The 57,437-nt window shown below is 31.6% G+C and carries 62 protein-coding genes and 1 tRNA gene (1 of these 63 only partly in view); 35 read left to right on the forward strand and 28 right to left on the reverse strand.

Going from position 1 to position 57,437, the window contains the following annotated elements; translation table 11 throughout:
• Positions 1-161: the 5' portion of a PA0069 family radical SAM protein gene (locus DFQ07_RS11225; RefSeq protein ID WP_133536904.1), read on the reverse strand. 904 nt of this gene lie to the left of the window's left edge; only the first 161 of its 1,065 coding nucleotides appear in the window; it begins with the start codon at positions 159-161; the stop codon falls past the left edge of the window.
• Between the two features lie 174 nt (positions 162-335).
• On the reverse strand, positions 336-2,942 hold the full coding sequence (locus DFQ07_RS11230) for a S8 family peptidase (protein ID WP_208107695.1): 2,607 nt from the start codon (positions 2,940-2,942) through the stop codon (positions 336-338).
• 292 nt (positions 2,943-3,234) lie between these two features.
• Here DFQ07_RS11230 and DFQ07_RS11235 point away from each other — a divergent pair, with 292 nt between their 5' ends.
• Positions 3,235-4,074 (forward strand): M57 family metalloprotease, encoded by an 840-nt coding sequence (locus tag DFQ07_RS11235; RefSeq protein WP_208107696.1) that lies wholly within the window; start codon positions 3,235-3,237, stop codon positions 4,072-4,074.
• Between the two features lie 57 nt (positions 4,075-4,131).
• Here the strand turns inward: DFQ07_RS11235 and aroC are convergent, their stop codons facing one another.
• Positions 4,132-5,193, reverse strand: a complete 1,062-nt coding sequence (gene aroC / locus DFQ07_RS11240; protein WP_133536908.1) for a chorismate synthase — start codon at positions 5,191-5,193, stop codon at positions 4,132-4,134.
• A 294-nt stretch (positions 5,194-5,487) separates the two neighbouring features.
• Here aroC and DFQ07_RS11245 point away from each other — a divergent pair.
• Positions 5,488-5,572: transfer RNA gene (locus DFQ07_RS11245), tRNA-Ser, on the forward strand.
• 107 nt (positions 5,573-5,679) lie between these two features.
• Here the strand turns inward: DFQ07_RS11245 and DFQ07_RS11250 are convergent.
• The 5 genes from DFQ07_RS11250 to DFQ07_RS11270 form a co-directional block, all read right to left on the reverse strand.
• Positions 5,680-6,252, reverse strand: coding sequence for a phosphatase PAP2 family protein (locus tag DFQ07_RS11250; protein ID WP_243743971.1), 573 nt, complete (start codon positions 6,250-6,252; stop codon positions 5,680-5,682).
• Positions 6,253-6,254: 2 nt separating this feature from the next.
• Entirely contained in the window at positions 6,255-7,304 is a 1,050-nt protein-coding gene (locus tag DFQ07_RS11255) for a peptidylprolyl isomerase (RefSeq protein WP_133536910.1), read from the reverse strand.
• 89 nt (positions 7,305-7,393) lie between these two features.
• Positions 7,394-8,119: an FKBP-type peptidyl-prolyl cis-trans isomerase gene (locus DFQ07_RS11260; RefSeq protein ID WP_133536912.1), complete on the reverse strand. Its 726-nt coding sequence runs from the start codon at positions 8,117-8,119 to the stop codon at positions 7,394-7,396.
• On the reverse strand, positions 8,116-8,655 hold the full coding sequence (gene gldI, locus DFQ07_RS11265) for a gliding motility-associated peptidyl-prolyl isomerase GldI (RefSeq protein WP_133536914.1): 540 nt from the start codon (positions 8,653-8,655) through the stop codon (positions 8,116-8,118). The genes DFQ07_RS11260 and gldI overlap by 4 nt, the downstream gene beginning before the upstream one ends.
• Positions 8,645-9,673: a DHH family phosphoesterase gene (locus DFQ07_RS11270; protein ID WP_133536917.1), complete on the reverse strand. Its 1,029-nt coding sequence runs from the start codon at positions 9,671-9,673 to the stop codon at positions 8,645-8,647. Before DFQ07_RS11270 ends, gldI begins: the two co-directional genes overlap by 11 nt.
• Before the next feature lie 280 nt (positions 9,674-9,953).
• Here DFQ07_RS11270 and DFQ07_RS15610 point away from each other — a divergent pair, with 280 nt between their 5' ends.
• Together DFQ07_RS15610 and DFQ07_RS11275 are read left to right on the forward strand one after the other, a co-directional pair.
• Positions 9,954-10,112 (forward strand): hypothetical protein, encoded by a 159-nt coding sequence (locus DFQ07_RS15610; RefSeq protein WP_166627775.1) that lies wholly within the window; start codon positions 9,954-9,956, stop codon positions 10,110-10,112.
• A 249-nt stretch (positions 10,113-10,361) separates the two neighbouring features.
• On the forward strand, positions 10,362-10,781 hold the full coding sequence (locus tag DFQ07_RS11275) for a nucleoside-diphosphate kinase (protein WP_028892988.1): 420 nt from the start codon (positions 10,362-10,364) through the stop codon (positions 10,779-10,781).
• An 88-nt stretch (positions 10,782-10,869) separates the two neighbouring features.
• Here DFQ07_RS11275 and DFQ07_RS11280 read toward each other — a convergent pair whose 3' ends face one another.
• Positions 10,870-11,244, reverse strand: coding sequence for a Fur family transcriptional regulator (locus DFQ07_RS11280; RefSeq protein ID WP_133536918.1), 375 nt, complete (start codon positions 11,242-11,244; stop codon positions 10,870-10,872).
• Between the two features lie 65 nt (positions 11,245-11,309).
• Here DFQ07_RS11280 and DFQ07_RS11285 point away from each other — a divergent pair, with 65 nt between their 5' ends.
• Both DFQ07_RS11285 and DFQ07_RS11290 read left to right on the forward strand, forming a co-directional pair.
• Complete coding sequence (locus DFQ07_RS11285) at positions 11,310-11,780, forward strand: DUF2938 domain-containing protein (protein WP_133536920.1); 471 nt, start codon at positions 11,310-11,312, stop codon at positions 11,778-11,780.
• A gap of 79 nt (positions 11,781-11,859) precedes the next feature.
• Positions 11,860-12,597, forward strand: coding sequence for a hypothetical protein (locus tag DFQ07_RS11290; RefSeq protein ID WP_133536922.1), 738 nt, complete (start codon positions 11,860-11,862; stop codon positions 12,595-12,597).
• 32 nt (positions 12,598-12,629) lie between these two features.
• On the opposite strand, the gene DFQ07_RS11295 is transcribed toward DFQ07_RS11290, so the two are convergent.
• Both DFQ07_RS11295 and recF read right to left on the reverse strand, forming a co-directional pair.
• Positions 12,630-12,929: a DUF721 domain-containing protein gene (locus DFQ07_RS11295; RefSeq protein ID WP_133536924.1), complete on the reverse strand. Its 300-nt coding sequence runs from the start codon at positions 12,927-12,929 to the stop codon at positions 12,630-12,632.
• An 82-nt stretch (positions 12,930-13,011) separates the two neighbouring features.
• Positions 13,012-14,091 (reverse strand): DNA replication/repair protein RecF, encoded by a 1,080-nt coding sequence (gene recF / locus DFQ07_RS11300; RefSeq protein WP_133536926.1) that lies wholly within the window; start codon positions 14,089-14,091, stop codon positions 13,012-13,014.
• A gap of 114 nt (positions 14,092-14,205) precedes the next feature.
• On the opposite strand from recF, the gene DFQ07_RS11305 reads away from it, so the two are divergent.
• Complete coding sequence (locus DFQ07_RS11305; RefSeq protein ID WP_133536928.1) at positions 14,206-14,988, forward strand: tetratricopeptide repeat protein; 783 nt, start codon at positions 14,206-14,208, stop codon at positions 14,986-14,988.
• Positions 14,988-15,494 (forward strand): 6,7-dimethyl-8-ribityllumazine synthase, encoded by a 507-nt coding sequence (ribH, locus tag DFQ07_RS11310; RefSeq protein WP_133536930.1) that lies wholly within the window; start codon positions 14,988-14,990, stop codon positions 15,492-15,494. The genes DFQ07_RS11305 and ribH overlap by 1 nt, the downstream gene beginning before the upstream one ends.
• Before the next feature lie 101 nt (positions 15,495-15,595).
• On the opposite strand, the gene DFQ07_RS11315 is transcribed toward ribH, so the two are convergent.
• Entirely contained in the window at positions 15,596-16,054 is a 459-nt protein-coding gene (locus tag DFQ07_RS11315) for a protease complex subunit PrcB family protein (RefSeq protein ID WP_133536932.1), read from the reverse strand.
• A 250-nt stretch (positions 16,055-16,304) separates the two neighbouring features.
• Here DFQ07_RS11315 and DFQ07_RS11320 point away from each other — a divergent pair, with 250 nt between their 5' ends.
• The 8 genes from DFQ07_RS11320 (at position 16,305) to DFQ07_RS11355 (ending at position 24,190) form a co-directional block, all read left to right on the forward strand.
• Entirely contained in the window at positions 16,305-16,583 is a 279-nt protein-coding gene (locus DFQ07_RS11320; RefSeq protein WP_133536934.1) for a riboflavin synthase subunit beta, read from the forward strand.
• Between the two features lie 4 nt (positions 16,584-16,587).
• Entirely contained in the window at positions 16,588-18,429 is a 1,842-nt protein-coding gene (gene mutL / locus DFQ07_RS11325) for a DNA mismatch repair endonuclease MutL (protein WP_133536936.1), read from the forward strand.
• A gap of 9 nt (positions 18,430-18,438) precedes the next feature.
• A complete protein-coding gene (locus DFQ07_RS11330) occupies positions 18,439-19,164 on the forward strand; it encodes a rhomboid family intramembrane serine protease (protein ID WP_133536938.1) in 726 nt (241 codons plus the stop codon).
• Between the two features lie 42 nt (positions 19,165-19,206).
• Positions 19,207-20,067, forward strand: coding sequence for a rhomboid family intramembrane serine protease (locus DFQ07_RS11335; protein WP_133536940.1), 861 nt, complete (start codon positions 19,207-19,209; stop codon positions 20,065-20,067).
• Between the two features lie 9 nt (positions 20,068-20,076).
• Positions 20,077-21,090: an endonuclease/exonuclease/phosphatase family protein gene (locus DFQ07_RS11340; RefSeq protein WP_133536942.1), complete on the forward strand. Its 1,014-nt coding sequence runs from the start codon at positions 20,077-20,079 to the stop codon at positions 21,088-21,090.
• Between the two features lie 52 nt (positions 21,091-21,142).
• Complete coding sequence (locus tag DFQ07_RS11345; RefSeq protein WP_243743972.1) at positions 21,143-22,285, forward strand: geranylgeranyl reductase family protein; 1,143 nt, start codon at positions 21,143-21,145, stop codon at positions 22,283-22,285.
• A 177-nt stretch (positions 22,286-22,462) separates the two neighbouring features.
• Positions 22,463-23,182 (forward strand): aspartyl/asparaginyl beta-hydroxylase domain-containing protein, encoded by a 720-nt coding sequence (locus DFQ07_RS11350; protein ID WP_133536944.1) that lies wholly within the window; start codon positions 22,463-22,465, stop codon positions 23,180-23,182.
• Positions 23,183-23,191: 9 nt separating this feature from the next.
• On the forward strand, positions 23,192-24,190 hold the full coding sequence (locus DFQ07_RS11355) for an SAM-dependent methyltransferase (RefSeq protein ID WP_133536946.1): 999 nt from the start codon (positions 23,192-23,194) through the stop codon (positions 24,188-24,190).
• A 121-nt stretch (positions 24,191-24,311) separates the two neighbouring features.
• On the opposite strand, the gene DFQ07_RS11360 is transcribed toward DFQ07_RS11355, so the two are convergent.
• The 4 genes from DFQ07_RS11360 to DFQ07_RS11375 all read right to left on the reverse strand — a co-directional run bounded on the left by DFQ07_RS11360 (position 24,312) and on the right by DFQ07_RS11375 (position 27,763).
• On the reverse strand, positions 24,312-24,731 hold the full coding sequence (locus tag DFQ07_RS11360; protein WP_133536948.1) for a hypothetical protein: 420 nt from the start codon (positions 24,729-24,731) through the stop codon (positions 24,312-24,314).
• Between the two features lie 41 nt (positions 24,732-24,772).
• Entirely contained in the window at positions 24,773-25,114 is a 342-nt protein-coding gene (locus DFQ07_RS11365; RefSeq protein WP_133536950.1) for a zinc-ribbon domain-containing protein, read from the reverse strand.
• 108 nt (positions 25,115-25,222) lie between these two features.
• Positions 25,223-25,864 carry a response regulator gene (locus DFQ07_RS11370; RefSeq protein WP_133536952.1) on the reverse strand — a complete coding sequence of 214 codons (642 nt, stop codon included), beginning with the start codon at positions 25,862-25,864 and terminating at the stop codon, positions 25,223-25,225.
• A gap of 6 nt (positions 25,865-25,870) precedes the next feature.
• The gene (locus DFQ07_RS11375) at positions 25,871-27,763 is read right to left on the reverse strand and encodes a tetratricopeptide repeat-containing sensor histidine kinase (protein ID WP_133536954.1); all 1,893 of its coding nucleotides are present in this window, start codon (positions 27,761-27,763) and stop codon (positions 25,871-25,873) included.
• Between the two features lie 162 nt (positions 27,764-27,925).
• Here DFQ07_RS11375 and DFQ07_RS11380 point away from each other — a divergent pair, with 162 nt between their 5' ends.
• Entirely contained in the window at positions 27,926-28,651 is a 726-nt protein-coding gene (locus DFQ07_RS11380; protein WP_133536956.1) for an AAA family ATPase, read from the forward strand.
• Complete coding sequence (locus DFQ07_RS11385) at positions 28,644-29,378, forward strand: YggS family pyridoxal phosphate-dependent enzyme (RefSeq protein WP_133536958.1); 735 nt, start codon at positions 28,644-28,646, stop codon at positions 29,376-29,378. The genes DFQ07_RS11380 and DFQ07_RS11385 overlap by 8 nt, the downstream gene beginning before the upstream one ends.
• Here DFQ07_RS11385 and DFQ07_RS11390 read toward each other — a convergent pair.
• From DFQ07_RS11390 to DFQ07_RS11400, 3 genes are all read right to left on the reverse strand, one after another.
• Positions 29,375-31,006 (reverse strand): ABC transporter substrate-binding protein, encoded by a 1,632-nt coding sequence (locus DFQ07_RS11390; RefSeq protein ID WP_394346867.1) that lies wholly within the window; start codon positions 31,004-31,006, stop codon positions 29,375-29,377. The two genes, DFQ07_RS11385 and DFQ07_RS11390, sit on opposite strands and share 4 nt — an antisense overlap.
• The gene (locus DFQ07_RS11395; protein ID WP_133536962.1) at positions 30,963-31,475 is read right to left on the reverse strand and encodes a DUF4442 domain-containing protein; all 513 of its coding nucleotides are present in this window, start codon (positions 31,473-31,475) and stop codon (positions 30,963-30,965) included. The genes DFQ07_RS11390 and DFQ07_RS11395 overlap by 44 nt, the downstream gene beginning before the upstream one ends.
• Positions 31,476-31,567: 92 nt before the next feature.
• Complete coding sequence (locus DFQ07_RS11400; protein WP_133536963.1) at positions 31,568-32,071, reverse strand: GNAT family N-acetyltransferase; 504 nt, start codon at positions 32,069-32,071, stop codon at positions 31,568-31,570.
• A gap of 127 nt (positions 32,072-32,198) precedes the next feature.
• Between DFQ07_RS11400 and mtaB the strand changes: the two genes are divergently transcribed.
• From mtaB to DFQ07_RS11420, 4 genes are read left to right on the forward strand one after another with little or no spacing between them, the layout of a single operon-like run.
• Positions 32,199-33,533 (forward strand): tRNA (N(6)-L-threonylcarbamoyladenosine(37)-C(2))-methylthiotransferase MtaB, encoded by a 1,335-nt coding sequence (gene mtaB / locus DFQ07_RS11405; RefSeq protein WP_133536965.1) that lies wholly within the window; start codon positions 32,199-32,201, stop codon positions 33,531-33,533.
• A 37-nt stretch (positions 33,534-33,570) separates the two neighbouring features.
• On the forward strand, positions 33,571-34,320 hold the full coding sequence (locus DFQ07_RS11410; protein WP_133536967.1) for a DUF6438 domain-containing protein: 750 nt from the start codon (positions 33,571-33,573) through the stop codon (positions 34,318-34,320).
• Complete coding sequence (locus DFQ07_RS11415) at positions 34,320-34,985, forward strand: alpha/beta hydrolase family protein (protein WP_133536969.1); 666 nt, start codon at positions 34,320-34,322, stop codon at positions 34,983-34,985. The genes DFQ07_RS11410 and DFQ07_RS11415 overlap by 1 nt, the downstream gene beginning before the upstream one ends.
• A gap of 35 nt (positions 34,986-35,020) precedes the next feature.
• A complete protein-coding gene (locus tag DFQ07_RS11420; RefSeq protein ID WP_133536971.1) occupies positions 35,021-35,923 on the forward strand; it encodes a lytic transglycosylase domain-containing protein in 903 nt (300 codons plus the stop codon).
• Positions 35,924-35,984: 61 nt separating this feature from the next.
• Here DFQ07_RS11420 and folE read toward each other — a convergent pair whose 3' ends face one another.
• The 8 genes from folE to nadC all read right to left on the reverse strand — a co-directional run bounded on the left by folE (position 35,985) and on the right by nadC (position 43,746).
• On the reverse strand, positions 35,985-36,677 hold the full coding sequence (gene folE / locus DFQ07_RS11425; RefSeq protein WP_133536973.1) for a GTP cyclohydrolase I FolE: 693 nt from the start codon (positions 36,675-36,677) through the stop codon (positions 35,985-35,987).
• A gap of 46 nt (positions 36,678-36,723) precedes the next feature.
• Positions 36,724-38,088 carry a histidine--tRNA ligase gene (gene hisS / locus DFQ07_RS11430; RefSeq protein ID WP_133536975.1) on the reverse strand — a complete coding sequence of 455 codons (1,365 nt, stop codon included), beginning with the start codon at positions 38,086-38,088 and terminating at the stop codon, positions 36,724-36,726.
• Between the two features lie 104 nt (positions 38,089-38,192).
• The gene (locus DFQ07_RS11435; RefSeq protein WP_133536977.1) at positions 38,193-39,128 is read right to left on the reverse strand and encodes a YihY/virulence factor BrkB family protein; all 936 of its coding nucleotides are present in this window, start codon (positions 39,126-39,128) and stop codon (positions 38,193-38,195) included.
• A 29-nt stretch (positions 39,129-39,157) separates the two neighbouring features.
• A complete protein-coding gene (locus DFQ07_RS11440) occupies positions 39,158-39,556 on the reverse strand; it encodes a four helix bundle protein (RefSeq protein WP_243743974.1) in 399 nt (132 codons plus the stop codon).
• A 60-nt stretch (positions 39,557-39,616) separates the two neighbouring features.
• On the reverse strand, positions 39,617-40,186 hold the full coding sequence (locus DFQ07_RS11445; RefSeq protein WP_133536979.1) for a pentapeptide repeat-containing protein: 570 nt from the start codon (positions 40,184-40,186) through the stop codon (positions 39,617-39,619).
• Complete coding sequence (locus tag DFQ07_RS11450) at positions 40,187-42,289, reverse strand: M3 family metallopeptidase (RefSeq protein ID WP_133536981.1); 2,103 nt, start codon at positions 42,287-42,289, stop codon at positions 40,187-40,189.
• A 17-nt stretch (positions 42,290-42,306) separates the two neighbouring features.
• A complete protein-coding gene (locus DFQ07_RS11455) occupies positions 42,307-42,879 on the reverse strand; it encodes a DUF3841 domain-containing protein (protein WP_133536983.1) in 573 nt (190 codons plus the stop codon).
• 6 nt (positions 42,880-42,885) lie between these two features.
• Complete coding sequence (gene nadC / locus DFQ07_RS11460; RefSeq protein ID WP_133536985.1) at positions 42,886-43,746, reverse strand: carboxylating nicotinate-nucleotide diphosphorylase; 861 nt, start codon at positions 43,744-43,746, stop codon at positions 42,886-42,888.
• 214 nt (positions 43,747-43,960) lie between these two features.
• On the opposite strand from nadC, the gene DFQ07_RS11465 reads away from it, so the two are divergent.
• From DFQ07_RS11465 to DFQ07_RS11480, 4 genes are all read left to right on the forward strand, one after another.
• Complete coding sequence (locus DFQ07_RS11465; protein ID WP_133536987.1) at positions 43,961-44,548, forward strand: 2OG-Fe(II) oxygenase; 588 nt, start codon at positions 43,961-43,963, stop codon at positions 44,546-44,548.
• A gap of 267 nt (positions 44,549-44,815) precedes the next feature.
• A complete protein-coding gene (locus DFQ07_RS11470; RefSeq protein WP_133536989.1) occupies positions 44,816-45,376 on the forward strand; it encodes a hypothetical protein in 561 nt (186 codons plus the stop codon).
• Positions 45,377-45,682: 306 nt separating this feature from the next.
• Positions 45,683-46,138, forward strand: coding sequence for a hypothetical protein (locus DFQ07_RS11475; RefSeq protein WP_133536991.1), 456 nt, complete (start codon positions 45,683-45,685; stop codon positions 46,136-46,138).
• Positions 46,139-46,287: 149 nt separating this feature from the next.
• A complete protein-coding gene (locus DFQ07_RS11480; RefSeq protein ID WP_133536993.1) occupies positions 46,288-46,827 on the forward strand; it encodes a DinB family protein in 540 nt (179 codons plus the stop codon).
• 324 nt (positions 46,828-47,151) lie between these two features.
• On the opposite strand, the gene DFQ07_RS11485 is transcribed toward DFQ07_RS11480, so the two are convergent.
• Complete coding sequence (locus DFQ07_RS11485; protein ID WP_133536995.1) at positions 47,152-48,207, reverse strand: IS110 family RNA-guided transposase; 1,056 nt, start codon at positions 48,205-48,207, stop codon at positions 47,152-47,154.
• A 320-nt stretch (positions 48,208-48,527) separates the two neighbouring features.
• On the opposite strand from DFQ07_RS11485, the gene DFQ07_RS11490 reads away from it, so the two are divergent.
• The 9 genes from DFQ07_RS11490 to DFQ07_RS11530 all read left to right on the forward strand — a co-directional run bounded on the left by DFQ07_RS11490 (position 48,528) and on the right by DFQ07_RS11530 (position 57,414).
• A complete protein-coding gene (locus DFQ07_RS11490; RefSeq protein WP_133536997.1) occupies positions 48,528-49,067 on the forward strand; it encodes a helix-turn-helix domain-containing protein in 540 nt (179 codons plus the stop codon).
• Between the two features lie 98 nt (positions 49,068-49,165).
• Positions 49,166-50,623 carry a serine hydrolase gene (locus DFQ07_RS11495; protein WP_133536999.1) on the forward strand — a complete coding sequence of 486 codons (1,458 nt, stop codon included), beginning with the start codon at positions 49,166-49,168 and terminating at the stop codon, positions 50,621-50,623.
• 251 nt (positions 50,624-50,874) lie between these two features.
• Positions 50,875-51,348: a 23S rRNA (pseudouridine(1915)-N(3))-methyltransferase RlmH gene (rlmH, locus tag DFQ07_RS11500; protein WP_133537001.1), complete on the forward strand. Its 474-nt coding sequence runs from the start codon at positions 50,875-50,877 to the stop codon at positions 51,346-51,348.
• A 154-nt stretch (positions 51,349-51,502) separates the two neighbouring features.
• Positions 51,503-52,348: a coiled-coil domain-containing protein gene (locus DFQ07_RS11505; protein ID WP_133537003.1), complete on the forward strand. Its 846-nt coding sequence runs from the start codon at positions 51,503-51,505 to the stop codon at positions 52,346-52,348.
• Positions 52,349-52,484: 136 nt separating this feature from the next.
• On the forward strand, positions 52,485-53,063 hold the full coding sequence (locus tag DFQ07_RS11510; RefSeq protein ID WP_133537005.1) for a non-canonical purine NTP diphosphatase: 579 nt from the start codon (positions 52,485-52,487) through the stop codon (positions 53,061-53,063).
• Positions 53,064-54,095, forward strand: coding sequence for a FecCD family ABC transporter permease (locus DFQ07_RS11515; protein WP_133537007.1), 1,032 nt, complete (start codon positions 53,064-53,066; stop codon positions 54,093-54,095).
• 1 nt (position 54,096) lies between these two features.
• On the forward strand, positions 54,097-54,894 hold the full coding sequence (locus tag DFQ07_RS11520; RefSeq protein WP_133537009.1) for an ABC transporter ATP-binding protein: 798 nt from the start codon (positions 54,097-54,099) through the stop codon (positions 54,892-54,894).
• Positions 54,895-54,964: 70 nt separating this feature from the next.
• Entirely contained in the window at positions 54,965-56,005 is a 1,041-nt protein-coding gene (locus tag DFQ07_RS11525; RefSeq protein WP_208107697.1) for a M28 family metallopeptidase, read from the forward strand.
• 239 nt (positions 56,006-56,244) lie between these two features.
• Complete coding sequence (locus DFQ07_RS11530; protein ID WP_133537013.1) at positions 56,245-57,414, forward strand: histidine decarboxylase; 1,170 nt, start codon at positions 56,245-56,247, stop codon at positions 57,412-57,414.
• Positions 57,415-57,437 lie beyond the last annotated feature (23 nt).

A 57,437-nucleotide genomic window follows, 5' to 3' on the forward strand; every position in this document is an offset into this window, starting at 1 on the left:
ATTGTTTTGGGATAAATTTCTAAATAAGATGTTTTGTTATTGTCTGCCGATTCATTTTCAGCATCACAATAATTCAAGAAATCATCCAATACCTCACGTTGATGTTGTAAAAACTTGTTATGTGTATTATGTTGTGCACCACGCCCTTTAATGTAGTCCATAATATCTAAATAAAACGTTACTAAAATTGTCTTTAGAATGATGCTATCGAGAACACGTTAAAACAACCTCTCAATACAATTTCGACAGAGAATCGAAATCATCCGAAGTGACGTTATAAAATTACAAGAAAAGAAAACACAAAAGTGTTAATATTGACAAATTTATCAACCCTCCTAAGGTTTCACTAGTATTTTTTTAACAGCTATTTGACGCCCCTCTTTTAGTAAACGAACAAATAACAAGCCTGTTTTAAAATTTGGTATCGGAATAGTTTGCCTAATTTTTTGAAGCTTGTTTGTATAAATTACTCTTCCTGTAACATCAACTATTTCTATATCTAAATCATTTCCTCTAGAATATAAAAACATTCCTTCTGAAGCTGTTACTGGGTTTGGATATATTTTTAAGGTATTATCAAAAGGGAAACTTATATCTATAACATCTGTATAAATTTCTGAACCATCATTTAAAATAATCCGAGCTCTGTATTCATTTTCACCTCCTAAAACACCACTATCATCTACTTGAAGTTCTTGAGTATTGGGATTTGTAAAAGTTTTTATTATTTCAGTATCTCCATTTAGAGTCTTTTCAAAAACAACAGACGCCACATTTTTCAAGGTACTTAAACTTAATCGTATATCAACAACATTTTCATCTTTTATAAAAGCTAAGAAACTCTTATAGTAGCAGTAAATAGATTGCAAATCATAATTTATCGTTTGCCCCTTAACTCCTTTTTCCACATCAAAAACAGGGGTTATAGATATATATGGCGTTTTAAATGTATTTTTTGGTATAACTACACTCGTTTCATTTAATGTTGTATTAGTATGCATATGAGTTTCCTCTAAAAGCTGCACATCATAAGCAATTGCATTAGAAACAGCCTCCCAACTAAATTGAATATTTTCATCACAGTTATAGTCTATAGTAGGAGTGATAATATCAGATACTACAAACTCATCGGAGGCATAATAAACTCCATTAATTAAAGCTCTTAATTGCACTACACCGTTAGTTTCAGGAGTATTCCAAAGCAAAAAAGGACTCGAAACATTTGTTGAATTCACAACTTCTACCCAACCTCCGTTGTTTATCGAATATTCTATTTTACTTATAGGGTTCCCTAAATTGTTTGTCCATCTTATATACTTATCTGTTTTGGTAGGTAGCTGATCGTTTTTTGTTGGATAATTCCAGGTAAATACATTTTTAGGTTGAATAAAATACGAGATAGAAAATGATTGTGAATAAGTTGCTAGTGAGTTTGCTTTTACCTTCAATTTATACGTTCCTTCTTCAGGATTATCAATTGTAATTAATTCTACATTGTTTATATGGTCTTCTCCTTGTACCGCTTCTTTTTCCAAAGAATCTAAAGATGGTGTAGCATCTAAAACCCATGGAAACCACGTATTAGAATCTTTACTCATTTCTAAATCAAGATCGTTAACCAACGCTATATTATCGTAAACATTTGCTGGAACATCATTCCAAACTAAGGCTATTCTTACTTCTTGAGTTGTTGCATTAATAGGTATCAAGTACTCTTTAACTTCATTACTTGAAATTACATCATTAATATAACTACCATCGTCTAAAACCTTCATACTTTGAGATGCGTCTACATTTCCATAACCGCTTTTAAAATCAATTCCTTTAACACCTACATCATCAGCTCCAGCTATCAATAATGATTTCACTAATGATGAGGGAGGAAATGTATTCGTGCTCTCTTTATATTTTTGCTGAAGTAAAGCTGCCACTCCCGAAACTACAGCAGCTGCATCAGAAGTCCCTTCTGGTCCATGAGCGACTAGCTCGGGTTTTATTCTTCCATCGTAAGTAGGTCCTTTAGAACTTCTCGAGTTTATGACCAACTCTTCATTTACTCCGCCAACAACTAGTATATTTTTAGCCATTTTAAAATTTCCAGTCATATTTGCATACCCAACTATTCCTTTATAGTTTCCTTCTGTAGAAGTTGCTTCTCCAGTATTACCTGAAGAAAACACATGAAGTAATTCAGGTATATCAATCGTGCTTTGATCATATGCATTGGCTTCGACTCCGTAAAAATTTTCAATCTCTGTTCCGTAAGAATGATTTTGAATAAAAATATCATTATCAATATAATAAGCATCGTTATCGGGTAGTAATGTGCTAAAATCAGAAGACGATAAATAGCCATGATAAGCAACTCCTTTAGAATCATAAGTACTATTCCCTGCTCCTCCTATTGTAGTAGCCATTAAAGTTGCATGACTAGAGGTACTTTCAGACTCATTTCCATACAACTTTATTCTATTTCTTAAATCTATATCTTCTACATCAAATAGTAACTCCTTGACAGAAACTGTAATTCCTTCTCCATTAATCGTGTTATAATCGTTATGAACATCGTATACATTATTGACACTTAAATCTACTTTTTCTATTGAAATCGCTTCTGGTTTTGGAGTAAGTTGTGTATCTATATAAATACTTTGATATAGTGAAGCTATTTTAACTATCTCATTTGAAGACACTTCTAAGGTTAAAAGGTCTTTATATCTATGTAATATTTTAATATTTAGGTTTTTCCCAGCTACTTCTTTCAAAAAACTTTTTGAATTAATTGTTTTTACTACAATTTTTACCCTTTTATTTTTTTTCTTAGATAACTCTGTACTTCTGTTTGACAGTTTCCAATTATTATTTATATCAAACAAATCTCCTTTAAAAGTAAAACCGTTAACTTCCTCTTTTTTAGTTACTATAAAAAAATTATCATCCAATTTTCTTATAATATTTATCGATTTTTTGTTTAATATTAAGTCTTTTTTACTAATCAGATAATATTTTTTTTTCAATATCTTTTTCTCTAATTTCTTTGGCTCAATTTTTTTAACATTAAGAGGAAAATCAACTTGGGAGTATGCCTTGAAGGTAAAAAACACACCACAAAAAAAAAGAAAAAAAAGCCTCATAAAATATATTTTATTCATACAAATAAAATGCTTTTTTTGCATATTTCATTACAAAAACATACATTTACTAACGAATTTTAAAAAACTAACCCTTCAAAAAATGAAAAAACTAAAATTATCGCTATTACTAAGTGTAGTAGCTTTCGCAGTTATTTTCTTTGCTGCGTGTAACTCTGAGGACAACACTCCTACTAATGAAATTAGTGAAATTACTCCTGAAATAGCTTCAAAATTGCAAGCTGCTTATTTCGAAACTTCTTCTGCTAAAGTAACAACCTTCATGGGAGAAAAAGGGGTGGCTGTTGAAGACATGTTCTTTACTCTTGCTCAAATTGATGAGTTGGGTGAAGGCTCTCAAATTCCAAACACCGAACATTACAGAACAACTAATTTAGTAACTGGTTTACCTAGAGTTATTACTGTAAGTGTTTCGCCTGATTTAGGAACTTTAGGTTCTAATGCCTTAGATAAAACAATCAGCATGCTAAACAACTTAGGGGCTCAATTAACATATCAAAGAGTTTCTTTTGGTGGTAAAGGAAAATCTAAAGCCGATATAGAAGTTACAGAATTTTATGAACTTGAAAGTGGAGGATACATTACGTTAGGTAGAGCAGCTGGTTTCCCTACTAGAAGAGGAGATCCTGCTAAAGGTTTTGGTATAAACAGTAGATGGTTCGAATTATCAATCGCACCGACTGCTAATGAACTTGCTGGTACGATGGCACATGAAATAGGACATTGTATCGGGTTCCGTCATACAGACTATCAAACACGTGAAAGCTGTGGGCAAAATGTTAACGAAGGTAGTGCCGGAGTTGGAGCTATTCATATTGATGGTACTCCTACTGGTTCTGACAACACTTCAATTATGCAATCTTGCGGACCAGCTATTACTTTTAATAATAATGACAAAAATGCGATGCTAACTCTTTACTAGAAAGCCGTATTCTTAAAAATGTAAAAACCCAGATAAATAATATCTGGGTTTTATTTTTTATTTTTTTCTAGTTTTATCTAACAACCAAAAATCTGCTAACACCAAAGCTGTTAAAGCTTCTACAATTGGTACAGCTCTAGGCACAACACAAGGATCATGGCGTCCTTTTCCATGTATATCAGTAGCTTCTCCTTTTGAATTAATCGTTGCTTGATTTTGCATTATAGTAGCCACCGGTTTAAACGCTACTCGAAAATATATATCCATTCCATTTGAAATTCCGCCTTGAATTCCTCCTGATAAATTAGATTGTGTGGTTCCGTCTGTGTTAAAAATATCATTATGCTCAGATCCTTGCATTTTTGCTCCACAGAAGCCACTTCCAAACTCAAACCCCTTCACGGCATTGATTGATAACATTGCTTTTCCTAACTCTGCATGTAACTTATGAAAAATAGGTTCTCCTAAACCAACAGGCACATTTTGAGCAACACAAGTAATTGTCCCTCCAATAGTATCTCCAGCTTTACGTATTTCGTTGATTTTATCAATCATAACCTCTGCAGACTTTTCATCTGGACAACGAACAATATTACTTTCTGTCTTAGAAAAATCTAACTCTTGATACGGCTTCATTATAAAAATATCTCCAACCGACGATGTAAACGCATTAATATTGATATGCTGAATTAATTGCTTTGCTAATGCCCCTGCCACTACCCAATTAGCTGTTTCACGAGCTGAAGTTCTACCACCACCTCTATGATCTCTGATTCCATACTTTTTATCATACGTATAATCAGCATGTGAAGGACGATATACGTCTGTATTATGATTATAATCTTTACTTTTTTGATTTGTATTTTTTATAACAAATCCAATAGAGGCTCCTGTAGTAATACCTTCAAAAATTCCAGATAAAAATTCGACTGTGTCTGGCTCTTTACGTTGCGTTACTATTTTAGACTGACCAGGTTTACGACGATCCAATTCAAATTGAATCGCTTCAAAGTCAACTTTCATTCCTGCTGGGAATCCATCTATTACACCTCCAATAGCTACTCCGTGAGATTCACCGAAAGTAGTCAGTTTTAAAATATTTCCGAACGAATTAAACATACTTAAGAATTTGAGAACGAAGGTAGAATTAATTTACAAGAAAAACTACAACTTAAATATCATAATTACCATTAAAATTCACCTTCAAATGCCATTTACAAAAGTAATTTATAAAAAAACACTACTTCATTTTCCTTATAATTTACACCAAACTTATTGATAGCAAAAGCGTTACATTTACTAGGTTTTTCTACCCCAAAAAAAACTCAAAAAAAGTAGAGAAAAACTTTTTTAGAATTGAAAAAAGGTCATATATTTGCATCCGCAATCAGGAACTACCTGATAAGGCAGTCAGGAGAAATGGCAGAGTGGTCGAATGCGGCGGTCTTGAAAACCGTTGTCTGTAACAGGACCGGGGGTTCGAATCCCTCTTTCTCCGCAAGTCCGAAGCGAAAGCTTCGGACTTTTTTTTAGGGGATTAAAGAAAAAAAGCTTACTGGGGTAAGCTTTTTTCATTTCTAATTATTTTTTCTATTCTTTTCTAAATTACGCTTCTTTAAAACCTATTTTATTTTGTAAAAACACATATCCTTTATAAAATAGTATTCCGAATATTATTCCTGAAATATATCCACTAGTAACATCTACTGGAAAATGTACTCCTAAATAAAGCCTGCTGTAACCAAATATTAAAGGAAATAAAACCATAAAATAAATTACTTTATAATGCTTCCTTAACAACAAAATCATAAATGTGGTTATCGTTGTAGATAACGATGCATGCCCTGACCAAAAACTATATCCTCTAGGCTTATAAGAAAACTCTCTTAAATAACCTTTTAAACTTTCAGTATTACAAGGTCTTATTCTTTCTGTTGTATTCTTAATTAAGTTAGTGAACTGATCTGAAAAAGCCACAATTACAGCTATAAACAATAGAGTAAATACTCCTTTTTTCCACCCGAATTGCTTAAATACTAAAAACAACACCAAAACAAACAAAGGTGTCCATGTAAATTGATTAGTAATAGTTAACCAAAAACCATCCCACTGCTCGCTACCTAAATTATTAAGATAAATTAACAGCTCTTTATCTTTCTGTAATATATTTTCTATCAAAACTATTTCCCTACTTTTAATACTTCTATTTCAAAAATTAAATCTGATTTTGGAGGAATTGGACCTACTTTACGATCTCCATACCCTAAATAAGAAGGTATAAACAACCTTACCTTATCTCCTTCTCTCATCGTTTTTACTCCTTCTTTCCAACCAGCAATTAAAGGAAATTTTTCATCATCAATTGTAAAAACGAATGGCTCTCCTTTATCTAAACTTGAATCTATTTTTTTTCCGTCTGTTAAAAACAATGTGTAATGAGCTGTAGTTGGCAGTGCTGGATTTACTTTTTCACCATTTCCTTTTTGTAAGGATAATATTTTCAACCCTGAGTTAGTAGTAACAGCGTCATTAATTCCTTGCTCTTCTTGATATTTTTTCTTCAGTTCTTCTAATTTTTGTTTACGTTCTGCTTCTTTCTTCTCAACATTAGCTAATTCGTATTCAAAAACTTCTGGAGCATTAAAAGCTTTTGCTTTTTCTCCTACTCTTAAAATTTCCACACGTTCTATGTAGTCATTTTTTTGAATGGTATCTACAACATTTTGTCCTATTAAAACACGTCCAAAAACTGAATGCCCGCCATCTAACCAAGGTGTCGCTTTATGAGTAATAAAAAATTGACTAGAATTAGTAACAGGTCTTGAATAATTCGCCATCGACAATACACCAGGACCATCGTGCTTATACAATAATTTACCTTCATCATCTATAGGAAATTCATCTGCAAAAGTATACCCTGCATCTCCATTACCTTTACCTGTTCTATCTCCTCCTTGAATCATAAAATCTTTAATTACACGATGAAATATAGTACCATCATAAAAAGGTTCACCTTTTAATGAATCTGCCACTTTAGGATTAGTTCCTTCTGATAAAGACACAAAGTTTGCCACTGTCATAGGAACTTTTTCGCTAAACAATTTCACTAAAATATCTCCTTTATTTGTTTGAATATCGGCATACAGTCCGTTTTCTAAATTAGGATATTTAGCAGACTTACAAGCTGTAAACGACACTAAAACCGCAATTAAAACTTTAATTAATTTCATCTATATTAATATTTATGATTCTTTTATAAACAATCAATTAGGTTAGCAACAAGCACTAACCTAATTGATTTTCAAATATTTATATTTTACTATTTAACTTCTAACAACTCTACTTCAAAAATTAAAGCTGAAAATGGTTTGATGTGCTGACCTCTACTTTGAGCTCCGTATGCCAATTCTTGAGGGATAAAAAACTTGTATTTTGCACCTGACTTCATTAATTGCAAACCTTCAGTCCAACCTTTAATTACATCACCTACTCCAAACTCGATAGGCTCACCTTTTTCAACTGAACTATCAAACACAGTTCCATCAATTAAAGTTCCATGGTAATGAACTTTTACTCTAGAAGTCGCTTTTGGCTCCTCACCTTCTCCTTCTTTTAAAACGATGTATTGTAAACCACTATCTGTAGTTTTTACTCCATCTTTAGTTTTATTTTCTGCTAAAAACTCTTCTCCTGATTTTTTGTTATCTCCAAATTCAGCTTCAGCCTTTTTAGCTTGTTCTTCTTGCATTTTCTTCATTTTTTCTTGTTGTTTCTTCTGAAAAAATGTTCTTAAAATGTTATTGATATCTTTAGTTTCTACTAATAAGTTTGTAGAATCCATTCCGTTTTTGAACCCTTGCACAAATAAATCTTGATCCATTTCACCAAAATTTGCTTTGATTTTAGTCGCCATATCTAAACCTATAGCATAGCTTACAGAATCTACTTCTGACGTTAATGAACTTTTTTGTTTAAACTGACCGTTACTACATGAGACAATTGATAAACCTACAACTGTTGCTGCTAAAATATTGGTTAATTTCATTCTTCTTTTTTTGATTTTATATCGATTAATGTTAATGTACTTTGTATTGGCTGATTAACAGCTATTTTATTTCCATCTCCCGTAACTCCAAAAGCTCTGTACGATGGAATCACAAATGTAATAGTTTCTCCTATTTTCATCAACTTTATTCCATCTTGTAGTGCTGGTATAAAGTCTTCCTTATCTACCTTATAACTTCGTTCTTTATTTTCATAAATGATATTCCCTTCTATATCTGTTATATTGTACACTATTTGTACAACGTCTTCAAATTTAGGAGATTTTGCATTTAGAGTATCTTTTTTAACATAGGTATACCAATAACCATTAGCTGAAGTTATATATTGGTTCACCGTATCAAGTGCCATCAAACCTTCTAAATACTTTTTCTCTAAAGCATTTAGTTTTTTATTTTTCTTTACAACTTCATGATAAAAATTGGTTGTACCTTGTTGTTTTGGCCTTCTTGCTTCTGGTTCTTTACAAGAAACTAAAACAATAATAACACTGATAAAAACTAACAATCTATACTTCATACGAGGCTTCTAATTCGTGTTGATATTTAGGTAATAACGATTTAAATTTCGCTATCGTATTTTCTAGGGTATCTTCACTTTTACCACCAGCAGCATTATCATGACCTCCTCCGCCAAAATAATTTCTCGCAAATTGATTAACAGAAAAACTTCCTTTAGAGCGGAAAGAGATTTTTATAATTCCCTGTTCTTCATCTTCAATAAAAATAGCAGCAAATACAATTCCTTTTAAAGACAAGGCATAATTTACAACTCCTTCAGTATCTCCTTTCTCATAATTAAATTGTCTTTTTTCTTCTTCAGATAGTGTAATAAAGGCCGTTTTATATTCAGGCAACACCTTCATATTACTTAATGCCTTACCTAACAACAACAATCTATTGTATGAATTTGAGTCATGCACATTGCTGTGAATTCTATCATTCTCAGCTCCTTTATCTATTAGATCTGCTATAATTCTGTGCGTAGTACTCGTGGTTGAACGAAAACGAAACGAACCTGTATCCGTCATAATTCCCGTATACAAACAAGTAGCAATATCTTTATTAATCAACTCAACATCTCCCATCATTTCTATAAAATTATATACCATTTGGCAAGTAGAAGACATTGATGTATCTGAATACATATACTTAAAGTCATCTGGTTGTTGATGATGATCTATCAAAACAAAATCGTTTTCGTATTGCTCTAAAGTGTTCTGCATATCACCTCCCACCCTATGCAACGCGTTAAAATCTAATAGGAAAATAATATCCGATTTAGCTAAAGCTCTGACAGATTGCTTGTTTTGACGATCAAAACGTTTTACAGTTTCAGAACCCGGAACCCAATGTAAAAATTCTGGGTATTCATTTGGCATTAACACCTGAGTAGTGTGCCCTTTTTTATCTAAATAGTGCTTCAATCCTAAAGTAGAACCTATTGCATCTCCATCTGGATTTCTATGTCCTATAATCACAATATCTCTAGGCTGTGATAAAAATTCTTGTAGTTCTGTAAAGTGCTTTAAAATCATAAATGGCGAAGATACAAATTAATGCTATATTAACCTTTCTGCGTTATTCTTTTTGTTTATTCGTAAATAAAAACACCACTATGACATACAGCAAACCTCAAAGCTAACCCATACAATGAGAAGACAATTTTAGGAACCTCTCAATGGAAATAACTTACTAACGAACTGACAAACTCTACTGCTATTTTTACTATCATTGTTAGCAGTGTACAAGTGCTTTCAAAAGAACACGAATTTAAAAAAGGATAATTTTCCTCATGAAGTTGATTAATTATTTAGCTTGATTAACAACTCAACAAACACCAATATAATTCTTCTTTCAGGTGACAGACATATTTCAGAGTTTTCTGAAACCTCTATTGAAGGAGTAAACTACTCAATAATTGATTTCACATCAAGCGAACACACTCATGCGTATTCTTCTTTTACTTCGGAATAGAACAACTACAGAATTGGTAATGTTATAAACTCGTTAAGTTACGGTACGCTACTTTTTGATTTCGAAACTAAAAAAGTTACCTTTCAAATGCGCTGTAAAAACAACACTATTCTTCAAGAAATTAACCAAACATACCCTTAACTTGCCAGTAACATTAAAAAGTGTATTTTTGCGCCGATTTATATAACATTTGTATAAATAACAACAATTAAGGAATTTATCATTTACTGATATTTATTACATTTAATAATGGCAACAAATAGAACTTTTACAATGATTAAACCAGATGCTGTTGAAAACGGACACACTGGTGCAATTTTAGAAAAAATTAATGCTGCGGGATTTAGAATCGTAGCTATGAAAAAAACACAAATGACTAAGCGTGATGCTGAAACTTTTTACGGAGTACACAGCGAGCGTCCTTTCTTTGGTGAATTAGTTGAGTTTATGACTCGCGGACCAATCATCGCTGCTATCTTAGAAAAAGACAACGCTGTTGAAGACTTTAGAACTTTAATTGGTGCTACTAACCCAGCTGAAGCTGCTGAAGGAACTATCCGTCAGTTATATGCTACTTCTATTGGAGAAAATGCAGTGCACGGTTCTGACTCTGATGAAAATGCAGCTATCGAAGGTGCTTTTCACTTTTCTGGTAGAGAAATGTTTTAATTCTTAGAAAGAAATAAGCTTTATATACTGAACTCGTTACATAATCGTAACGAGTTTTTTATTACTAAAAAAACATTACTCCCCCTCTTTAAACGCAATTTGAACAAATACCCGACACTACTCCATTAAAGTTTTCTAGCACATATTTTTCAGGCAAAACCACTTTTATCTCACCTTCTAAACATTCTACTTTTCCACAAGTAACACATCTAAAATGGAAGTGATTGTGCTTATGTCTCTTTTCTTCGCACTTCATACAAAAAGCAAAATACTGCTTTCCGTCATCTCCAATTATTTTATGAACTACACGGTCTTCGCACAACCTATTTAAAACCCTATAAACAGTTGCTCTATCAGCTTTAGAAGCCATTTTTTCTTGAATCATCTCATGACTCAATGCCAATTTAGAATCTTTTAATAACGAATAAATCTCATTGGAATGTGTTGTATTTCTTCTTTTCATTTTATTTAATGCGACTATGTTGCAATAATAACAAAAAAGCATATCTTTACCAAAAAAATAATAGCATGAATCATACATTACAAATTATCATTATTGGAATTGGAGCCACTTTAACTATGGATATTTGGGCATCCCTTTTAAGTCTTTTCAATATAAAATCTTTAGATTATCGCTTTGTTGGAAGATGGCTAGGTCATCTTACCAAAGGTAAGCTTAAGCACGATAAAATTTTCAACACTAAACCTTTCCCCTACGAATTAATTATTGGTTGGATAGCGCATTACCTAATTGGCATCACCTTTACATTTCTTCTTGTTATCATATATGGTAAAGATTGGCTTAACACACCAACACTACAACCTGCAATTATTATTGGTTTAACAACTGTAGTTGCTCCATTTTTCATCATGCAACCTTCTTTTGGAATTGGAATAGCAGCTTCTAAACTACCAAATGCGAACATAGCACGTTTTAAAAGCCTAGTTACTCATTTTATTTTCGGATTAGGAATCTATTTAACAGCTATGCTTTTTTAGCATAATATTGAATATTTTAGCTATCGATTAATACACTTGTAAAAAAGAATTCACTCTTTATAATTTACTTTAATAACACATGAGACAATTAACACTAAACGAACTAGAAAATAAATTCAAAAACTATATTTCAGATGTTGAATATTGTGAATTTTCAGAAGTCTCAAACAAGCTTACCCAACTAATATACCTTTTAAAACATCAGGATATTTCAAATAGAATTCTTGAAAGAATAGAAAATGATTACTCCGAAATCAAAACAAAACTACCATCTGACTTTAATAATATCAAAAGTTCAGAAAAACGAATTATAATCCAAAGTTTACTTACACCAGATATACAAGGGGCTTTTGCTTATTTTACTATTTTAACAAAGTTTAATCAGGAAAAAAAATCAACACCTCATTATATCGAATTATCAAGGTATTGGTATGATAAAGGAAGAGATTTCCATGAATATCAGAGGACTTTTAATAACTATTTTCTAACCCCCTTTAAAGATTTGTTTTTATGGTATATCTACGAAAGCAACATAGTATCTGATTGCGATTATTTCTCACACGAAAGCCGCGATAAAATAGAAGAACAACTTTTAGAATTAAAAGAGATGTTAATAAAACAAAACTATGGCCAACAAGTAATCTTTGACGAAATTGACGAATTAAAAGAGTTAACAAATAGAGTAAACAAAAAGAATTGGTTCGAAATAATCAAAGGTAAATTTATTGACCTTGCATTAAGCGAAATAATTTCAATAGAAATCGCAAAAACAATAATTAAAACACTAACAGGCTCAGAAACAAATCTTTTAAAATAAACACTCTATTTTAACACATTACAAACCCTAGACTAAACCAACATTAACTTTTTAACAAGCTCCTCTCCTATTTCTTCGTTAATCATACGGATGATTTTATCTTTTCCATAACTCAACTCTTCACGCAATACAGAAGAAGACAAACGAACAATTAAAGTTCCGTTTTGCAGTTTTACTTCACTTGTATACGACGCTACACCTGCACCCATCAACTTTTCCCAAGCTTCATCAATATGAATTTTTTGAAAGCCTTTTTTTAAATTATTATTCTCTTGAATAAAACTCCCCATTAAATCTTTTAACGATAAACTGTTATTTTCTCTTTTAGCCATTTGTTTTATTGTTTATCATAACCAACAAAAATTGCTCGCTACTCATTCAAAGATTACTTCGTCATACTTTCTGGTAATGACTTTATAATTTAAAAATTTGAAACTCTTGATTACTCTTTTTTATAACTTCTTCTGTACGATTGGCATGTGTATCAGTAATAAAAATTTGCCCAAACTCCTCGCTATTCACTAAATCTACAATTTGTGCTACACGATGTTCATCCAACTTATCAAAAATATCATCTAACAACAAAATTGGCGTCACGTTAGATTGTTGTTTAATAAACTCAAACTGCGCTAATTTTAACGCTATCAAATATGATTTTTGCTGTCCTTGTGAGCCAAATTTCTTAATCGGGTGTTCCCCTATTTCAAAACTCAAATCATCTTTATGAATTCCAGACGATGTGTATTGCAATATCTTATCCTTTTCTAAATTTTGCTCAAACAAATCTTTTAAAGACACCTCATGTAACTGGCTTTTATATCGCAAATTGACTTCTTCATTTGCCCCTGAAATAATTTGGTGTTTTATATTAAAAATAGGCACAAACTCTTCTAAAAAAACTTTTCGCTTATTGTAAATAATTGTTCCATACTCCACCAATTGTTCATCATATACCTTTAAATTTAAAGCATCAAACGTTCTGTTTGCAGCAAAATATTTCAGTAATGCATTTCGTTGACTTACAATCTTAGTATACGAAATTAATGCTTGCAAATACTGTTTATCTTGTTGTGAAATTACTCCGTCAATAAATTTACGACGGTTTTCACTTCCTTCAACAATTAAATCTCTATCTGCTGGTGAAATAATTACCAATGGTAACTGACCTATGTGTTCTGAAAACTTTTCATACACTTTTCCATTACGTTTTAACACTTTTTTTTGCCCTCTTTTTAAAGAGCAAACAATTTTTTCTTGTCGTTCATTTAGCAAATAATCACCCTCAATCATAAAAAAATCTTGACCATGACGGATATTCTGTCCAGCCACCGAATTGAAGTAACTTTTCGCAAAAGACAAGTAATAAATTGCATCTAATACATTGGTTTTACCAATACCATTATTCCCAACAAAACAATTTATTTTCTTTTGAAAATCAAAAGTTTGCGACTCTATATTTTTAAAATTCACCAATGATATTTTCTGCAAATACATGAATAAACGTTATTTCGAAAAAGAAAGCGCAAATTATCGAAAATTTACGAAAAAACGACTTTTAAAATCCAATTAAAAAAACTATTTTTGTCGCCACTAATTTTTTAAGCAACTATGGCTACATACAAGAAAAGAGGTTATAAACCTAAAAAAGAAAAGGTTACACAAGAAGTAGAAGAAACATTTGACGAAACGCAAAGTACTACAGCTGAAGTGTTTAATACTTTAGACGAAACTGCGAACAAATCAGAGCAATGGATTGAGAAAAACAGCAAGCCATTATTTTACGGATTGGTAGCTATTGCAGCTTTAATCTTAATGTACTTAGCTTATAACAAATTTATTGCTGAACCAACACAAAAAGAAGCTTCTAACGAATTAGCATACCCTCGTACTTTTTTTGAAAAAGCAAATGTATCTACCGGTGCAGCTGCTGATTCTTTATACACTCTTGGTTTAGAAGGTGGTGATGGAAAATATGGTTTTGTTGATATTGCCGATAAATTTAGCGGAACCAAAGCAGGAAATTTAGCAAATTACTACGCTGGTATTTCTTACTTAAAAATGAAAAAATACGAAGAGGCTATCGAGTACTTAAGTAGTTTTAGTTCTGACGATGAGTTATTAGGACCTACTGCCTTAGGAGCTATTGGTGATGCTTTTGCTGATATTAACCAACCTAAAGATGCTTTAGAGTACTACGAAAAAGCAGCTAACAAAAAGGACAACCAATTTACAACTCCTTTATTTTTATTCAAAGCAGCGCAAATTGCTATGGATTTAAAAGAGTATAGTAAAGCTGAAAAATTATATACAACCATTAAAGAAAAATACGCTGAAACCGATCAAGGTAGAGATATTGAAAAATATATCAACAGTGCAAAATACGCTCAATAATGGCAACAACAAATTTATCTTATTACGATAAAGCTTCAATCCCAAATGCGAAACCTTTTCGATTTGGGATTGTTGTTTCAGAATGGAATCCTGAAATCACAAAAAACCTTCATAAGGGAGCTATCGAAACATTACTAGATTGCGGAGCTACAGAAGATAATATTATCTCTTGGGATGTTCCTGGAAGTTTCGAACTAGTGTACGGATGTAAAAAAATGATTGAAACCCAAAAATTAGATGCTGTTATCGCCATTGGAAATGTAATTCAAGGAGAAACCAAGCATTTTGATTTTGTTTGTGAAGGGGTAACGCAAGGAATTGTGGATTTGAATATCAAATATGATGTTCCAGTAATCTTTTGTGTATTGACCGACAACACTAAACAACAATCAATCGACCGCTCTGGAGGAAAATTAGGAAATAAAGGAATTGAGTGCGCTGTAGCAGCAATTAAAATGGCTGCAATTAAAAATCAAGAGCGTACTTCAAACTCATTAGGATTTTAAGCAAAAAAAATTAGTTGCTCTAAAACACTTCTTTTGGAGTAACTAATATATGCACCTATATCACTTTTCCCCTTTAAAAATATAGTTAAATGTATTAAAACTTACACTTTACCTATTACTACTTTTTTATTCGTTTTAGGTATTTTAACTATATGGAAGGGTTGAGTTATTACTGAGCTTTCAAAACCTGTTTCTTCTATAAAAAGAATAACGCTTTCTTCATTCTCAGTTATACTTTTGATTTCAATTTCCCATCCGCTTTTTTTTACTTCCAAAAAAACAGCAAGTACTGTAAACTCGTTAAAGTTAATTTCTACTTCTGTAAAATTATCACTTACATTATTAACAGTATTCATTTGAGAAATTAAATTCCCCCAATCGTTTGCATTTGTAATAATCATATTAGATTTAGGAACTTCTTCTTCTCCATTCCCATATAAAGACCCTCTTCCTATATTTATAAAATCTACTTTCATTGACTTAGGTAAAGAGTCTTCATTATTGGAACAACTACACAAAAAAACGATGCTCAATAAAAACAGTATTTCTTTCATTTTCATAATTGAAAGTATTAATATTTATACTTTAGATGTAATTATATAATAAATGGTTGCGTTAAATTTACAAAAAACTTTAGCGACCTTAACTTTTAGAATAAATTAATTCAAATAACAAAAAAATGTCTTTGCACATTTTAACTTTAATTTATTTATAAATTTTGACCACCTCTCTATAATTCAGTAACTTTGAGCTTCGTCTTATTTGGTGTGATTTTTGTGCCGCTTAAGCTATAAATGAAGCAACATTTTTATGGGAATTATCAAAAGAGAAAATAAAAAATTTGATTACAAACCTCGTTATTACAAAGGAGAAGGTAACCCTTATGAAATTAAACAGAAGTTTGACCAATACAGAACTACTATTGGAAAGAAGAAAAATTTAAAAGGAAAGTTTAATGCTGCTTTTGATGACTTAAAAAAATCAGGATACCGATTAAACAAGACTGTTGTTATTATTGCGCTGATCTTAACGCTAATTTTCTTGTTTTTAATTGATTTTGACCTTTCAATCTTTTTTCCTAAAAAATAATTAAATGTCAGATATCATACAGTTACTTCCTGATCATGTTGCGAATCAAATTGCTGCTGGAGAAGTGGTTCAACGCCCTGCTTCTGTTGTAAAAGAGCTGATTGAAAATTCAATTGATGCAGGTGCTACCTCTATCACATTATTAATAAAAGATGCCGGAAAAACCTTAATTCAGGTAATTGATGATGGTAAAGGAATGAGCGCTACTGATGCTCGTTTGAGTTTTGAACGTCATGCAACTTCTAAAATTAAAGATGCTCAAGATTTATTCAATTTAAACACAAAGGGTTTTCGTGGTGAAGCACTAGCTTCTATTGCTGCAATTGCTCATGTTGAATTAAAAACGAAGCAAGATGATGATGAACTGGGTACACAAATAAAAATCGAAGGAAGTGAAATTGTTTCGCAAGAAGTAGTTTCAACTGCTAAAGGAACTAGTATTGCTGTTAAAAACTTGTTTTTTAACATTCCAGCACGTCGTAACTTCTTAAAATCAGACGCTATTGAAACTCGTCATATTATAGATGAATTTCAACGTGTTGCTTTAGCACACCCTAACATTTCTTTTTTATTACACCACAACAACAACGAAGTTTACCATTTAAAAAAGAGCAATCTTCGTAAGCGTATCGTGGCTATTTTTGGAGCTAAAATGAATGAAAAATTAGTTCCTATTAACGAACATACCGATATTATTACCGTTAACGGATTTGTAGCGAAACCAGAGTTTGCTAAGAAAAAACGAGGGGAACAATTCTTTTTTGTCAACAACCGTTTCATTAAAAGTTCTTACTTAAATCACGCTGTGGTTAATGCTTTTGAAGGTTTGTTAGAAAACGGATCGCATCCATCGTATTTTTTGTATTTAGAAGTACCACCGAATACGATTGACATCAATATTCATCCGACAAAAACAGAAATAAAGTTTGACAACGAAAAAGCCTTATATGCTATTTTACGTGCTACTGTAAAACATAGTTTAGGGCAATATAATGTTGCTCCTGTATTGGATTTTGACAGAGACGCTACTCTAGACACTCCTTACGATTATAGTAAAAAAAATAGTTCTTCTATTCCACCTATTACCGTAGACCCAACATTTAATCCGTTTAAGACAGAAACAAGCTATAATGAACCGTCATCTTCTAAAAGTACTAATACACATAGTTATCAATCAAACTTTAAGAAAGACACTGGTAGTTGGGAAGCTTTATACACAAATATAGATACTGTTGAACCTATACAACAAGAACAACTTTTTGAATCTCATCAAGAAACAGAGACGGGTAAAACCTTCCAAATTCAAAAAAAATACTTGTTGAGTTCTATCAAATCAGGTGTAGTATTAATCCATCAATCTTTAGCACATCAACGTGTTTTATATGAAGAGTTTTTAGAAAACATTACCGTTAAAGAAGCTAGTAGTCAACAATTGCTGTTTCCTGTAAATATCTCTTTTTCTTCATCAGATATTGAAATGATTTACAGTATAAAGTCTGATTTGGAAAGTGCAGGATTTATGTTTGATGAATTTACAAAGGAAAGTGTTGTAATTGCAGGAATTCCTACTTCTATAACCGAAAGTCAAATTACTTTTATTTTAGAGCAATTATTAGACGATATTAAATTAGAAGTCCCTGATACTAGTTTTAGTCATTTTGATATTATGGCTAAATCATTTGCCAAATCATTAGCCATAAAAACAGGAACTTCGTTAAGTTTAAAAGAACAAGAAAACTTAGTAAACAACCTATTTTCTTGTAAAGAACCTAACATTTCACCATTTGGTAAGTCAACATTTAAAACATTAGCTTTAAATGAAATTGACGCCATTTTTAACAAATAAAAAAGCACTATGCCAAGATTAACGCAAGTAATAAAACATTTAATAATCATCAATGTGATTATGTTTTTTGCTCCCCAGTTACTGAACATGGATTTAACCAATCTGTTAGCTTTACATTTTCCAAAAAATGAACATTTTGGTGTTTGGCAATACATAACACACATCTTTATGCATGGCGGAACAATGCACTTACTCTTCAACATGTATGCTTTGTGGGCATTTGGTACTCCTCTGGAACAAATGTGGGGAAGAAATAAGTTTTTATTCTTTTATTTTTCTGCTGGTATTGGAGCTGGATTAATTTACACCTTTGCAAATTATTATCAATTTAACGGAATTTATGAGCAGTTAATTACGATGGGAGTTTCACCTATTGAAATTCAAAATATTTTAGATTCTGGACAGTACAATGATAGTTTGATTACTTTATCAAACAAAACGATGAGTGAATTTTATAGCTTATACCACACTCCTGCTGTCGGAGCTTCAGGAGCTATCTATGGTATTTTAGTTGCTTTTGGATTAACATATCCGAATGCTAAACTGGCTCTAATTTTCTTTCCTGTACCTGTAGCGGCTAAATATTTTATTCCGTTAATTATTTTAAGTGATTTATTCTTTGGTATGACAAAATACTCTATAGGTAATATTGCTCATTTTGCCCACGTTGGTGGTGCTATTATTGGTTTTATCATAGCATGGTATTGGAGAAAAAATCAATTCAAGTTTCATTAATTTAGTAGTTTATAAGAATCTCTTTAAAGGAAATTAGATATCATGGATGTATTAGAAAACTTAAAATATCGATTTAAACATGCTGGTATTGTAGAAAAACTTATTTATATAAATCTTGCTGTTTTTTTGCTTGCTTTTATTACCAACACTTTTGGTTTCTTATTTCAATCAAAAACTAACTTTTTAGTAGAGTGGCTTGCATTACCAGCCAACTTTGATGATTTTCTAATAAAGCCGTGGACAATTTTCACATATGGTTTTCTACACACACGTTTCATTCATATCTTGTTTAATCTTATAATTTTATTCTTTGTTGGTAATCTTTTTATAGATTATTTCACCCAAAAGCAACTTTTAACTTTTTACTTATTAGGAACATTCTTTGGTGGGATTGTTTTTATTTTAAGCTATAATTACTTTCCTGCGTTAGTAAACAGCTCTCATATTAATGTTTTATTAGGCGCTTCAGCAGGAACATCTGCTATATTAATTGGAATAGCAACTTACATCCCTAATTATTCATTTAAAATTCCTTTAATTGGCTATGTTAAATTATGGCATGTAGCAATTTTTTTGATTCTAATAGACATAATACAAATTGCGGGGAATAATACTGGTGGGCATTTAGCACATCTTGGTGGAGCTTTATTTGGTTTCTTTTATGTACGTAGTGCGAGTAATAAAGAATTAGGACTTTTTAATTCTGTAAAAAAACTTTTCACCAAAAAAGAGGCAAAACTAAAAACAGTTTATAAGTCTGGTAATAAAACACCAAAGAATAGCGTTAATAAAACAAAAAATCAACAAGAAATTGATGCTATTCTAGATAAAATCAGTAAATCTGGTTATGATACGTTAAGTAAAGACGAAAAAGAGTTTTTATTTAAGCAAGGAAAAAACTAATACAAAAACATGAAAAGGAACTCGTTAGTAAACAAGCTTTTGTTTTTTATCAACTCAGTTGTAGCAACTGCTTTATTACTATCTTATGTCCTTCCTTTTATATCTCCAAAAACGATTCCTGCTTTTGCTGTTTTTAGTTTATTTGTTCCTTTTTTAGTACTTATAAACCTTTTATTTTTGGTGTATTGGCTTATAAAATTGCACAAAAACACATTACTTTCATTACTTGTATTATCAGTAGGACTCTTTATCTCTACTCCGCTTCTTAAATTTTCAAATAAAGAAGTTATTTTGAACAAAGATTTAAAGGTAATGAGCTTTAATGTTCGAATGTTTAATTACTATAAATGGAACGATGATACAACCATCGAGCAACAAATTTATAAGTTTATCAATAGTCAAAGTCCAGATATAGTAGCTTTACAAGAGTTTTATTATTCGAAATCGTTAAATATAAAACTCCCTTATAAATACATAAAAACAAAATCAGCTACCAATAAATTTGGGCTCGCTATTTATTCTAGATATCCTATTATAAACTCTGGATCACTTGACTTTAAGAAAAGTGCTAATAACACCATTTTTGCAGATATCATTAAGAACAATGATACTATTAGGGTTTACAATGTTCACTTAGAATCCCTAAAAATTAATCCTCACAAAGAAAATTTTGGAGAAAAAAACTCCGAACGTTTATTTAAACGTTTAGCCAACGGATTTGTTAAACAAGTAGATCAAACCAATCTTATTTTGCAGCATGAAAATTCTTGGATTGGTAAAAAAATAGTTTGTGGTGACTTTAATAATACCGCCTATTCTTGGGCATACAAACAATTAGCTAAAAATAAAAAAGATGCCTTTATTGAGTGTGGTATTGGCTTAGGTAAATCTTTCCGCTACGCTTACCCTATGCGTATCGATTTTGTTTTAACCGACAAAGAAGCCACTATTAATCAATTTAAAACGTATAATAACTTAGAGCTTTCTGACCATTATCCCATCATGGCTCGTTTGCATTGGTAGATTTATTATTTTTTCAGGAATAAAAGTGTATTTTTATCCGAAAAGATTCAACATGATAAAACATTACGATGTTGCCGTTATTGGTAGTGGTCCATCAGGTGCTTCAACAGCTTTTTATTTAGCCCAACAAGGAATTTCAACCGTAATTATAGAAAAGGAAACCTTACCTCGTTACAAAACGTGTGGAGGTGGTTTTGTTTTTAGAGGTCGTAAAAACTTACCTTTTGAAATAGACGAAGTTGTTGAAAAAGAATTCCATACTGTTGATATTTATTTAGGTGAAAAATTGCACTTTAAAACGCATAGAGAACAACCTACGATTTCTATGATTATGCGTGATTCGTTTGACAACCTCATCACTCAAAAGGCTAAAGAATTTGGAGCCGACTTACTAGAAAACCATAAATTAAAAAATCTTTCTTTTTCTGATAATGTTATTACTTTAGAAACATCACAAGGTACTTATACTACTAATTTTGTAATTGCTGCCGACGGTGCTTTGAGTCCAACAGCAAAAATGGCAGGCTGGAAAGAAGATACTCGAAAATTAATTCCTGCTTTAGAATATGAAGTAGAAGTTTCTGAAGAAGATTTTGAACGTTTATCGAATGAAGTTCGTTTTGATATTGATGCTATTCCATACGGATATGCTTGGAGTTTCCCAAAGAAAAAGCATTTATCCATTGGAGTTGCTTCCGCAAGAAGAACAAAAATTAATTTAAAAGAATATTACCAAGAATATTTAAAAGCCTTGGGAATTACAAATATTGTTAACGAGTCTCAGCACGGTTTTCAAATTCCAGTTGCCCCGCGCACCGATGGATTTGTTAAAAACAATGTGTTTTTAATTGGTGATGCTGCTGGTTTTGCTGATCCTATTACTGCTGAAGGAATTTCAAACGCTATTTATAGTGGTAAGTTAGCTGCCGAAGCTATTATTGAAGCTAACAAAGAACCCAAGTTAGCTGAAAAGTTATATTTAGAAAAAATTTCTGAGAACCTCTTACCTGAAATACAAACTGGTTTGTGGCTCTCTAAATGGTTTTACGAACAAAAAAGCATCCGAAATATTTTATTAAAAAAATACGGTCAACAATTTAGTGAAGCTATGGCTGATGTTTTTCACGGAGACAGAAGCTATCCAAAGGATATAAAAAAAACAATTACTAAACGAATTAAAGATTTAGTATTTTAAAAATAAAAAAGCAATCGTTACAGATTGCTTTTTTTGTTAACACAAATACCTTACTCGTTTATGCTTAAAATAGCTACACTTAGTACAACATAATTAGTTGTTTTATATTTTTCAAGTAACTTATACAAGTTTCGGAAAGAATTAAAGCTAGTTACAACCGTTATAACCCTATAAAATATGTCCACCATTTCTCATTTACAACTTCCTTTTCAATTTGATATAGTTAAACTTTTACGCGATTATTCTTTAGTTGTTAATCAAGACTGGATTCCGCATTTTAACACTAGTGGTTATACAGGTGAATGGAAAGCCATTCCGTTATACTCAAGTAGTGGAGATACCTCTAATATTTTTGCTTTTCAAAACAATAATAAGGCTGTTTTAGAAACTCCCATAATGAATGATTGCAAGTATTTTAAAGAAGTAATAAGCTCTATTAAAAGTCCTATTTTATCAGCTCGCTTGTTACGATTGGGTACTGGTGCTGAAATAAAACCTCATCGAGATTATAAACTAGGATATGAAGATGGAAATTTTCGCCTACACATTCCAATTATTACAAATAATAATGTTCAGTTTCTTTTAAATGATGTTCAATTAAAAATGCTTCCAGGTGAATGTTGGTATACCAATGTTAACTTTATACATTCCGTTGCCAACTACGGAAAAGAGGATCGCATTCATTTGGTTATTGATGCAGAAAGAAATGAATGGTCTGATGCTTTATTTTTTTCACTTTCTTCAAAAGAAAGTTTTCAACCCATACAAGAAGAAATAGAATCTCCGAAAACTATTCGCTTAATGATTGAAGAGTTAAAGCTTCAAAACACCTCTGTTTCTCAACAACTAATTATTGAATTAGAACAAAAACTACAGCAAAACAATCCTAATTCTTAAAAACTATCCATGTATTTTAAACAAGAGTTACAGCGTATTACATCAATATATTTTGAAGACACATTTGATTACGAAGCGTTATCAATAGCATCAAAAGAATACAAAGAATTATTACTTTCTCTTTCAAATGAAAACATAATCCTTGAAAACTTTCAAGATTCTATTCATCTTGAAAATGGTATCGCTATAGGTACTTTATGGGCGGCTTCTTGTATTGATGACTTTGCACGAACTAAAAAATTCATCAAAGGAATAGATACTGCTATTCAAGAAAAAATTCATCAAGAAAAGACATTACATATACTTTATGCAGGTACTGGGCCTTTTGCTACACTTCTTCTTCCTATCATTATTAAATACTTAAAATTTAACATACAATATACCTTATTAGAAATAAATCCTATAAGCTTTAAAATACTAGAAAAAGTCATCCAAAAACTGAATTTAAACACAGTTAATATTACGTTAGTTAACGATGATGCAACTAAGTATAAAATCCCGAACCATCTTACCCCGAATCTTATAATTAGTGAGACCATGCTAAGAGCATTAGACAAGGAACAACAAGTTTCTATCTATTATAATTTGATGAGTCAAGTTTCTTCTAATACTGTTTTTATACCTGAAAAAATAACCTTACATATTGGTATAAAAACACATAAAAAACACTTTAAAAAGCTTAATAATGTGTTTGAAGTTAGTAAAAAAGCTATGAACTCACCTGATTGGACTCTTGATAAAGTCTCTAATAAACTTACTTTTACTAAAAACCAAACTATTATTGATAGAAAAGAACTATCAAATGCAAATCAAATTGTTGTTATTACAGAGATTACTGTATATAGAGACATAAAAATAAAAGTAAACGAAAGTGGACTAACTACCCCTAAATATATCAAAGCGATATCTAGTAATAACAATAATGAGGATATTATTATTGATTCTCAGTACATTATTGATACTGATCCAAAACTTAGTTTACAACTATCTTCTACTAAGGTTGAATAAAAAAACATTGCAAACAAGGTTTTTGATTTTTTGATAGAAACCCCACATCCCCACCTTATTACACCTTAGTTTACAATGTTATATCTTTATTTTTTCTTTTCTTTTTCTTTAAATAATTAGGTTAAAAGAAGATGAAAGAAGCAACAATCATCCACACTCCCACTGCAATTCCTAATAATCCTAATTTTCCTTGTTTTGGTGCAATCTTCCCCCTCAATTGTTCTGCTTTTTCTTTTGCTTCAGCATTTTTTGATAAGAATAGTTTACTAATCATTCCGTATCCTAACATAAAACCTAATCCTGCTTCAACAACACTTCCTGCTAAAAAAGTTCCCCACCATATTGGAGTTGTAGTTAACCAACCTAAGTTTAAAATAGCTGAAATAATACCCCAAATACCCCAAAAACAAAATACAAGACCAATCCAACCTTGGTAAGGTTCTATTTTTTCAAGTAATTCTTTTGCGTTTGGCTTTTTTGATAAAATTAATGACGGTACTGCCACTATACTTAAAAATACTAATGAAATTCCGTAAATCATGTTTAATTAAAATTTAAATGGTTTATAGTTAATTTATTTACTTATTTGTGAATTAAAAGTGCTGTTGCAAACATGTACAGCGTAAAAAAAATTACGATGAAAAGCCCTAAAAACATCCACCAAGGAGTTTTACTCGTTTGTCTACAGTCTTTTGCTTTTTTCTGTAAATCAGGAGGCATTTGGCTTTTGCTCATTTCTAACTTACAATGGCCACAAATACTATATGTCTTTTTGTACAGTGGAATAATAGGAATCCAAAATATATGTACATATAGTCTGTTTACTTGTATAAACAATCGCTCTGGTGTATTGCAATAATTACAACTGTGATTATTTATTGGCTGTGTGTTTATTTTGGCTTCACGCCATCCGAAAATGACCATAACTTTATTACTTAATAATTACGGTACAAAGATGCGTTCGAAGTTGTTTTTAAAATAGCCTGAAACTAGCGAAAGTTAATACCCTGTTTTCAGGGGTATTCTATAAAATTACTCCACTAAGCCTAGTTTTATGGCATATTTGGTTAAGCCTGCTAAGTTTTTTACGTTAAGTTTTGAGATCAAATTTTTTCTATAACTCTCAATTGTATGTTTACTTAAAAAAAGTTTATCGGCAATTTCTTGTGTAGTATATTCTTCGGCAATGAGTTTAAGCACATCTTTCTCTCTTTTGGTAAGCATTACCATAGTATCTTTTCCTTTATTAAAAACATTATCCATATAGGCTTGTTTTACCGATTGAGAAAAGTATTTTTCACCATTAAGAATGGTTTTAACTGCTTGTAACAATTCAGATTGTGTTGCATTTTTAGACAAGTACCCATCAACATCGCTCTTAATTAATGTATCTATCATACTTGTATCAGTATGCATGCTTACTATTAAGGTTTTAATCTCTGAGCGTTCCTTTTTTATGTAGTCGTTTAATGTAATACCATCAATATCAGGCATGGAAATATCACTAATAACAATGTCAATATGTTGATTAGAGTTTGAATTTATGTATTTTATAACATTCTCGCCACTATTAGCCGTTAGCAGAATATTGTACGTGTCTTCATTATTGAATATACTTAACAATCCATCTAAAAACATCTTGTGGTCATCTACCAAAATAATATTATATGTCATATTGCACTAATTTAAAGGAACATCTATATCTATTACGGTACCTCTGTTAGGAAAAGCATTAATAAAAATATTACCTTCAATGGTTTTTAATCTATCTTTTAAATTTTGAAACCCAAGACCGTATTTTACCTTTTCTTGATCAAAACCTACCCCATCATCTTCAAAAAGTAATTTTATGCTATTATTAAATACAGAAAGTTGAATATCTATTTCTGTGGCCTTTGCATGTTTTAAAGCATTTGTTAATAGCTCTTGAATTATTTTATACAGCTCTACCTTTAAATTTTCACCTACTTCATCTATCTCCTCCTTTGGATGTATTTGTAAAGTGATTTGCTCTTTCGATAGTGTTTTAACATTATCAATATATGCTGAAATTATTGAAGTAAATGCAGAATCTTTAAACTTTTTAGGCATCAAGTTATGAGACAACTCTCTTACTTGATTATAAGTATCATCTACTTGCTGAATAAGGTTTTCTTGCTTTGATGTATTTTTATTTGAGAGCTGTAATTTGATAGTCGCTAAATTACCACCAATACTATCGTGTAATTCTCTCGCTATACGTTTCCTTTCATTATTTTGTCCTTCTAAAGAAGCTTTAACCAATTTTAATTCTTGATCTTTTAACAACGTTGTTATTTTTTGCTGACTAACTTCTTCTAATGTTTTAGTAAGCTTACTCTGTGTTTGTAATTTTTGGTAGTACATATACAACAATCCTAATACAGGAATTAATACAATGAGAAAACCTATCAATATATTCTTTTTCATTGCCTTTTGTCGTTGAATTTCTTGCTTCTGTTCTAGTGTTTTGTATTGTACTTCTAATTCGTTTACTTGTTGTTTGTTTTGAATCTCTAGAATTTGATTATTCAAACGGTTCAATTGGGTCATTAAAGAATAGGCATTTTTATAATCTTCTGTCTTGGCATAAGCATTTTGTAATCCTAAAATAGCTCTTCTCTCAATATCTAAATTTCCCCATTGAATAGAGTTTATATAGACGGTAGATAATATTTTTTTAGCATTCTCATAATCCTTCTCTTGTAAATAAATACTCCCTAATGTATTTCCTGCTTTTGCATATAAAGTATAAAAACCACTAGACAGCGATTGGTTAAAAACAGTATAACATATATCTAAAGCCTCTTCTATCTTGTTTTCTCTTTGTAAGATTTTACCCAGCCATAAATCGGTTTTCAATGCTTCCTTTGTATAACCTTCAGATACATAAAACACTTTTACTTTATTGTAGTTTTCCTTTGCTGCTTCTAGATTTCCTTTAACATAAAAAACAAAACCTAACTCAAAAAGCGCATCATGTTTTAGCTTTTCATTTGGAGCCTTTTCTATACATTCCTCAATAATTGCTTGTCCTTCCTCCTCTTTTTCTCTAACAAACTTTACAACTCCTAATCCTATTCTATTTTTTATGTATAATTTGCTATCCTTATTTTCTTTAGAGTGTTCAATACCGCGCAAAAACCACTTTAAAGCTTCATCAAAAAGCCCTTTTTCAAGTTTTCCTTCAGCTATAACACTTGATATTTCAGCTATGTAATTTTCTTTGTCTTTTAATTTCTGATCAGAAATTTCTGTGTAAAGCTTATTTCCGTAGTATATAATAGAATCTATATTTCCTTTCTGTTGATGAAACTCTATCAGTTCAAATGTGGTTTGGTATTTTGATGTAAAGTCTTTTGCTTTCTTTATATTTTCAAAAAGAGAATCGTTGGGGATGGTGGGGTTAACTCCAAAAGCTTTAAACATTTGCATTTCTGTTTGTGATAACACACCACAGGTAAACAACAAACAGACTATTACAACCATTTGTTTTACCACAAATAATGCTCTTTTAACTTTTCCTAACCAACCTATTTCTATTTTCAATTGCATTTTTTCTAACCAACTTTGACTATCAAAATTACAGAAGTTTTTTCTTTGACAAATACTTAGTACAAATTTTATTTTGGATTAATATTATTGTTAAAAACAACAATTACTTTCATGCTGTAACCTACGCTTAGTATATTTGTTTTTTAATTACAAACAACAAAAATGGCTATACACGATTTTGTTCTTCAATCGAGAGAAACTACTATTGAATTACATGAAATTCACTTGAGCAGCAAAAATAAAAATGCTCTAAACCAGCTATTAAAAGAGTTTAAACATGTGGCTGTTTTAAACCATTACAAACTTCCTATTGATAATAAACTATTACTATTTGGACATACTGGATGTGGAAAAACAACTACAGCAAAAGCCATTGCAAAAACATTAAATAAGAAAATAATCACCTTAAATTTGGGGAGCATTGTTTCATCTAAACTTGGTGAAACCGCTAAAAATATTTCTGATGTTTTTAAAAAAGCAACTCGAGAAAGCGCTGTGTTGTTTTTAGATGAATTTGACTACATAGGTAAAGCTCGTGATTATGACAGTAAAGATTCTGCCGAAATGAAACGGTTGGTCAATACTGTAATTCAATTAATAGATCAGTTACCTAACGAAGTTTTATTAATTGCCGCAACCAATCACTCTAGTGTTATTGATACTGCTTTATTAAGACGTTTTCAGTTAAAATTACAATTTGAAGCTCCTAGCGATGCAGATTTAGATATTTATTATCAAACCTTGTCACAAGAATTCCCTGAAGAATTTAGAGGTGTAAATCCTATCTATGGAATCTCTTATGCTGAAGCAAAAGACATCACATACAGAGCTTTAAAAAACAAAATTATAGAAAAAGAAGAACTCAATAGTCAACTACAAAATGGATAATATTCAAAACAACTTAAACATTATTCATCAGCGTATAAAATTCGCTTGTAAAAAAGCCAACAGAAATCCAAAAGATGTTCGTTTATTATTAGCAACCAAAACTGTAACACCAGAGAGAATTAACTTCGCCCTTGCTCAAGGAGAAACACTTATTGGTGAAAACAAAGTTCAAGAGTTAAAACAAAAATGTGATGCTGTGAAAGAGCTACAACCAGAAGTTCATTTTATTGGTCATCTGCAAAGTAATAAAATTAAAGAGGTCTTAAAGTGGACCAGTTGTATAGAATCAATCGATCGATTTTCTATCGCTGAAAAGCTGCATCAACGTTTAACTTTTGAAGAAAAAGAAATTGATGTATATATTCAAGTAAACACATCTTTTGAAGAAAGTAAATTTGGAGTAAAACCAGAAGAAACTATCGAATTGGTAAAAAAGATATCTGAATTTAAAAATATTCATATCAAAGGGTTAATGACCATTGGTTTACTAAGCTCAGAATCAACTGAAATCCGAAAATGTTTCCAACTCTTAAAACAACTTCAAGAAGAGATTAAAACTCTTCAAATCCCCAATGTAGAAATGAATGAACTTTCTATGGGAATGAGTGGTGATTTAGAAATTGCCATCGAAGAAGGTGCTACTATTGTGCGAGTAGGAACAGCCATATTTGGAGAACGAGTGTATCCTGATAGTTATTACTGGAACGAATCAAAAGCCAATGCCTAATCTTTCTTTACTCTTTTCAAATCCAACAAATCAATAGGATTAATACCTAAACCCTTTACATTTTTTTGAGTGAATCGAATAACCTCATCATAATATAACGGAACTACTGGAGCTTCATCAATAATAATACTATCCATTTGTTGATAAAGCTTTCGACGCTTTAACTCGTTAACTTCTTTAATAGATTGTTCGTACAAATTGTCAAAAAGTTCATTTTTAAAATGCGTATAATTAGGCCCGTTAGGAGTAAAGTTTTTACTGTAAAATAAGGATACATAATTTTCAGCATCTGGATAATCAGCTATCCAACTCGCTCTAAAAACAGGAAGTTTACCGCTCGCCTTTCCTTGACGTAAAGTTGATGGAGGTATTACATCAACTTTGGTTTCTAATCCTATTTTTTGCAATTCTCGCTGAATAAACTCACATAAATCCAAATAATTACTATTTGTAGTAATTGTTATTTGTGGGTTATTATTTCCAGTTTCCTCTTTGTATTGCAATACTAAAGCCTTTGCCTTTTCTGGTTGATACGAATATCCTTGTTGATTGTTAAAAGATGGTAATCCTTTCGGAATAAATCCACTCGTAGCAGGTGTTCCGATACCATTGCGTAAAAAAGTAATCATTTTCTCACGGTCAAAACCATAATTAATCGCTTGTCTAATCAATTTTGACTTTGTAGCAAACGTCTCTTCTCCATCCAGATAAATCCCTAAATATTCTGTATTTAAATACGCACCTGTTTGCATGCGTATCTTATCTGCATATTTCTCTTTTAATGTTCCGTCAGTATTTAAAATATCATCTTTATACGAAGCATCTAAACTCTTCATAAAATCAATATTTCCTTGTATGAATTGCAAAAATTCACTTTGCTTATCTGGCAAAAAAGTAACCGCTACAGCTTCTAAATATGGTAGTGAATTTCCATTTTCGTCTTGTTCAAAATACAATGGATTTTTACGTAGCACCAACTTCGTATTTTCTACCCATAATTTAAATTGAAAAGGACCTGTGCCAATTGGATTAGCTCTAAACTCATTTCCAAAAAACTCTACTGCTTCTTTAGAAACTACCGAACAGTATTTCATCGCTAACAAACCTAAAAAAGGCGGAAAAGGCTGTTTTAAATTAATCGTAAAAATAGAATCGTTTTCAGCTTTAAAATTCTCCACATTTTGCAATACCCAACCTCCTGGAGAAGCTACATTTTTATCTAGCAACCTATTGAAAGAATATTCAAAATCTTTTGCTACAACGTTTCTTGTTGAGTCTTTTCCAAATAAAATATGCTTGTGAAATTGTACATCGTTACGCAAGGTAAATTGATACCTTTTTCCATCTTCAGAAATTGTCCAACTTTTAGCTATTGATGGTTCTACTTGTAAACTATCATCCAATTGCACCAACCCATTATACAGTTGATTTACCGCCCAAATATTTCGCTGATCTTTTGCAAAAGCAGGGTCAAGAGAAGTAACATTTGAGTGTTCGTTGTAACGAAAAACCTGATTGTCTGTATATATAGATTTCTTTTTCGCACAAGAAAAAAGAAACAATAAGGTTATTAATACAACTACTCTATTTCTTCTTACGTTTATTTTTATAGTAGATTTTATCTGCAATGTAAATGGTTTTAGATACTTCTGCAAAAACAACAGATTCATCTTTGTTGGTTATTTTAATCTCTTTAATCAGATTTATTTCTTGTTCGTCTTTAACCTGTTCTTGTATTTGCTTTATTTCATCTTCAGAAAACATAAAATCTGCATAAGCATCCTGTTTTGCAGGTCTTTTAAACTTTATACTCGCTTCTTTATCCCAAACCACATATTCATTTCCTAAAATATTTATTAACTGAATCATAAAAACAGGATCAGTTGCTGAAAATAGACTACCTCCAAAAATAGATCCTACGTAATTCTTATTCCTATACGTAATGGGAATTTTTACTTGTGCCTTTAACAAGTCTTCAGAAACATAATTTATTTTCCCTGTAGATCTTCTATACATAGGGGAAATATTGAATCCGTACTTGAAAATAGTATTTTGTTTAAAAAATTTCTTTAAAAAATTAGAAATTGTTGCGTACATATATATTATTTTTCAAAACCATATTCTCTTTCAACCTCACAAATTCGTAACTGGTATTTTACCTTATAATACCGGAGGTTGTAAAGTGTCTACTATCGTAAAATTAATTCATATTTTGTTTCTGGTAAGCCAATATCTTCACTTATAAACTTCTCTATTGCAACAAAATTAAATCGCTTTAATATTTTTGCTGACGCTACATTTACATCTGCTACACAGCCTATCAATTTTTTTATTCCAATCGATTTGCAATACTCTATCAAACCTTCACAAAGTTCTGTTGCATATCCTTTGCCCCAGTATTTCTCGATAAATCGGTAACCTATCTCATCATTTCCTTCTTCATCTTTCACCAATGCAACGGTACCAATAAATTCTTTATCAGATTTACGCTCTATAGCATAAATAAAAAAATCATTTTCTTTGTTATCGTATCGTATAATAAGTTGATCTAAGTCCTCTTTACTTTCCTCTAAATTTTTAGGTTCTCCTGTTGCATATTGTAATACTTTTGGATTACTCTCTAACTCATAAAAAGACTCTATATCAACAACTTGAAGCTTTCTAATAAGTAATCTTTTCGTTTCAAAAATCATGAATATTATCGTACTTTTGCAAACCTAAAACTGTTTAAAACAGTGATAGATTAAATAAACTATACGAACTTCTAAAAAATTAAAGACTTGTACAAGGCTTTTGTTTTTTATTTAGGATAGAGAAAAGATGAATGCAGATAAAAAAGTAGCTTTTTACACATTAGGCTGTAAATTAAATTTTTCAGAAACCTCAACTATTGCAAGAAACTTTGTAAACGAAGGTTTTGAACGCGTTGAGTTTGAAGAAAAAGCAGATGTATATGTAATTAACACGTGCTCGGTAACTGATAATGCTGATAAACGTTTTAAAACTATTGTGAAGTCTGCCTTAAAGCAAAACGAAAATGCTTTTGTAATTGGTGTTGGATGCTATGCGCAATTGAAACCAGAAGAATTAGCAGCTGTTGATGGTGTTGATTTAGTATTAGGGGCTACTGAAAAGTTTAATGTAACTAGTTACATTAACGATTTAACCAAAAATGAAATTGGTGAAGTGCATTCTTGTGAAATTGAAGAAGCTGATTTTTATGTAGGCTCATATTCTATTGGCGATCGTACGCGTGCCTTTTTAAAAGTACAAGATGGTTGCGATTACAAATGTACTTATTGTACTATTCCACTAGCTCGCGGAATTTCTCGTAGTGATACCTTAGAAAATGTATTGAAAAATGCCAAAGAAATTTCAGAAAAAGGAATCAAAGAAATTGTATTAACTGGAGTTAATATTGGTGACTATGGAAAAGGTGAATTCGGAAATAAAAAACACGAACACACCTTTTTAGAATTGGTACAAGCATTAGATAAAGTTGAAGGAATTCACCGTTTACGAATCTCTTCAATAGAACCTAACTTGTTAAAAGATGAAACTATTGATTTTGTTTCTAACTCAGATACTTTTGTTCCTCATTTTCACATTCCGTTACAGTCAGGTAGTGACACACTTTTAAAGAAAATGAAGCGTCGCTATTTGCGTAAAGTTTATACCGATAGAGTAACAAAAATTAAAGAGGTAATGCCTAACGCTTGTATTGGGGTGGATGTTATTGTTGGTTTTCCAGGAGAAACAGATGAGCTTTTCTTAGAAACTTATAATTACCTAAGTGAATTAGATATTTCTTATTTACATGTTTTTACCTACTCTGAAAGACCTAATACAGAAGCGGTTGAAATGGATGGTGTAGTAGCTAAAAATGTACGTACAAAACGTAGTAAAATGTTACGCGGATTATCGGTTAAGAAACGTAGAGCTTTTTACGAAAGCCAATTAGGAAATACACTTACTGTTTTATTTGAAGGAGAAAATAAAGAAGGATACATTCACGGATTTACCGAAAATTATGTTAAAGTAAAAGCTCCTTGGAATCCAGACTTGGTAAACACCCTACATAAAGTTACCTTGACTAAAATTGATGAAGATGGTTTAGTGCGTTTTGATTTTGTGAATGCTAAAGTTATTGCTTAACTTGTTGCCTAGTTCACAAAATCAATAAAACTCACTTATGAAATATCTTTTATATTCCTTCTTAGTTTTAGGAATTTCTTGTAGTATTCCTAAAAAAAGTTCTGAAACCAAATTAATAGAACACGAAGAAAAAGAAATAGTTATAAAAGATAAAAAAATTGCTGAACCTTTAGCTCCTCAAAATGAGTTAATCATTGTACTTAACAATGCCAAAAGTATTCACGATGTGAAATCCCTTATTAAAAATAGTGGTTTAACTTGGAGTAAAATGGCTTATGACACTGAGGCTTCTAAAATAGGAATCATCAAAGTTCCAGAAGGCAAACGTAAATTTTGGATTGATAAACTTCAAGAAAGTAAGGAATTCAGATTGGTTGATATCCATACCGAAGAAAAATTAACTGATATTATCAATAAAGAAGAAAATACCCTACTTAGCATAAGAAAAACTCAATGCTTTGGAGACTGTCCTGTATATAGCGTTTCTATTGATAAAGAAGGAAATGTAATTTACAACGGAATTGAATATGTACTCGAAAAAGGAATTCACAAGTTCACTCTTTCTGAAGAACAGCTAAATGAATTGAACAATAAGCTTAGTAAAAAAGATTTTTCAAGCTTTAAAGATGTATATAATAACCCTAAAGTACAAGACTTACCTAGTACATACATAATTCATAACGGAAAACAAATTCAAATTCGTTTATGGAATGGTATTCCTGATGAACTTATTGATATACACGAATATGTAGAAGGTATTTTATTAAATAAAAAGTTCATAGAATAATGTCTAAAACTCACCTATATTTTGTTCCGGGGTTAGCTGCCAACACCAAAATATTTGAGCACATCTCTCTACCAGAAGAACAGTTTGAATTGCATTTTTTAGATTGGTTGATGCCAACATCAATTAATGAGACTATTCAAGAATATGCTTTACGATTGTGTACCAAAATTCAACATAAAAGCCCTATATTAGTCGGAGTTTCTTTTGGTGGCATCATGGTGCAAGAAATGAGTAAGATTATTAGTTGCAAAAAAGTAATCATCATATCTAGCATTAAAAGCAATAATGAACTCCCAAAACGTTTAAAGCTTGCACAAATAACGAAAGCTTATAAACTTTTCCCTTCAAAAATTATAGCAAACATTGAAAGTTACGAACATTACTTTTTCAGTGATTATTTAAAAAAACGAGCAGAATTATACAAAATGTATTTATCTGTAAGAAACGAAGAGTACCTACAATGGGCTATTTATAATGTACTACATTGGCAACAAAAAGAACCGCTTGCCGATATAGTTCATATACACGGGAAAAAAGATGAAGTTTTTCCTATAAAATATATTAAAAACAGTATTGAAGTTGATAACGGGACGCATGTAATGATCTTAAACAAAGCAAAAACTATTTCTAAAATCTTAGAAAAGGAATGCTTATTGATGGATTAAAATGAGTAGTTCACTTCAATTAAAAAACAAAAAACATGAATACGTCAGTACGCTTTCTATCTGTTGTAATAGTAGTATTTACAGCAGTTTTATTTACAAACACGATAAGTAAATCAAACGAACCTATTATTAAAAATGTAGCTGAAAGCTATGTTATTAAAGCTTTAAAACTACCCGAAGATCTTAATTTAGCAGGAGAACGTGTTCCTTTAGAAAAACTTGACATTAAGGAGCGAATGGATCGTGAGTTATTAGTTAACACCTATTGGCAATCAAACGGGTTATTATTAATCAAACGTGCTAACAAATATTTTCCTGTTTTAGAACCTCTATTAAAAAAATATGGGTTACCTGACGATTTTAAATTTTTAGCCTTGGCTGAAAGTGGATTTATAGACGAAACCTCATCAGTAGGAGCTGCGGGTATGTGGCACTTTATGAAACAAACTGGTAAAGAGTTCGGATTAGAAATTAACAACAATGTAGATGAACGTTATCATATAGAAAAATCAACTAGGGTTGCTGCAGAATACCTAAAAAAGTCAAAAGAGCGCTTTGGTTCATGGACACTTGCTGCTGCTGCTTATAATGCCGGAAATTATGGCGTTTCTAAAAGATTAGAAGCTCAGGGAGTAACAAGTTATTATGATGCTATGTTACCAGATGAAACTGAAAGATATGTATTTAGAGTTTTAGCTTTAAAAGAAATCATTTCAAATCCAGAAAAATACGGATTCGTATACGACAAAGAAGATCTATATACCTTACCAAAAACTTACACAGTAAAAGTAGATACGGCAATTACTGATATTGCTTTGTTTGCTAAAAAGTTTGGTACTACCTACAAAGATTTGAAACTACACAATTCTTGGTTAAGAGAAAACAAGTTAAACAACCGTAGTAGAAAATTGTACGAAATTAAAATTCCTGTTCAATAAACAATAAAAAAGCTCATTCTTTCGAATGAGCTTTTTTATTTAATCTATAAACTTATATTTTCTAATGAAAATCTGTATTCAGTTTAATGTAGTCTAAGAATTCACGTTTGGTTTCTTTGTTTTTAAACGCTCCACCAAACTCTGCAGTAACTGTACTACTTTCAATGTCTTTAATTCCGCGAGAATTTACACATAAGTGTTTTGCATCAATAACACAAGCAACATCTTGAGTTCCTAAAGCTTCTTGCATTGCTTGTACCACTTGCATAGTTAAACGCTCTTGTACCTGCGGACGCTTTGCATAGTACTCTACAATACGATTCATTTTAGAAAGTCCAATTACCTTACCGTTAGAAATGTACGCTACATGTGCTCTACCAATGATTGGCAATAAGTGGTGCTCACAAGTTGAGTATACAATAATGTTTTTTTCAACTAACATTTCACCATACTTATACGTATTATCAAATGTAGATGGCTCTGGTTTGTTTTTAGGATTTAACCCCATAAACAACTCACTAACGAAAGCTTTCGCAACTCTTTTCGGAGTTCCGCTTAAACTATCATCATTCAAATCCATTCCTAAAGTTTCAAGAATTTCTTTAACATTCTCTTGAATCTTTTCTATCTTCTCCTTGTCAGAAATATCGAAAGCATCAGCTCTTAAAGGTGTTTTCGCTGATGTACCAATGTGGTTCTCTCCTATTTCGTCCTGGCTATCGTTATTCATTTTTTTGCTGTTCACTTCAAACATTGCTATCAAAAATTAATGGGTGCAAATTTACAACATTGTTTGTAATTTACTGCACTTTATTTATCAATTCATCTAAAGAACAGGTAGTTTGCTCTCCTGCCTTCATATCTTTTACAACAAGTGTACCATTTTCTACCGTTGTCACTACAAATTCAATCTCTCTATTAATGGCGTATTTCCACTGCTTTTTTTGCTGATTATTGCTTGTAGCTACATCTGGATACATTTCTGTTTTTATGTCATTATTACGTAACGTTTTAATCATTTTGACTTTCTCTAAACCTTCATTTTCATCAAAATTCAAAAACAATACTTTCGGTTTTGGTAATTCGACAGCCTCAAATAAGCCTAATTCTTCCATTACCAAGTAAATTCTGTCCAAACCAAAAGAAATTCCTACACCTGAAACATCTTTTAAACCGAAGATACCTGTCAAGTCGTCATAACGACCTCCACCACCAATAGAACCCATTTTTACACCTTCAGGCGCTGCCACTTCGTATATCGCTCCTGTATAATAATTCAATCCACGCGCTAAGGTTACATCTATTTCTAAGGTAGCTGAGTCTAAACCTAGTGCTTCAACTCTATCAACTACCGTTTTTAAATCCGATACCCCTTGCAAACCTTCTTCAGATTCTTGTAACATATTTTCTAAAGAAGCTAACTTATCTTGATTGCTTCCTGAAAAATTAAACAACGGTTCTACTTTTTCAATGGCTTCTTCTGATATTCCTTTAGATAACATTTCTGTTACCACTCCTTCTTTTCCTATTTTGTCTAACTTATCTAAAGCGACTGTAAAATCAATCAACTTATCTGAAGCTCCTATAACTTCGGCTATTCCAGATAATATCTTTCGGTTGTTGATTTTGATAGTCGTACCATTAAGCCTTAACTTACTAAAAACAGCATCATATAATTGTACAAACTCAACTTCTTGCCATAATGAAGTGCTTCCTACCACATCTGCATCACATTGATAAAACTCACGGAAACGCCCTTTTTGTGGACGATCAGCTCTCCAAACTGGTTGAATTTGGTAACGTTTAAACGGAAATGTAATTTCGTTTTGATGTTGCACTACATAACGTGCAAATGGCACTGTTAAATCATATCGCAAGGCTTTTTCTGAAATTTTTGAAGTTACCTTTATACTTTCCTTTTCTGAAAGCAATGCTTCTTCTACTTTTTTCAAATAATCGCCAGAATTCAAAATTTTAAAGATCAAACGATCTCCTTCTTCTCCATACTTTCCCATTAGTGTAGAAGAGTTTTCAAAACTTGGTGTTTCAATAGGTTGAAATCCAAAATTTTCAAACGAATGTTTAATTGTATTGAAAATATAGTTTCTTTTTGCTACTTCTGTAGATGAAAAATCTCTTGTTCCTTTTGGGATTCCTAGCTTCATATTCTTTAGTTATCATTTATCAATCATTAGTTTATTAGTAATAACTAACAATTATTTATTGTTCCTTTAAACCTGCAAATATCCGAAAAATATGAAGAAAAATATTATTTGGCTCTAGCTTTATTTTTACGTTTTAAACGATAAATAGAAGCGTTTAATTCAAAACCTAACAGTAAAATAATTGCATTCAACCAAACAAATAACATTAAAACAAGTAAGGTTCCTATTGATCCATATAATTGATTGTATTGAGCAAATTTTACTACATAAATCCCAAACAAATAGAAAGTAAACATGGATACTACTGTTGTTAAAATAGCTCCTGGAGAAAAGAAACGTACTTCTTTTCCTTGTTTGGTTCCATATCTAAAAAGTAATGATACAATGGTAAAAATCATTACTAAAAACAAAAAGCCTCTTCCGTAGTAAAACAAATCGAGATCTCCCGTATTTAACCATCCTATTTTATGAATTTTCGCGAGTGCTATTTGATAAAAAATAATCAATGCTACCGTGATTATCAAGAAAAGAGACATTATCAATGAAACTCCTAAAGAAACGATATATGCTCTAAACACACTTCTTATTTCCTTTACATGGTATGAGTATTCAAAACCTCCAAAAATCGCATTCACTCCATTAGTCATTAAAAAAATAGATGCTAAAAAACCAAAAGACAACAATCCTCCATATTGATTGTTGATGATATCTTTAATTACAAAATCAACTGCTTCAAAGGTTTTGGGCGGTAACGCTTCTTGCATTAATGAAAGTAAGCCTTCTTGAAATCCTTCTATTGGGATGTATGGAATCAACGTTAAAATAAATAGCAAAAAAGGGAAAATTGCCATAAAAAAACTGAAAGCGATTCCTCCGGCTCTTGTAGTTAGCGCTCCTTTTACAATACCTATAACATACATTTCGAGCACATCATACAAAGACATTCCTTCTAACCCCGGAATTTTAATCTTCTTTCCCAAGGTTACTAGCCAGTTAATTACTGGAATTTTTTCAAGACTTTCTTCTATGTGTTTAGTCATTTGTTTTTAGTTTCAAAGTATTTTTAGTTTCAAAGACACAAAGAGATATTCATCGTTTTTCTTTTAACTTTCTTATGAGACTTGTATAACATTCTTTCTATTTCTCTTGATTGTTCATAGAGTTTAGTAAAAGATTCATTTGAAATATACTCTAAGTTTAGAGAAATTTCAAGTTGCGTTTGTAATTCAAACAAAGAAGCTATTCCTATATTTAAAAAACGAATAAAATCTCCTAAACTTTGTCTCCCATATCCTTCTGAAATATTACTAGGTATTGAAACCGCGCATCTTCTTATTTGAGATGTCAATCCAAAAACTTCTTCTTTAGGAAAGTCATTAGAAATTTTATAAACTTCTGTTACAAAAACCATTGATTTTTGCCAAACTAACAAGTCTCTGAATGTTTTTATACTCGTTTTCTCTTTCATTTTTCACTTTTTCACTTTTTCACTTTTTCACTTTGCTACTCTGCCTCTTAGAAGCTCCCTTTACTCCACCACAATATCATATTTCTGTAATAATCCTATAATATTCTCTTGTGAAAATTTAGCTTTTTTTATTTTATTACTTTCAGGATTAATCACAAAATTAGTAGCGCTTCTAAAATCTACTTTTTCTATATTAGTTTGATCAAAAATCGCTCCTTTTAAATCGCAATCTTCAAAAATACTATTATGAATATCTGCCTCGGTAAAATCTACCTCTTGTAAATTACAATTTACAAATTTTGTATTGGGAATTTTTAATTGATAGAAAGAAGATAAGTTTAACTGACAGTTGCTAAAATTCATTTGTAATAAGAAGCTATTACACTCATTAAACTTAACACCAATCATTTTACAATTACTAAAAGCACACTCTTTAAATGAAGTTTCATTTACAACTGTATTGCTAAAATTACAGTTGATAAATTCACATTCTAAAAACTGAATACTAGAAGCATGTACGTTTTCGAAATTGCAATTCTCAAACGTACAGCTATCATATTCTCCTTTTTTAAGTTTTGTTTTGGTAAAATCTACTTTAGTAAATTCTTCGCTATCAAAAAAAGCATCCATTTATTTTAATCCTCTAGCTTTTAGCATTGGTGCTGCTTGAGGATCACGTCCTGCAAAAACGCGATACATCTCAGCATAATCCATCGTGTTTCCTTTTGATAAGATTTGTTCTCTAAACTTTTGTCCATTTTCTCTCGTTAACAATCCATTGTTTTCAAACCAATCGTATGCATCGTGACTTAGCATTTCAGTCCATAAATATGAATAATATCCAGCAGCATACCCTCCACTAAAAATATGTGCAAAATATGTTGAACGGTATCTTGGTGGAACTTCTTCTATCTTTAACTTCATTTTTGCTAACGCCTCTTCTTCAAACTTAGCAACATCGTCAATAGTTGTATCAGCAGCAATCGTGTGCCATTGCATATCTAAATTAGAAGAACATAAGTTTTCGATAATTGAATACCCTTGATTAAAAGTTCCTGCATTTTTAATTTTTTGTAATAACTCATCAGGAATTACTTCTCCTGTTTTGTGGTGCAATGCATAATTATTTAACACTTCAGGATAGGTTGCCCAGTTTTCATTGAATTGCGATGGAAACTCTACAAAATCTCTTGCTGTACTGGTTCCTGAAATTGACGCATACTGTTGGTTTCCGAATAAACCATGTAATGCATGTCCAAACTCATGAAACATGGTTTCTACATCGTCAAAACTGATTAATGCTGGTTCTCCTTCAGCTGCTTTTGTGTAATTACAAACATTATAAATTACAGGTTTTTGCTCTCTAAGTTTCGATTGCTTTACAAAAGCACTCATCCATGCTCCTCCTCTTTTACTATCTCTTGCAAAATAATCTCCATAGAACAATCCTAACTTACTACCATCTTCTTCAAAAATTTCGTATACAACTACATCTGGGTGGTATGTTGGTATGTCTGTACGCTTTTTAAATGTAATTCCATATAATTTGGTAGCTGCATAAAACACTCCTTTTTCTAACACATTGGTTAATTCAAAATACTGTTTTACTTCATCTTCATTCAAATTGTATTTTGATTTACGTACTTTTTCTGCAAAGTGATTCCAATCGTATGGAGCTAATTTAAAATCGTGTCCTTCTTTTGCTATTTCTGCCTGAATTTCTTTGGTTTCTGCTGCTACTTTTTCTAATGAACCTGGAATCAATCCGTTGAACATTTCAAAAACTTTATCTGGTGTAGCTGCCATAGTTCCTTGCAAACTCCAACTAGCATAATTATCAAATCCTAAAATTTTTGCTTTTTTGGCACGTAAGAAAACCATTTTCTTTACTAAGTCACTCGTATCATATTCACCTGCACCTGTTCTATGAATAGATTTCTCAAATAACTCTTTACGAACTTCTCTATTTTCCAACGTTTGTAATAAAGGTTGTTGCGTTGTATTTATCAACTGAACCTCATACTTCCCTTCTTTTTCTAAACCTTTAATTGTCTCTTCTGAAAGTCCTTTTAATTGTTCTTTATCCGTAACTGTTAATCCACCTTTTTTACTAGCATCTAATAACATTTTACCAAAGTCGTTTGATAAACTAGCCAATTCAGCATTGATTTCTTTTAGCTCTTTTTTCTTTTCTTCCGATAAATTAGCTCCTGCTTTTACAAATTTCTTGTAATACTCTTTTACCAAGTAGTTCGATTCTGCATCTAACTCTAAATTTTCTAAATTATCATGAACAGCTTTTATTCTTTCAAACAACTTCGTGTTTAGTAAAATTTCATCGGTATGTTTTGAAAATTTAGGTGCTAATTCCTTTTGGTTTTCTTTAATTACATCATTTGTATGTGCTCCTGCTAATGCGTAAAAAACTGAAGTTACATTATCTAATGTTTTAGAGCTTTCTTCAAGCGCCAAAACAGTATTCTCAAATGTAGGAGCTTCTGTGCTAGCCACAATCTTAGCTATTTCTTCATTTTGAACTTCCATACCTTTTAAAATGGCAGGCATAAAATGTTCGTTCTTTATTTTGGTAAAATCTGGCGCACCGTAATCTATGGTACTTTTTACTAGCAAAGGATTTTCTACCATGTTTGTATTGCTTTCTTTTTTAGATTCTTCTGTTTTGCATGACATAGCCAACACAATGGTTGCTATGAGTAATAGTTGTTTTTTCATTTTTATAAAAGTTATTTTTATTTTGAAATAAACCTATCTACTTTTAGTATCTCTTCTTTTTTCAGTTCCCAAAAAGTAGCTTGGATTTTTTTATTTTCAAAAGAAGACGTATAATATTCTAAATTAAAATCCATGTCAAAAATTTTTTCCCAGCTTTTCTCAACCTCAAATCGCGTTCTCTTAACACTATCAAGCCCCTTGTCTAATTCTAGAATTTCCCTTTCAGAAGTTGCTATGTATTCTTTATAACATAAAGGCCAATGCCATAAAACAAAATCTGACATCAAAATATCATTTATATCTTTTTCTATTTCTATCCTATAACCAACCTCACCAGAAGGCAAAAAACCACTTTTTCTTAAGTCTGGTTTCTTTTTATTATTATCTGTATGTTGATACCAAGCCCAAATAGGATACTGCTCCTTGTCTACTACCTCTCCTATTCTCTTATTCATTTGAAGTTTCATCCAATCATAGCCTTCCTTAAACTCAGAATAAACATACTCTTCTTTAGCTTTTAAGACTCCTAATTTATTTAACTCACCCCATCCTAACTCATTTTGAATAGTCCAAAGCTTAACCTTTTTCATCTAGTGTTAGTCAACAGCTTTTAGGCTTAAGTCCATATTGTATACCGAATGCGTTAACGCCCCTGACGAAATAAAGTCAACACCACACTCTGCATATTTTCTGATCGTTTCTTCGTTAATTCCTCCCGAAGATTCTGTTAAACATTTATCACCTATCAACTCAACTGCTTTGCGCGTATCTTCGTAATTAAAGTTGTCTATTAAAATACGGTACACTCCTTCGTTCTGCAAAATCTCTTCAATTTCTTCTAAACTTCTAGCTTCTACAATAATTTTAATATCCAATCCTTTTTCTGCTAAGTACTTTTTGGTTTTGGTAATAGCTTGAGTAATTCCTCCAGCAAAATCAATATGATTATCTTTTATCATTACCATATCGTATAAAGCAAATCGGTGGTTTTCTCCTCCTCCAATTTTTACTGCCCACTTTTCTAAAGCACGAATTCCTGGAGTTGTTTTACGAGTATCTAATACTTTGGTTTTGGTGCCTTCTAACAAATCGGCAAAGAACTTTGTTTTGGTAGCAATGGCACTCATACGTTGCATTGCATTTAATACCAAACGCTCTGCCATTAAAATAGATTGTGATTTTCCTGAAACATATAAAACAATATCTCCATACTTCACTGCTTCACCATCATTGATTAAAGTTTCTACTTCTAAATCAGCATCCACATACTTAAACACCATTTTAGCAAACTCTACTCCAGCTATTACCCCTTCGTCTTTTACCAACAATTTTGCTTTCCCTTTTGCATCGGCAGGAATGCATGATAATGAGGTGTGATCGCCATCTCCTATATCTTCTCTAATAGCATTTGCTATAATTAAATCTAACTCTTTATTAAATTGTTCTTGTGAAATCATAGTATTGAATTATTGAGGTAAAAATACAATTATTTTTAGTTCTCTGTTTTGGGTTCGCTGCTTATTATTCTGATAATTTTCACCGTTTCTTTACTAAAAATTTGACACTCTTGATTAAAATAATAGCTTTTACGGAAAACTTTTTAAACATATTCTTTAATTTTTTATATTTTGTTTTCAAAAAAAATTACAGCTTGTAACCACTCAATATATCATGGCAATAAACTATCCATTTGGTCTTCCTTTAAAAAATAATTTTGCAGAGTTTGTGTACTATAACGGCTTATTTCTCCCTCATGAAACAGAAAGAATCCTCAATTTATGGGACGACAACCAAAAAATCAAAGCTACGCTTAGCGGAGCCGACACCTATGATGATGAACTTCGAAAGAGTGCTGTGATGTTTATTGAAAACAACCCAGAAAACGAATGGATATATAACCGATTAGCCGGTTTGGCTATGCAATGTAATAACGAACGGTATTGGTTTGATTTATTGGGTTTTCACAACAATTTACAATTGGCTAGCTATACTGAGGGTGACTTTTTTGATTGGCATTTAGATTTCGGAGCGGGTGAAATTTCTGATAGAAAACTGAGTATTTCCATGCAGTTATCTGACCCTGATGAATATGAAGGTGGTGATTTACAATTTATGCTGAATCAAAAAATTGTAAGTGCTCCTAGAGAGAAAGGTACCATCATTGTTTTTCCTTCTTTTATGATGCATCGTGTTACTCCTATTACTAAAGGGGTTCGTAAATCTATTGTAGGTTGGGTTGCGGGTCCTCCGTATAGGTAAGTTGTTAAGGGAATTTATGGTATCCCATAAGAATATATACACACATTGTATTAGGTCCGCAAGAATTGTATAATTAATTAACAAACAACAGTAACTCGTTAATAACTTTACCTTATATAAAACATTGATTTTATTATATTTGATAGCGTATAAAAATTGCTACACTTTATGATATCCCATGTTTTTGTCGAGATAAAAGAAGTAAAATTTGATATATAACATAACAAGTTGGCACCAATTTGAAAATCTCAAATACTAAGAAAATTAATGAATAAAAGTAAATTATTAGATGACCTAATTTCACAAGGCGAAAAGCTAACAGATTCGATTTATCATGTTCCAGCAGGAAGTGGGGTACTTAGATTTAATTCTGTTTATAGTACAAGGAAAAAAGAAGAGTATCAAAATTGGCAATCTTCATCTCAACGTTTTATTAAGACTTATTTCCCAAGTGATTTAGAAGATTTTAGACGAAATACTGAGCAACTAAGTCCTAACAACCATCAAAAAATGATGGGAATTTTAAGAGCGATTAAATTAATGCCTGAGGAACCTATAAAAACAAGTGGAAAAGGTTCTGGGAATACAAATATTACAATTAATAATACGCAACAAATAGTTTTAAATCTTTTTACGGAAGCAGTAAAGGATGAAATAACAGGAAAAGAATATAAAGAACTAAAGGAGATTCTAAAAAACTATGAACGTGAACCTGAAAAAACAACATCCGAAATAAAGGAAAAATTGAAAAAAATGGGTGGAGATGTTTTGACTAATATCATTACCAATATTTTGACCAATCCAAATATATATGGTGGATTAATGTGAAATATGAATAAAAAACTGGTGCCAACAAGGCGTATAATTAATTGCTACTGAATTTCCTCGGCGGAAATTCAACCTTATTAATTATCTTTCCGCTACAACGGAAAACGACTCGCGTCCTTTTCCCGCAAAAAATCATACACACAAACGTTACCACACATCTAACATAAAAACTTTTGAAGAGACAGAAACCATTTTATTTCATTTTAATTCTAACAATATTCTTTCAGAATTGCGCTTCATTTGATGATAGTATTTTAAATTCAAGAACTTTGACTAAAAACAACTTGACTAATTTAAATGGTAAATATGAAATTATGTATTTTGGAATTTGATAGTATTTCTAAAGCTTATGAAACTAAAAAATCAATCCATCGGAATTTCTTTACTTTAATTGACCTAAAATCTGGAAAAGAGAGAATTAAATTAGATAGCCAAAAAATGTATCATTTTGAACTGAATACAATAAGTCCTAAAAAAATCAGAATTAATTATTTAGAAAATGGAAAAACATTTCAAGAGGAAGTTGTTAAAACCGAATTAAAAAAAGATGGATATTTATACTTGAAAAAGAAAAAATTAAAATTCATTGGTATACCATATCTTTTTGGAAGATTTGACTTAACAAAAATGAGATTGTCATTGGATAAAAATAAAAATTTGATTTTAGATATTACTAATCATTCATCTGGTGCTGCATTATTAGTAGTTTTTCTAAATTCAAAAACCTATAAATATAGAGAAAAATTAAAAAGAGTAGAATAAAAACGTGTGGTAACACCATAATTAATTGCTAGTCCTTACTTACAAAAATTCGTAAAGGTTTTCTATTCGGTTTGTATTTGCTAAATTACGTGCTTGAACATATAACTACTCATAACCGAAACCGTTGACAACAATATAAAAAAAACTAAATGATTAAATATATTGAATTTCCATTACAAAATGAATATCCTAGTTATGCTGAAATGTATATGAAACTAGTTAAAAAAGATGGAAGCCTTATTGAACAATTGAAATCGAGTTTGTATAAAACAAAGTCTTTGATAAGTAACTTATCGAATGAAGAATTAGGCTATAGATATGAAAAGAATAAGTGGTCAATTAAAGAAGTTTTAGTTCATATAATTGATGACGAAAGAATATATGGATATAGAGCTCTTTCATTCGCTAGAAATGATAAAACAAATCTCCCAGGATTTGAACAGGAAGATTATAATTTTTATTCTGACACATCGGAAAGAACAATTGAGAATATATTAGAAGAATATGAAGCTTTAAGATTGTCGACAATTACTTTGTTTAATGGATTATCTGACAAATCATTAAAACGTGTCGGAATTGCAAACGGAAATAAAGCAAGTGCAAGAGCTTTGGGATATCATATTCTTGGACACGATTTACATCATATTAAAATAATAGAAAACTTATACTTGAAAGAATTGAGAAAGTAAAGCCAGTTACCAACAATGCATCCTATGAAAAGCACTAGTCCAGTTGTTCAAAGTTACTATTTCTTTTTTTAATTCTTACATAATAATGATTTTAGGGTGTTGAATTGTTGATAATTCCGAAGGATTATCAATACTTCAATACCTTATAACTTGCTCCGCATCCTATATGTGATCAACTCTCTTGGGTTGTCACCAGCATCTGTATGATTATAAGTTATAATTAACCTGTTCACTTGCTAACCGATGTGATCCTTTGGTCACCCACATTGTTTTGTGATACAGGTTTGTCTACTTCTTTTCTGAGCTTTGTTATTGATTTTTATACTATTCTACAACCCCTATCTCATAAGGAGTTTCTGTTTTGATAACGGCTAAAGTTCTACTAAGTAACTTACGGGCTACTTTAATGATTATCTTCTTGGTATCCTTGTCATAATGCTTTCGATAATAATGCTGCATCACTGGATCCGTTCGAATCGCCTGCCATGAAGCCTCTATAAAATACGAACGCATTAATCGATGTGCTCTAGGAGTAATACCCGTCGTTTTATAGTTATCGCCACTCTGATAAACCCCTGGAGCTAGCCCTACATAACCTGCCAAGTGTTTTACACTGTTAAATCGACGTAAATCTCCCAACTCACTAATAATCCCACAAGCCACAATACCTCCAATTCCCGGTATGCTTCTAAGCAAATAATAATCCTTCTTAAAATGTTTACGACAATAAGCTCTTAGCTGATTACTTACCAATCGTAAATCTTCATCTACAAACCGAAAATAACGCATCCTACTCTCTAAGCTTGCCTTTGCTACAGGGTACTGAAAAACCATAGCATCTAACCACCCTCGAAATCCATGATTCCAATGGTCATTATCGTACTGTTCTGGTACTTTTATTCCAAAATACAACAACTGCATTTTTATATAACTCTTGATACGTCTAAAATCCTTTACCAAATCATTGCGCCTGCGAAACAAACTTCGTAAAGCTTCGCGATGCTCATCGGGTACATAAATACTGCTTAATCGACCATCTTTCAATTCTCTACTTATCAGTTGTGCATCTATACGATCTGTTTTGGTATAACGCTCCTTCCCTTTTCGATGGATATCTGCTGGGTTAACTACCAAGGAACGCCAACCATAACTCTCAAAACAACGGTGTGCGTAATATCCACAACATCCAGCCTCATAAGCCGTACTAACCTCATATTCCGGAAAATGTGTATCTACATAAGCTTTTAATTGCGCTGGTTCTGGAGGCATACTAAAACTCTTACCCGAAAATAAATCTGTTGAACAATGAACTTTCCAGCTGCGCTTGTGTATGTCAATTCCTATGTATAATTTAGTATCCGCAGTAATTTGAGTGTGCATATCTTTTATTGTTTTAATCAACTTTAAAGATACTCGACTTACTGCTTTTTCATGGATGCTAACCGCAATTACTGTGGATTCGACTACGCCCGAATCCACTCGGAATTGCTAACGTCAGCTCTTAACTTAAAAACCGTAACTGACAGTTATACGAGATCGTTAGGCAATATTCCCCACATGAAGAAATTCCATTAATTTCTTATGCTAACGTCGTAAAGCAAAGCTAATCGGGAGACAGAATTAATCTTGAAATGATACAATAAACCGATATATAAATTGTACTTTCCCTGACATTAGTCAGAATTTAAAAACAACTTCGAATGTCAAAACTGAAAAAAAATAGAGAAAAACTTAACTTGACACAGGAAGAACTTTCTGAAAAATCAGGTATTTCTATAAGAACCATACAACGTATTGAATCGGGGAATGAACCCAAAGGACAAACACTTAAATTATTAGCGAAGGCTTTGAGAATAAAAGAAAATGAATTGCTTAAAAAAGAAGAGGCAGAAATTGAGATTAACACCACTTTAATAAAGATTATCAACCTATCCTCATTGCCTTTTACAATAATCCCGCCTGTAAATATTATTATTCCACTTATTTTAATGTTTGCAAAGAAGCAATTTAATCCATTGACAAAGCAAATTGTTTCCATTCAAATTTTATGGTTAATATTTTCTTTTATTATTTTTATGTTGACTTCATTTGCAAAGAACTGGTTCTCGCTTGGGAACAAGTTTATTTTAGTCGTCATGATTTTATTGGTTTTGTCTAATGTGTTTATCATCCTTAGAAATACAGTCGAAATTGACAAAAGAGAAAAATTGTTTATTCGATTGGATTTCAGCGTTATATAAACCTTTCAAAAAGATGACGGGATATTGTCAGGATATTGGCGGGTAGACTTTTATGATGAAAACCATCAAGACTCGCATTTTTGCAAAAAAATATTAGCATGACAAAACAAATTTTCTTTAGTGTAGCTTTTCTTGCTTTATCTATTAATTCCATTGCACAAATAGATAAAAAATCAGACTTATTTATCGAACTCAAAAAGCAAGACAGCATTTTCTTTGAACGTGCGTTTAACCAATGTGATTTGGATTATTTAGAAAGTCACATAGCGGAAGATTTAAAATTTTATCACGATCAAAGCGGATTCCAAAACAGAAATACCTTCTTTGAAAACACTCAAAAATATATTTGCTCTAATCCAGATAAAAAACCAATAAGAAAATTAAAAGAAGGCAGTTTAAGTATTTTTCCATTATATAATTACGGAAAGATTTATGGCGCTATTCAATCAGGAGTTCACAATTTTTATATCAGGGAAGCCGGCAAAGAAGATGTATGGACGAGCACCGCAAAATTTACAACCGTATGGATTAAAAAAGAAGACATTTGGGTGATGAGTAACGTTTTAAGTTATGACCATCACAACCCCATTGTTGAAACCCCAGAAAATGATATTGAAAAGTTATTGAAAGATAACAACGTTCCTGCAGCGGGAATTGGAATAATTGAAAACGGAAAATTGACCAAAATTGAAGTTTACGGAACACTCGATAAACAAACAACCGCACCCCATAATACTGTCTTTAAAGTTGCGTCTTTAACTAAACCAATTGTTGCCTTGACCACATTGAAGCTGATTGATAAAGGGCTATTGGATTTGGACGAACCTCTATTCAAATATTGGATTGACCCTGATATTAAAAACGATGAAAGGTATAAGAAACTCACACCCAGACTCATTTTAACGCACCAAACGGGCTTTCCAAATTGGCGTTTTATGACTGAATCAAATAAACTGACTTTTCAATTTGATCCTGGAACAAAATATCAATACTCAGGAGAAGGCTTTGAATATTTAAGAAAAGCGATTGAAAACAAACTGGGTAAAAATCTTGAAGAACTTACTGAGAAACTGTTATTTACCCCTCTTGAAATGACCGATACTCGCTTCTGGTGGGATTCAGGAATGGACGAAACACGATATGCTCAAAACTTCAACGAAAAAGGAGAAAAAATAGTAACCGAAAAATATTATGAAGCAAATGCTGCCGCAAACCTTTTAACCTCTGTTGAAGATTATGGGAAATTTTTAGAGCATATAATTAATGGCGCAGGAATTTCTAAAAATCTGTATCAAGAAATGATACAACATCAAGTAACACTTAAAGAAAATGACTTTTTCGGATTAGGTTGGGAAATTTTAGCAGGTTTCAGCGATGATGAGTTTGCTTTGCTACATACAGGTAAAGACCCTGGTGTAAGTACATTGGCTATATGGTTTCCAAAATCAAAAAATGGATATTTAGTTTTCCTGAACGGAGATAATGTCGATAAAATTTATGAGGATATACTGACCAAACGACTCTATTTAGGAAATGAACTATGGAATAAAAGATGATAAACGTTGCCCAACATTTTGTATAACTAATGGCAGGTAATCTGGCAAAACTCAAATTATGTAATCTGCTCAAACTGTGTAGTGGTTTGTCAGAAAACTACACACGCAACCTACCACTACTCATACAATTTACCGTTAAACACAAACAGTAAAATGAGTTGGATAAATTAGAAATTATACTGCTCAGATTATATTTTTTCACACTAAAACCTTCCCTTTAAGAGTTTATAAAACATTCGTAATTTTGCCGTATGAAAATAAAACTACTCGCCATAGGTAAAACTGACAATAAACAGTTACAGCAATTAATTGACGAATACCAAAACCGATTAAAACATTACGTAAAGTTTGAGTTGGAAGTGATACCAGATATTAAAAATGTTAAAAACCTAAGCGAGTCTCAACAAAAAGAAAAAGAAGGTGAGTTAATTCTGTCTAAACTACAACCTACCGACCAATTAGTTTTATTGGATGACAAAGGGAAACAACACACCTCAATGGAGTTTTCTCAGTACCTACAAAAGAAAATGAATTCTGGTATTAAACAATTGGTGCTAGTTATTGGTGGTCCTTATGGCTTTTCTGATGCTGTATATAATAAAGCCCAAGGAAAGTTATCATTATCAAAAATGACGTTTTCGCACCAAATGATTCGTTTATTTATCGTTGAACAAATTTACCGTGGTTTTACTATTCTGCGTAACGAGCCATATCATCACGAATAATGCAAAAAAATTAAATACTTTTTAACGAATTTGCATAAAAAATAAAGATGTGTTAATCCTCAAAAACACCTTAAAAAATACCTGTCTAAAAGTTATTTTTTTAAGGTAATAAAGTATACTTTTGTCGCCCCAAAACAAAAATAAACACATTAAAATGAAAACATTAAGGCTTTTAGCAACTTCAATCTTTTTCATAACATTTGTTAGTATTCAACAAGTTTCTGCTCAAGACGACATTAAAGAGTTGAAGACTCAAATAAAAAATAAAGAAAACCAAATTAATGCCAACGAAGAGATTTTAATGAGTGGTGTTACTGCATTAAAACGCGTAAAGGCTAATTTAGAAGACTATAAAAAGAGTAAAAAAGCAACTAAGACAGAAGTTGAGAGAAAGGAAAGAATAATTTCTAACATGCAACAGAGACTTACTAAGTTAAACTCTCAAATTGATAATCAGAAAAAAGAGCTAGAAAACTTTGAAAGAAAGTTAGCTAAAAAAATTAAAAAAGAAGCTGCTAAGCAACCTAAACCTGCTAAAGAAATAAAAGACACATACAAGGTAAGCTTAAACAGTGATCAAGATGAAATTGCTTTACAAAAACAAAAACTTGAAGCTGCTCGTAAAAAGTTAGACGAAGAGCGTAAAGCAAGAGAAATTGCTTACTTAAAAGAGCAAGAAGCTTTACGTTTAGAAGAAGAAAAACTAAAGCAATTAGACAGTCAAATTAAAGCTCAAGAGAAAGTTATTACTAAAGAAAAGAATGTATTAGTAAGTGATCTTGAAGACGACATTAGCATTAACGAAGAAATTTTAATTAGTGGTAAAGAAGGTTTAGCAAAGATGAAGTCTAAATTAGAAGAAGCTAAAAAAGACCCTTCTACTTCTAAAGAAAGTATTGAAAGAAAACAAGCTATTGTTGATAAAATTGAAAATCGTTTACTAAAAATTGAAAACGAAATCAACGCTAAAAAACAAGAATTAGCAAAAATAAAAGGATAGTATAAAACTATTTAATAGTAACTTATCATAACCCGCTGTTTAATTAAACAGCGGGTTATTTTTTTTATTTCTGTAGTTGAATACAAATAGCATGAGAATAAAAATTGATACATTTGCTTGTATAAACTTCTAATCAATGAAACTGGTTTTTGCTACGAACAATCAAAACAAACTTACCGAAGTACAAAAAATGCTTCCCGACTCTATCGAATTACTTTCTTTAAAAGACATTCAGTGTTTTGACGATATTGAAGAAACAGCTATTACTTTAGAAGGAAACGCTCAGATTAAAGCCAATTACATCACCGAAAAATTTGGGTACAATTGTTTTGCCGATGATACAGGATTGGAAGTTGAAGCTTTAAATGGGGCTCCTGGTGTGTATTCTGCTCGTTACGCTGGTGAATCAAATAACTCGGAAAACAATATGCAAAAACTACTAACTGAGTTAAGCGGTAAAACAAACAGAAAAGCACAATTTAGAACCTCTATCTGTTTGAATTTAAATGGTAAGCAGTTCTTTTTTAATGGAATTTGTAAAGGTGATATTTTATTAGAAAAACAAGGACAACAAGGTTTTGGATACGATCCCATTTTTCAACCCGAAGGATATAACAAGTCTTTTGCTGAAATGTCTTCGGAAGAGAAAAATAAAATTAGCCATCGCGGATTAGCAATTCAACAATTAGTAGCATTTTTAAAATCCATCGACTAGTTGAATTTATCAAAAACATACACTATTCAGTTTTTACTTTTATCAGTTCTTCTGATAGTTTTTTTTATTGCAAATATCAGCTTAGGTTCTGTAACCATTCCTTTAGAAGAAATTTTTAATATTCTCTCTGGAGGCATCTCTATTAAAGATAGCTGGGAAACCATTATTCTAAATTACCGATTGCCTAAAGCAATTACTGCTATTTTAGTCGGGTCTGGTTTATCTATTAGTGGTTTATTAATGCAAACATTATTTAGAAATCCACTCGCTGGTCCTTTTGTATTGGGAATTTCTTCTGGGGCAAGTTTAGGAGTAGCTCTACTTATTTTAGGTTCAGGAATTTTTGGAGGAGCATTTTTAATTTTGATTTTTTCAAATTGGGGATTGGCTATTGCTGCAAGTACAGGATCTTTTCTTGTACTATCTGCCGTAATTATAGCAGCAAACAGGGTTCGTAATACCATGTCAATTTTAATCATCGGATTGATGTTTGGTTCCTTAACCTCATCGGTAATAAGTGTACTTGCTTACTTTAGCGATGCAGAACAAATTCAACAATATTTATTTTGGAGTTTTGGTAGTTTGGGTAATTTAACCTGGACAGAGCTTACCGTTTTTGGAACCATCTATCTTATAGGTATTCTAGGAACATTCTTTGTAATTAAACCTTTAAACAGCTTTTTATTGGGTGAAAACTACGCAAAAAGCCTTGGTATAAATATTAAAAGAAGTAGAAACATTATACTGTTAATAACCAGTATACTAACAGGAGTTATCACTGCTTTTTCAGGTCCTATAGCTTTTATAGGTTTAGCAGTTCCGCATTTAGCTAAAATGTTATTTTCAACTTCAAACCATAAAGTTTTATTGCCTGCTGTTGCTTTAATTGGCGCCATTATTTTATTAATTTGCGATAGTATTGCACAACTACCAACTAGTGAGTTTACATTGCCTATAAATGCTATAACTTCGTTATTTGGTGCCCCTATAGTTATTTGGCTATTAGTTAGAAAAAAGAAAATATACGTATAGCTTGACAAACTCTGAAAAACATATCGTTTTACAAACCGATAATCTAGCCATCGGTTATCAATCAAAAAAGCAACAAACTGTCATTGCTTCAAACATTAATGTATCAGTTGAAAAAGGAAAATTTGTCGCTCTTCTTGGTAAGAATGGAATTGGTAAATCGACACTATTACGTACGATTTCTAAAGTTCAAAAGCCTCTTCAAGGTTCTGTAAAAATTAAGCAAAAAAAGCTTTCTGCTTACAACAATCAAGAACTATCAACTACCTTAAGTTTAGTACTTACAGAACGTTTACCTTTAAGCCAGTTAACGGTTTTTGAATTGGTAGCACTAGGACGTCAACCTTATACCAACTGGATAGATAAACTTACACCTGATCACTTAAAAAAAATTCTTTGGGCAATTGAACAAACTGAAATTGGTCATTTAAAAGACAAACGGTTTTATGAATTGAGCGACGGTCAATTACAACGTGTACTCATAGCACGTGCTTTGGCTCAAGATACCGAAATTATCATTTTAGATGAGCCTACTGCTCATTTAGACATTCACCATACTTTCAAAGTGTTTTCGCTACTGAAAAAACTAGTGGAAAATACTGGAAAAACTATTATCATTTCTACTCACGAAGTAAATTTAGCTATTCAATTAGCAGATGAATTCATTCTTCTTTCTGAAAAAGAAATATACACAGGTACATCGCAAGAATTGATTAATCAAAATGCCTTTGAAGAGCTTTTCCCTAAAGAACTGATAAGTTTTAACAAAACATTAGAACAATTCGTTATCAAGAAAAATTAAATTTGAACCTCTATAACATTTTGTTATTTTTGAACACTAATCAAACTAAACAAACCTTAATTAATTATTGATGAGAAAATTACTCTATATCGCAAGTGCAATTGTGCTTGTTGCATGTGGCTCTAGCAAAGAAACTACAAGTACAGATAATGACACTTCCCTTGACTATGCTGCTAAATATGCCAAAACTATTACCGCAAAAGATTTAGGCAAGCACTTATTTATCTACGCTTCTGATGAATTTGAAGGAAGAAATACTGGTGAACCTGGACAAAAGAAGGCCGTTAAATATTTGAAAGATTTTTATGTAAGCCAAGGAATTAAATCTCCATTAGGCGGTGATGACTACTTCCAAGAAGTTCCTGCTGATTTTTTAAACAGCAACAGTAGAAGAGGAATGAATTTAAAAGACTCTGAAAATGTAGTAGCTTTTATAAAAGGAACTGAAAAACCAGAAGAAATTGTGGTCATTTCTGCTCACCTAGATCACGAAGGAGTTAAAGATGGAAAAATTTACAATGGTGCAGATGATGACGGTTCTGGTACTGTAGCTATCTTAGAAATTGCTGAAGCCTTTAAACAGGCTGCCGACGCAGGTAAAGGACCAAAACGTTCAGTTTTATTTTTGCATGTAACAGGTGAAGAAAAAGGTTTATTAGGTTCAAAATTTTATACAGAAAATCCTATTTTTCCATTAGCTAATACTGTAGCTAACTTAAATATTGATATGGTGGGTAGAGTTGACGATCGTCATAAAGGAAACCCTAATTATGTATACTTAATTGGTTCAGACAAATTAAGTACTGAATTACATAATATTTCTGAGGCTATGAACAAAAAATATACTAATATCGATTTAGACTATAAATATAACGACGATAACGATCCTAATCGTTTCTACTATCGTTCTGATCATTATAATTTTGCAAAGCACAACATTCCTATTATCTTTTATTTTAATGGAACACATGCTGACTATCATCAACCTACAGATACTCCTGACAAAATCAATTATGAAATGTTAGAAAACAGAGCTCGTTTAGTTTTCCATACAGCTTGGGAAGTTGCTAATCGTGAGAATCGTGTTGTAGTTGACAAAGCTGCAAAATAAGATCAAACCTAATTTAAATTATAAGTTAAAAGCTCATCAAATTGATGAGCTTTTTTTGTTTACAACTCCTAATGGCTGTTGGCTTTCATTAAAATTTATCGCTCAATACTCAATCAACTAGCAACAATTAGATTATTTATCTACATACAACATTAAAACAGAAAAATAATCTAATTATTAATCTTTTTAATGACAATTAGTATTGTTTCATTTACTTTTGCCCGCTTAAATTTTCACCCATGGCTAACGAGCATAAATTATCTATAGAGAATCAACAAAAGCTAAATAAATTAGAGCAAGAACTAAGCACAGCTCGCGATACTTTTTTAGGATACCCAGTATCAAAAGATTTTGACTATTCTGAATTAAATAAATTTTTTCAGTATCCTATTAACAACCTTGGTGATCCTTTTGAACAAGGTACCTACCGTGTTCAAACACACGAAATGGAACGTGAAGTTATCGCCTTTTTTGCCAAGTTATTTAGAGCAAACCCAAAAGATTTTTGGGGATATGTTACCAATGGAGGTTCTGAGAGTAATTTATACGGTTTATATATCGCTCGTGAATTGTTTCCAAAAGCTATGGTATACTATTCAGAATCTACACACTATAGTGTGCGAAAGAATATTCATTTATTAAACATTCCTAGTATTGTGATTAAATCACAAGAAAATGGCGAAATGGATTATGAAGATTTTGAAAATACTGTTCGTATGAACCGCCACAAACCTGTAATTGTGTTAGCTACTTTTGGTACAACCATGAAAGAAGCTAAAGACGACATAGGTAAAATCAAAGGAATTTTAAGCAACTTGGCTATCCAAGACCACTATATTCACTGTGATGCTGCCTTAGCGGGGTCTTTTGGTCCATTTATGGAACCTCGTTTGCCTTTTGACTTTATGGATGGTGCAGATAGCATTTCCATTAGTGGGCATAAATTTATCGGTTCTCCAATTCCTACTGGAGTATTAATGGCAAAGCGATCTAACAGAGACAGAATAGCTAAAGGCATTTCTTATATCGGTTCATTTGATACTACCATTACAGGTTCGCGTAACGGACACTCGCCTTTATTTTTATGGTATGCCTTAAAGCAATTAGGTGTTGAAGGACTACAACAACGTTACCTACATAGTTTAGAAGTTGCCGAATACTGCGAAGCTGAATTACAAAAAATAGGAGTTAATGCTTGGAGAAATCCTAATGCAATTACAGTGGTATTACCAAAAACTCCGAAAAGTATAAAAGACAAGTGGCAATTAGCTACTGAAGGGAATATTTCTCATGTAATTTGTATGCCTAATGTTACCAAAACACAAATTGACGAGTTTATTAGCGATTTAAAAAATTGTACCGAACCAATTATTGAAGAGGATATTTCCTATGATTTTTCATTGAGTTAGAAACTATAACAAACAAAAAACGC

The sequence above is a fragment of the Tenacibaculum caenipelagi genome, assembly GCF_004363005.1.
GTDB lineage: Bacteria > Bacteroidota > Bacteroidia > Flavobacteriales > Flavobacteriaceae > Polaribacter > Polaribacter caenipelagi.

What these genes read in the sequence shown, in the direction of transcription:
- DFQ07_RS11375 (WP_133536954.1), bottom strand. Translation starts at nt 27,763, where the DNA reads ATGCAATTGAAAATAGAAATAGGTTGGTTAGGAAAAGTTAAAAGAGCA.
- DFQ07_RS11380 (WP_133536956.1), top strand. Translation starts at nt 27,926, where the DNA reads ATGGCTATACACGATTTTGTTCTTCAATCGAGAGAAACTACTATTGAA.
- DFQ07_RS11345 (WP_243743972.1), top strand. Translation starts at nt 21,143, where the DNA reads ATGATAAAACATTACGATGTTGCCGTTATTGGTAGTGGTCCATCAGGT.
- DFQ07_RS11510 (WP_133537005.1), top strand. Translation starts at nt 52,485, where the DNA reads ATGAAACTGGTTTTTGCTACGAACAATCAAAACAAACTTACCGAAGTA.
- DFQ07_RS11455 (WP_133536983.1), bottom strand. Translation starts at nt 42,879, where the DNA reads ATGAAAAAGGTTAAGCTTTGGACTATTCAAAATGAGTTAGGATGGGGT.
- DFQ07_RS11320 (WP_133536934.1), top strand. Translation starts at nt 16,305, where the DNA reads ATGGGAATTATCAAAAGAGAAAATAAAAAATTTGATTACAAACCTCGT.
- DFQ07_RS11355 (WP_133536946.1), top strand. Translation starts at nt 23,192, where the DNA reads ATGTATTTTAAACAAGAGTTACAGCGTATTACATCAATATATTTTGAA.
- DFQ07_RS11400 (WP_133536963.1), bottom strand. Translation starts at nt 32,071, where the DNA reads ATGATTTTTGAAACGAAAAGATTACTTATTAGAAAGCTTCAAGTTGTT.
- DFQ07_RS11235 (WP_208107696.1), top strand. Translation starts at nt 3,235, where the DNA reads ATGAAAAAACTAAAATTATCGCTATTACTAAGTGTAGTAGCTTTCGCA.
- ribH (WP_133536930.1), top strand. Translation starts at nt 14,988, where the DNA reads ATGGCAACAACAAATTTATCTTATTACGATAAAGCTTCAATCCCAAAT.
- DFQ07_RS11255 (WP_133536910.1), bottom strand. Translation starts at nt 7,304, where the DNA reads ATGAAATTAATTAAAGTTTTAATTGCGGTTTTAGTGTCGTTTACAGCT.
- DFQ07_RS11450 (WP_133536981.1), bottom strand. Translation starts at nt 42,289, where the DNA reads ATGAAAAAACAACTATTACTCATAGCAACCATTGTGTTGGCTATGTCA.
- DFQ07_RS11410 (WP_133536967.1), top strand. Translation starts at nt 33,571, where the DNA reads ATGAAATATCTTTTATATTCCTTCTTAGTTTTAGGAATTTCTTGTAGT.
- mutL (WP_133536936.1), top strand. Translation starts at nt 16,588, where the DNA reads ATGTCAGATATCATACAGTTACTTCCTGATCATGTTGCGAATCAAATT.
- DFQ07_RS11290 (WP_133536922.1), top strand. Translation starts at nt 11,860, where the DNA reads ATGAGACAATTAACACTAAACGAACTAGAAAATAAATTCAAAAACTAT.
- DFQ07_RS11485 (WP_133536995.1), bottom strand. Translation starts at nt 48,207, where the DNA reads ATGCACACTCAAATTACTGCGGATACTAAATTATACATAGGAATTGAC.
- DFQ07_RS11480 (WP_133536993.1), top strand. Translation starts at nt 46,288, where the DNA reads ATGATTAAATATATTGAATTTCCATTACAAAATGAATATCCTAGTTAT.
- DFQ07_RS11305 (WP_133536928.1), top strand. Translation starts at nt 14,206, where the DNA reads ATGGCTACATACAAGAAAAGAGGTTATAAACCTAAAAAAGAAAAGGTT.
- DFQ07_RS11340 (WP_133536942.1), top strand. Translation starts at nt 20,077, where the DNA reads ATGAAAAGGAACTCGTTAGTAAACAAGCTTTTGTTTTTTATCAACTCA.
- aroC (WP_133536908.1), bottom strand. Translation starts at nt 5,193, where the DNA reads ATGTTTAATTCGTTCGGAAATATTTTAAAACTGACTACTTTCGGTGAA.
- DFQ07_RS11360 (WP_133536948.1), bottom strand. Translation starts at nt 24,731, where the DNA reads ATGATTTACGGAATTTCATTAGTATTTTTAAGTATAGTGGCAGTACCG.
- DFQ07_RS11260 (WP_133536912.1), bottom strand. Translation starts at nt 8,119, where the DNA reads ATGAAATTAACCAATATTTTAGCAGCAACAGTTGTAGGTTTATCAATT.
- DFQ07_RS11435 (WP_133536977.1), bottom strand. Translation starts at nt 39,128, where the DNA reads ATGACTAAACACATAGAAGAAAGTCTTGAAAAAATTCCAGTAATTAAC.
- DFQ07_RS11490 (WP_133536997.1), top strand. Translation starts at nt 48,528, where the DNA reads ATGTCAAAACTGAAAAAAAATAGAGAAAAACTTAACTTGACACAGGAA.
- DFQ07_RS11475 (WP_133536991.1), top strand. Translation starts at nt 45,683, where the DNA reads ATGAAATTATGTATTTTGGAATTTGATAGTATTTCTAAAGCTTATGAA.
- DFQ07_RS11465 (WP_133536987.1), top strand. Translation starts at nt 43,961, where the DNA reads ATGGCAATAAACTATCCATTTGGTCTTCCTTTAAAAAATAATTTTGCA.
- DFQ07_RS11445 (WP_133536979.1), bottom strand. Translation starts at nt 40,186, where the DNA reads ATGGATGCTTTTTTTGATAGCGAAGAATTTACTAAAGTAGATTTTACC.
- DFQ07_RS11415 (WP_133536969.1), top strand. Translation starts at nt 34,320, where the DNA reads ATGTCTAAAACTCACCTATATTTTGTTCCGGGGTTAGCTGCCAACACC.
- DFQ07_RS11275 (WP_028892988.1), top strand. Translation starts at nt 10,362, where the DNA reads ATGGCAACAAATAGAACTTTTACAATGATTAAACCAGATGCTGTTGAA.
- DFQ07_RS11495 (WP_133536999.1), top strand. Translation starts at nt 49,166, where the DNA reads ATGACAAAACAAATTTTCTTTAGTGTAGCTTTTCTTGCTTTATCTATT.
- gldI (WP_133536914.1), bottom strand. Translation starts at nt 8,655, where the DNA reads ATGAAGTATAGATTGTTAGTTTTTATCAGTGTTATTATTGTTTTAGTT.
- nadC (WP_133536985.1), bottom strand. Translation starts at nt 43,746, where the DNA reads ATGATTTCACAAGAACAATTTAATAAAGAGTTAGATTTAATTATAGCA.
- DFQ07_RS11440 (WP_243743974.1), bottom strand. Translation starts at nt 39,556, where the DNA reads ATGAAAGAGAAAACGAGTATAAAAACATTCAGAGACTTGTTAGTTTGG.
- rlmH (WP_133537001.1), top strand. Translation starts at nt 50,875, where the DNA reads ATGAAAATAAAACTACTCGCCATAGGTAAAACTGACAATAAACAGTTA.
- DFQ07_RS11270 (WP_133536917.1), bottom strand. Translation starts at nt 9,673, where the DNA reads ATGATTTTAAAGCACTTTACAGAACTACAAGAATTTTTATCACAGCCT.
- DFQ07_RS11395 (WP_133536962.1), bottom strand. Translation starts at nt 31,475, where the DNA reads ATGTACGCAACAATTTCTAATTTTTTAAAGAAATTTTTTAAACAAAAT.
- DFQ07_RS11525 (WP_208107697.1), top strand. Translation starts at nt 54,965, where the DNA reads ATGAGAAAATTACTCTATATCGCAAGTGCAATTGTGCTTGTTGCATGT.
- DFQ07_RS11285 (WP_133536920.1), top strand. Translation starts at nt 11,310, where the DNA reads ATGAATCATACATTACAAATTATCATTATTGGAATTGGAGCCACTTTA.
- DFQ07_RS11350 (WP_133536944.1), top strand. Translation starts at nt 22,463, where the DNA reads ATGTCCACCATTTCTCATTTACAACTTCCTTTTCAATTTGATATAGTT.
- hisS (WP_133536975.1), bottom strand. Translation starts at nt 38,088, where the DNA reads ATGAAGCTAGGAATCCCAAAAGGAACAAGAGATTTTTCATCTACAGAA.
- DFQ07_RS11505 (WP_133537003.1), top strand. Translation starts at nt 51,503, where the DNA reads ATGAAAACATTAAGGCTTTTAGCAACTTCAATCTTTTTCATAACATTT.
- DFQ07_RS11330 (WP_133536938.1), top strand. Translation starts at nt 18,439, where the DNA reads ATGCCAAGATTAACGCAAGTAATAAAACATTTAATAATCATCAATGTG.
- DFQ07_RS11315 (WP_133536932.1), bottom strand. Translation starts at nt 16,054, where the DNA reads ATGAAAATGAAAGAAATACTGTTTTTATTGAGCATCGTTTTTTTGTGT.
- recF (WP_133536926.1), bottom strand. Translation starts at nt 14,091, where the DNA reads ATGTATTTGCAGAAAATATCATTGGTGAATTTTAAAAATATAGAGTCG.
- mtaB (WP_133536965.1), top strand. Translation starts at nt 32,199, where the DNA reads ATGAATGCAGATAAAAAAGTAGCTTTTTACACATTAGGCTGTAAATTA.
- DFQ07_RS11365 (WP_133536950.1), bottom strand. Translation starts at nt 25,114, where the DNA reads ATGGTCATTTTCGGATGGCGTGAAGCCAAAATAAACACACAGCCAATA.
- DFQ07_RS11335 (WP_133536940.1), top strand. Translation starts at nt 19,207, where the DNA reads ATGGATGTATTAGAAAACTTAAAATATCGATTTAAACATGCTGGTATT.
- DFQ07_RS11280 (WP_133536918.1), bottom strand. Translation starts at nt 11,244, where the DNA reads ATGAAAAGAAGAAATACAACACATTCCAATGAGATTTATTCGTTATTA.
- DFQ07_RS11530 (WP_133537013.1), top strand. Translation starts at nt 56,245, where the DNA reads ATGGCTAACGAGCATAAATTATCTATAGAGAATCAACAAAAGCTAAAT.
- folE (WP_133536973.1), bottom strand. Translation starts at nt 36,677, where the DNA reads ATGTTTGAAGTGAACAGCAAAAAAATGAATAACGATAGCCAGGACGAA.
- DFQ07_RS11295 (WP_133536924.1), bottom strand. Translation starts at nt 12,929, where the DNA reads ATGGCTAAAAGAGAAAATAACAGTTTATCGTTAAAAGATTTAATGGGG.
- DFQ07_RS11470 (WP_133536989.1), top strand. Translation starts at nt 44,816, where the DNA reads ATGAATAAAAGTAAATTATTAGATGACCTAATTTCACAAGGCGAAAAG.
- DFQ07_RS11385 (WP_133536958.1), top strand. Translation starts at nt 28,644, where the DNA reads ATGGATAATATTCAAAACAACTTAAACATTATTCATCAGCGTATAAAA.
- DFQ07_RS11420 (WP_133536971.1), top strand. Translation starts at nt 35,021, where the DNA reads ATGAATACGTCAGTACGCTTTCTATCTGTTGTAATAGTAGTATTTACA.
- DFQ07_RS11370 (WP_133536952.1), bottom strand. Translation starts at nt 25,864, where the DNA reads ATGACATATAATATTATTTTGGTAGATGACCACAAGATGTTTTTAGAT.